This is a genomic window from Geobacillus sp. G4, from assembly GCF_040327975.1.
Lineage (GTDB): Bacteria > Bacillota > Bacilli > Bacillales > Anoxybacillaceae > Geobacillus > Geobacillus thermoleovorans.
Genome location: NZ_JBEPJY010000005.1, coordinates 1 through 54263 on the forward strand (window position 1 = coordinate 1; position 54263 = coordinate 54263).

General features: G+C 53.9%; 66 protein-coding genes, 1 tRNA gene, 1 rRNA gene and 2 pseudogenes (1 of these 70 running past the window's edge). 23 read left to right on the forward strand and 47 right to left on the reverse strand.

Features of this window, described 5'->3' with window-relative positions; all coding sequences use genetic code 11:
- Positions 1-151 (reverse strand): 16S ribosomal RNA (locus tag ABS784_RS07440); the annotation flags it as partial.
- A 408-nt stretch (positions 152-559) separates the two neighbouring features.
- Complete coding sequence (locus ABS784_RS07445; RefSeq protein ID WP_223810850.1) at positions 560-727, reverse strand: hypothetical protein; 168 nt, start codon at positions 725-727, stop codon at positions 560-562.
- An 89-nt stretch (positions 728-816) separates the two neighbouring features.
- On the opposite strand from ABS784_RS07445, the gene ABS784_RS07450 reads away from it, so the two are divergent.
- Positions 817-1635: a protein-glutamine gamma-glutamyltransferase gene (locus tag ABS784_RS07450; RefSeq protein ID WP_011232385.1), complete on the forward strand. Its 819-nt coding sequence runs from the start codon at positions 817-819 to the stop codon at positions 1633-1635.
- Here ABS784_RS07450 and ABS784_RS07455 read toward each other — a convergent pair.
- The gene (locus ABS784_RS07455) at positions 1606-2514 is read right to left on the reverse strand and encodes a DMT family transporter (protein ID WP_021321918.1); all 909 of its coding nucleotides are present in this window, start codon (positions 2512-2514) and stop codon (positions 1606-1608) included. The two genes, ABS784_RS07450 and ABS784_RS07455, sit on opposite strands and share 30 nt — an antisense overlap.
- 126 nt (positions 2515-2640) lie before the next feature.
- On the opposite strand from ABS784_RS07455, the gene ABS784_RS07460 reads away from it, so the two are divergent.
- Positions 2641-3318 (forward strand): MgtC/SapB family protein, encoded by a 678-nt coding sequence (locus ABS784_RS07460; protein WP_011232387.1) that lies wholly within the window; start codon positions 2641-2643, stop codon positions 3316-3318.
- 72 nt (positions 3319-3390) lie between these two features.
- Positions 3391-3463: transfer RNA gene (locus ABS784_RS07465), tRNA-Ala, on the forward strand.
- 231 nt (positions 3464-3694) lie between these two features.
- Here the strand turns inward: ABS784_RS07465 and ABS784_RS07470 are convergent.
- A complete protein-coding gene (locus ABS784_RS07470; RefSeq protein ID WP_014196631.1) occupies positions 3695-4996 on the reverse strand; it encodes a DnaD domain protein in 1302 nt (433 codons plus the stop codon).
- A gap of 237 nt (positions 4997-5233) precedes the next feature.
- Here ABS784_RS07470 and ABS784_RS07475 point away from each other — a divergent pair, with 237 nt between their 5' ends.
- The gene (locus ABS784_RS07475; protein ID WP_013524499.1) at positions 5234-6115 is read left to right on the forward strand and encodes a thermonuclease family protein; all 882 of its coding nucleotides are present in this window, start codon (positions 5234-5236) and stop codon (positions 6113-6115) included.
- Between the two features lie 212 nt (positions 6116-6327).
- On the opposite strand, the gene ABS784_RS07480 is transcribed toward ABS784_RS07475, so the two are convergent.
- Both ABS784_RS07480 and ABS784_RS07485 read right to left on the reverse strand, forming a co-directional pair.
- Positions 6328-6579: a hypothetical protein gene (locus tag ABS784_RS07480; RefSeq protein WP_013144370.1), complete on the reverse strand. Its 252-nt coding sequence runs from the start codon at positions 6577-6579 to the stop codon at positions 6328-6330.
- Positions 6580-6636: 57 nt separating this feature from the next.
- A complete protein-coding gene (locus ABS784_RS07485; protein WP_015375705.1) occupies positions 6637-7137 on the reverse strand; it encodes a GNAT family N-acetyltransferase in 501 nt (166 codons plus the stop codon).
- A gap of 99 nt (positions 7138-7236) precedes the next feature.
- On the opposite strand from ABS784_RS07485, the pseudogene ABS784_RS07490 reads away from it, so the two are divergent.
- Positions 7237-7407 (forward strand): annotated as a pseudogene (locus ABS784_RS07490) (MFS transporter); the annotation flags it as partial.
- Between the two features lie 49 nt (positions 7408-7456).
- Positions 7457-7810 carry an MFS transporter gene (locus ABS784_RS07495; protein ID WP_011232392.1) on the forward strand — a complete coding sequence of 118 codons (354 nt, stop codon included), beginning with the start codon at positions 7457-7459 and terminating at the stop codon, positions 7808-7810.
- A gap of 262 nt (positions 7811-8072) precedes the next feature.
- On the opposite strand, the gene ABS784_RS07500 is transcribed toward ABS784_RS07495, so the two are convergent.
- Entirely contained in the window at positions 8073-8261 is a 189-nt protein-coding gene (locus tag ABS784_RS07500; RefSeq protein ID WP_042381610.1) for an H-type small acid-soluble spore protein, read from the reverse strand.
- 111 nt (positions 8262-8372) lie between these two features.
- Here ABS784_RS07500 and ABS784_RS07505 point away from each other — a divergent pair, with 111 nt between their 5' ends.
- Positions 8373-9368 (forward strand): potassium channel family protein, encoded by a 996-nt coding sequence (locus ABS784_RS07505; RefSeq protein ID WP_025039315.1) that lies wholly within the window; start codon positions 8373-8375, stop codon positions 9366-9368.
- Here the strand turns inward: ABS784_RS07505 and ABS784_RS07510 are convergent.
- From ABS784_RS07510 to ABS784_RS07520, 3 genes are all read right to left on the reverse strand, one after another.
- Positions 9365-9769 carry a YugN-like family protein gene (locus ABS784_RS07510; protein WP_013144366.1) on the reverse strand — a complete coding sequence of 135 codons (405 nt, stop codon included), beginning with the start codon at positions 9767-9769 and terminating at the stop codon, positions 9365-9367. The genes ABS784_RS07505 and ABS784_RS07510 overlap by 4 nt on opposite strands.
- 277 nt (positions 9770-10046) lie before the next feature.
- A complete protein-coding gene (locus ABS784_RS07515) occupies positions 10047-11396 on the reverse strand; it encodes a glucose-6-phosphate isomerase (RefSeq protein WP_011232395.1) in 1350 nt (449 codons plus the stop codon).
- Between the two features lie 529 nt (positions 11397-11925).
- Positions 11926-13089, reverse strand: coding sequence for an iron-containing alcohol dehydrogenase (locus tag ABS784_RS07520; RefSeq protein WP_352511977.1), 1164 nt, complete (start codon positions 13087-13089; stop codon positions 11926-11928).
- 148 nt (positions 13090-13237) lie between these two features.
- On the opposite strand from ABS784_RS07520, the gene ABS784_RS07525 reads away from it, so the two are divergent.
- Complete coding sequence (locus ABS784_RS07525; RefSeq protein ID WP_011232397.1) at positions 13238-13471, forward strand: DUF378 domain-containing protein; 234 nt, start codon at positions 13238-13240, stop codon at positions 13469-13471.
- A 103-nt stretch (positions 13472-13574) separates the two neighbouring features.
- On the opposite strand, the gene yugI is transcribed toward ABS784_RS07525, so the two are convergent.
- The 4 genes from yugI to ABS784_RS07545 all read right to left on the reverse strand — a co-directional run bounded on the left by yugI (position 13575) and on the right by ABS784_RS07545 (position 16033).
- Complete coding sequence (gene yugI / locus ABS784_RS07530) at positions 13575-13940, reverse strand: S1 domain-containing post-transcriptional regulator GSP13 (RefSeq protein ID WP_352511979.1); 366 nt, start codon at positions 13938-13940, stop codon at positions 13575-13577.
- Between the two features lie 105 nt (positions 13941-14045).
- Positions 14046-15218 (reverse strand): aminotransferase, encoded by a 1173-nt coding sequence (locus ABS784_RS07535; RefSeq protein WP_352511981.1) that lies wholly within the window; start codon positions 15216-15218, stop codon positions 14046-14048.
- A complete protein-coding gene (locus ABS784_RS07540) occupies positions 15215-15715 on the reverse strand; it encodes an Lrp/AsnC family transcriptional regulator (protein ID WP_015375711.1) in 501 nt (166 codons plus the stop codon). The genes ABS784_RS07535 and ABS784_RS07540 overlap by 4 nt, the downstream gene beginning before the upstream one ends.
- Positions 15716-15769: 54 nt before the next feature.
- Positions 15770-16033: a DUF1871 family protein gene (locus ABS784_RS07545; RefSeq protein WP_011232401.1), complete on the reverse strand. Its 264-nt coding sequence runs from the start codon at positions 16031-16033 to the stop codon at positions 15770-15772.
- A gap of 151 nt (positions 16034-16184) precedes the next feature.
- Between ABS784_RS07545 and ABS784_RS07550 the strand changes: the two genes are divergently transcribed.
- The gene (locus tag ABS784_RS07550) at positions 16185-17360 is read left to right on the forward strand and encodes a MalY/PatB family protein (RefSeq protein WP_352512164.1); all 1176 of its coding nucleotides are present in this window, start codon (positions 16185-16187) and stop codon (positions 17358-17360) included.
- A gap of 407 nt (positions 17361-17767) precedes the next feature.
- Here the strand turns inward: ABS784_RS07550 and ABS784_RS07555 are convergent, their stop codons facing one another.
- The 3 genes from ABS784_RS07555 to kapD all read right to left on the reverse strand — a co-directional run bounded on the left by ABS784_RS07555 (position 17768) and on the right by kapD (position 19260).
- Positions 17768-18289 carry a superoxide dismutase family protein gene (locus ABS784_RS07555; RefSeq protein WP_352511984.1) on the reverse strand — a complete coding sequence of 174 codons (522 nt, stop codon included), beginning with the start codon at positions 18287-18289 and terminating at the stop codon, positions 17768-17770.
- Positions 18290-18347: 58 nt separating this feature from the next.
- Entirely contained in the window at positions 18348-18563 is a 216-nt protein-coding gene (locus tag ABS784_RS07560; RefSeq protein WP_011232404.1) for a hypothetical protein, read from the reverse strand.
- Positions 18564-18639: 76 nt separating this feature from the next.
- Complete coding sequence (gene kapD / locus ABS784_RS07565; RefSeq protein ID WP_011232405.1) at positions 18640-19260, reverse strand: 3'-5' exonuclease KapD; 621 nt, start codon at positions 19258-19260, stop codon at positions 18640-18642.
- Between the two features lie 371 nt (positions 19261-19631).
- Between kapD and ABS784_RS07570 the strand changes: the two genes are divergently transcribed.
- The 3 genes from ABS784_RS07570 to ABS784_RS07580 all read left to right on the forward strand — a co-directional run bounded on the left by ABS784_RS07570 (position 19632) and on the right by ABS784_RS07580 (position 21883).
- The gene (locus tag ABS784_RS07570) at positions 19632-20069 is read left to right on the forward strand and encodes a hypothetical protein (RefSeq protein WP_011232406.1); all 438 of its coding nucleotides are present in this window, start codon (positions 19632-19634) and stop codon (positions 20067-20069) included.
- A gap of 20 nt (positions 20070-20089) precedes the next feature.
- Positions 20090-21412, forward strand: coding sequence for an ArsB/NhaD family transporter (locus ABS784_RS07575; protein WP_352511986.1), 1323 nt, complete (start codon positions 20090-20092; stop codon positions 21410-21412).
- A 120-nt stretch (positions 21413-21532) separates the two neighbouring features.
- A complete protein-coding gene (locus ABS784_RS07580; RefSeq protein ID WP_352511988.1) occupies positions 21533-21883 on the forward strand; it encodes a YuzC family spore coat inner layer protein in 351 nt (116 codons plus the stop codon).
- Positions 21884-22248: 365 nt separating this feature from the next.
- Here ABS784_RS07580 and ABS784_RS07585 read toward each other — a convergent pair whose 3' ends face one another.
- A complete protein-coding gene (locus ABS784_RS07585) occupies positions 22249-22425 on the reverse strand; it encodes a hypothetical protein (protein WP_157068345.1) in 177 nt (58 codons plus the stop codon).
- A gap of 307 nt (positions 22426-22732) precedes the next feature.
- Here ABS784_RS07585 and ABS784_RS07590 point away from each other — a divergent pair.
- Positions 22733-22882: pseudogene (locus ABS784_RS07590) on the forward strand (PLP-dependent transferase); the annotation flags it as partial.
- A 39-nt stretch (positions 22883-22921) separates the two neighbouring features.
- Here the strand turns inward: ABS784_RS07590 and ABS784_RS07595 are convergent.
- Together ABS784_RS07595 and ABS784_RS07600 are read right to left on the reverse strand one after the other, a co-directional pair.
- A complete protein-coding gene (locus ABS784_RS07595; protein ID WP_352511990.1) occupies positions 22922-23326 on the reverse strand; it encodes a LuxR C-terminal-related transcriptional regulator in 405 nt (134 codons plus the stop codon).
- Between the two features lie 1712 nt (positions 23327-25038).
- The gene (locus ABS784_RS07600) at positions 25039-25197 is read right to left on the reverse strand and encodes a hypothetical protein (protein WP_167346076.1); all 159 of its coding nucleotides are present in this window, start codon (positions 25195-25197) and stop codon (positions 25039-25041) included.
- 158 nt (positions 25198-25355) lie between these two features.
- Here ABS784_RS07600 and ABS784_RS07605 point away from each other — a divergent pair, with 158 nt between their 5' ends.
- Positions 25356-25964: a biotin transporter BioY gene (locus ABS784_RS07605; RefSeq protein WP_352511992.1), complete on the forward strand. Its 609-nt coding sequence runs from the start codon at positions 25356-25358 to the stop codon at positions 25962-25964.
- A gap of 45 nt (positions 25965-26009) precedes the next feature.
- Here the strand turns inward: ABS784_RS07605 and ABS784_RS07610 are convergent, their stop codons facing one another.
- From ABS784_RS07610 to ABS784_RS07620, 3 genes are all read right to left on the reverse strand, one after another.
- Positions 26010-27008, reverse strand: coding sequence for an inorganic phosphate transporter (locus ABS784_RS07610; RefSeq protein WP_352511994.1), 999 nt, complete (start codon positions 27006-27008; stop codon positions 26010-26012).
- Positions 27009-27025: 17 nt separating this feature from the next.
- Entirely contained in the window at positions 27026-27646 is a 621-nt protein-coding gene (locus tag ABS784_RS07615; protein ID WP_352511996.1) for a DUF47 domain-containing protein, read from the reverse strand.
- 232 nt (positions 27647-27878) lie between these two features.
- Positions 27879-29381, reverse strand: a complete 1503-nt coding sequence (locus tag ABS784_RS07620) for a leucyl aminopeptidase (RefSeq protein WP_352512166.1) — start codon at positions 29379-29381, stop codon at positions 27879-27881.
- A 184-nt stretch (positions 29382-29565) separates the two neighbouring features.
- Between ABS784_RS07620 and ABS784_RS07625 the strand changes: the two genes are divergently transcribed.
- The gene (locus ABS784_RS07625; RefSeq protein ID WP_352511998.1) at positions 29566-30375 is read left to right on the forward strand and encodes a cobalamin-binding protein; all 810 of its coding nucleotides are present in this window, start codon (positions 29566-29568) and stop codon (positions 30373-30375) included.
- A 15-nt stretch (positions 30376-30390) separates the two neighbouring features.
- On the opposite strand, the gene ABS784_RS07630 is transcribed toward ABS784_RS07625, so the two are convergent.
- The 5 genes from ABS784_RS07630 to ABS784_RS07650 form a co-directional block, all read right to left on the reverse strand.
- Positions 30391-31029 carry a 3D domain-containing protein gene (locus ABS784_RS07630; RefSeq protein ID WP_352512000.1) on the reverse strand — a complete coding sequence of 213 codons (639 nt, stop codon included), beginning with the start codon at positions 31027-31029 and terminating at the stop codon, positions 30391-30393.
- Positions 31030-31322: 293 nt separating this feature from the next.
- The gene (locus ABS784_RS07635; RefSeq protein ID WP_044733302.1) at positions 31323-31646 is read right to left on the reverse strand and encodes a YuiB family protein; all 324 of its coding nucleotides are present in this window, start codon (positions 31644-31646) and stop codon (positions 31323-31325) included.
- 56 nt (positions 31647-31702) lie between these two features.
- Positions 31703-31840 (reverse strand): YuiA family protein, encoded by a 138-nt coding sequence (locus ABS784_RS07640; RefSeq protein WP_197071988.1) that lies wholly within the window; start codon positions 31838-31840, stop codon positions 31703-31705.
- A gap of 123 nt (positions 31841-31963) precedes the next feature.
- On the reverse strand, positions 31964-32467 hold the full coding sequence (locus ABS784_RS07645; RefSeq protein ID WP_352512002.1) for an NUDIX domain-containing protein: 504 nt from the start codon (positions 32465-32467) through the stop codon (positions 31964-31966).
- 120 nt (positions 32468-32587) lie between these two features.
- Positions 32588-33811, reverse strand: coding sequence for an NAD(P)/FAD-dependent oxidoreductase (locus tag ABS784_RS07650; RefSeq protein ID WP_352512168.1), 1224 nt, complete (start codon positions 33809-33811; stop codon positions 32588-32590).
- Positions 33812-34087: 276 nt separating this feature from the next.
- Between ABS784_RS07650 and ABS784_RS07655 the strand changes: the two genes are divergently transcribed.
- Positions 34088-35086, forward strand: a complete 999-nt coding sequence (locus ABS784_RS07655; protein WP_011232424.1) for an NAD(P)/FAD-dependent oxidoreductase — start codon at positions 34088-34090, stop codon at positions 35084-35086.
- A 161-nt stretch (positions 35087-35247) separates the two neighbouring features.
- On the opposite strand, the gene ABS784_RS07660 is transcribed toward ABS784_RS07655, so the two are convergent.
- The 4 genes from ABS784_RS07660 to ABS784_RS07675 all read right to left on the reverse strand — a co-directional run bounded on the left by ABS784_RS07660 (position 35248) and on the right by ABS784_RS07675 (position 37533).
- Entirely contained in the window at positions 35248-35550 is a 303-nt protein-coding gene (locus tag ABS784_RS07660; protein ID WP_011232425.1) for a LapA family protein, read from the reverse strand.
- A gap of 220 nt (positions 35551-35770) precedes the next feature.
- Positions 35771-36136, reverse strand: a complete 366-nt coding sequence (locus ABS784_RS07665; RefSeq protein WP_011232426.1) for a HesB/IscA family protein — start codon at positions 36134-36136, stop codon at positions 35771-35773.
- Positions 36137-36287: 151 nt separating this feature from the next.
- A complete protein-coding gene (gene dapF / locus ABS784_RS07670; protein ID WP_011232427.1) occupies positions 36288-37160 on the reverse strand; it encodes a diaminopimelate epimerase in 873 nt (290 codons plus the stop codon).
- Positions 37161-37293: 133 nt separating this feature from the next.
- A complete protein-coding gene (locus tag ABS784_RS07675; protein ID WP_011232428.1) occupies positions 37294-37533 on the reverse strand; it encodes a YuzB family protein in 240 nt (79 codons plus the stop codon).
- A 171-nt stretch (positions 37534-37704) separates the two neighbouring features.
- On the opposite strand from ABS784_RS07675, the gene ABS784_RS07680 reads away from it, so the two are divergent.
- Positions 37705-38775 (forward strand): NAD(P)/FAD-dependent oxidoreductase, encoded by a 1071-nt coding sequence (locus ABS784_RS07680; RefSeq protein WP_011232429.1) that lies wholly within the window; start codon positions 37705-37707, stop codon positions 38773-38775.
- Between the two features lie 38 nt (positions 38776-38813).
- Here the strand turns inward: ABS784_RS07680 and ABS784_RS07685 are convergent, their stop codons facing one another.
- Positions 38814-39167, reverse strand: coding sequence for a YuzD family protein (locus ABS784_RS07685; protein ID WP_352512006.1), 354 nt, complete (start codon positions 39165-39167; stop codon positions 38814-38816).
- Positions 39168-39251: 84 nt separating this feature from the next.
- Here ABS784_RS07685 and ABS784_RS07690 point away from each other — a divergent pair, with 84 nt between their 5' ends.
- The gene (locus ABS784_RS07690) at positions 39252-39494 is read left to right on the forward strand and encodes a NifU family protein (RefSeq protein ID WP_011232431.1); all 243 of its coding nucleotides are present in this window, start codon (positions 39252-39254) and stop codon (positions 39492-39494) included.
- 236 nt (positions 39495-39730) lie between these two features.
- Here the strand turns inward: ABS784_RS07690 and thrB are convergent, their stop codons facing one another.
- The 5 genes from thrB to yutH all read right to left on the reverse strand — a co-directional run bounded on the left by thrB (position 39731) and on the right by yutH (position 45216).
- Positions 39731-40645 (reverse strand): homoserine kinase, encoded by a 915-nt coding sequence (gene thrB / locus ABS784_RS07695; protein ID WP_014196662.1) that lies wholly within the window; start codon positions 40643-40645, stop codon positions 39731-39733.
- On the reverse strand, positions 40642-41703 hold the full coding sequence (gene thrC, locus ABS784_RS07700; RefSeq protein ID WP_011232433.1) for a threonine synthase: 1062 nt from the start codon (positions 41701-41703) through the stop codon (positions 40642-40644). The genes thrB and thrC overlap by 4 nt, the downstream gene beginning before the upstream one ends.
- Positions 41703-43001 carry a homoserine dehydrogenase gene (locus ABS784_RS07705; RefSeq protein WP_352512009.1) on the reverse strand — a complete coding sequence of 433 codons (1299 nt, stop codon included), beginning with the start codon at positions 42999-43001 and terminating at the stop codon, positions 41703-41705. Before ABS784_RS07705 ends, thrC begins: the two co-directional genes overlap by 1 nt.
- Before the next feature lie 92 nt (positions 43002-43093).
- On the reverse strand, positions 43094-44068 hold the full coding sequence (locus ABS784_RS07710; protein WP_352512011.1) for a 2-hydroxyacid dehydrogenase: 975 nt from the start codon (positions 44066-44068) through the stop codon (positions 43094-43096).
- 146 nt (positions 44069-44214) lie between these two features.
- Entirely contained in the window at positions 44215-45216 is a 1002-nt protein-coding gene (yutH, locus tag ABS784_RS07715; RefSeq protein WP_352512013.1) for a spore coat putative kinase YutH, read from the reverse strand.
- Positions 45217-45511: 295 nt separating this feature from the next.
- Between yutH and ABS784_RS07720 the strand changes: the two genes are divergently transcribed.
- A complete protein-coding gene (locus tag ABS784_RS07720; protein WP_011232437.1) occupies positions 45512-46009 on the forward strand; it encodes a phosphatidylglycerophosphatase A family protein in 498 nt (165 codons plus the stop codon).
- Positions 46010-46092: 83 nt separating this feature from the next.
- On the opposite strand, the gene ABS784_RS07725 is transcribed toward ABS784_RS07720, so the two are convergent.
- Both ABS784_RS07725 and hepT read right to left on the reverse strand, forming a co-directional pair.
- Positions 46093-46863, reverse strand: coding sequence for a TIGR01457 family HAD-type hydrolase (locus tag ABS784_RS07725; protein WP_352512015.1), 771 nt, complete (start codon positions 46861-46863; stop codon positions 46093-46095).
- A 24-nt stretch (positions 46864-46887) separates the two neighbouring features.
- A complete protein-coding gene (gene hepT, locus ABS784_RS07730; RefSeq protein ID WP_011232439.1) occupies positions 46888-47325 on the reverse strand; it encodes a type VII toxin-antitoxin system HepT family RNase toxin in 438 nt (145 codons plus the stop codon).
- Between the two features lie 98 nt (positions 47326-47423).
- Between hepT and ABS784_RS07735 the strand changes: the two genes are divergently transcribed.
- Entirely contained in the window at positions 47424-47696 is a 273-nt protein-coding gene (locus ABS784_RS07735; protein WP_352512017.1) for a DUF3055 domain-containing protein, read from the forward strand.
- A gap of 57 nt (positions 47697-47753) precedes the next feature.
- Positions 47754-48047: a hypothetical protein gene (locus tag ABS784_RS07740; protein WP_011232441.1), complete on the forward strand. Its 294-nt coding sequence runs from the start codon at positions 47754-47756 to the stop codon at positions 48045-48047.
- Between the two features lie 204 nt (positions 48048-48251).
- Here ABS784_RS07740 and ABS784_RS07745 read toward each other — a convergent pair whose 3' ends face one another.
- Positions 48252-48527: a YutD family protein gene (locus ABS784_RS07745; RefSeq protein WP_013144326.1), complete on the reverse strand. Its 276-nt coding sequence runs from the start codon at positions 48525-48527 to the stop codon at positions 48252-48254.
- 112 nt (positions 48528-48639) lie between these two features.
- On the opposite strand from ABS784_RS07745, the gene ABS784_RS07750 reads away from it, so the two are divergent.
- Positions 48640-49326 carry a YhcN/YlaJ family sporulation lipoprotein gene (locus ABS784_RS07750; RefSeq protein ID WP_011232443.1) on the forward strand — a complete coding sequence of 229 codons (687 nt, stop codon included), beginning with the start codon at positions 48640-48642 and terminating at the stop codon, positions 49324-49326.
- A 122-nt stretch (positions 49327-49448) separates the two neighbouring features.
- On the opposite strand, the gene lipA is transcribed toward ABS784_RS07750, so the two are convergent.
- Entirely contained in the window at positions 49449-50345 is an 897-nt protein-coding gene (lipA, locus tag ABS784_RS07755) for a lipoyl synthase (protein WP_013144325.1), read from the reverse strand.
- 166 nt (positions 50346-50511) lie between these two features.
- On the opposite strand from lipA, the gene ABS784_RS07760 reads away from it, so the two are divergent.
- Positions 50512-51501 carry a M23 family metallopeptidase gene (locus tag ABS784_RS07760; protein WP_352512021.1) on the forward strand — a complete coding sequence of 330 codons (990 nt, stop codon included), beginning with the start codon at positions 50512-50514 and terminating at the stop codon, positions 51499-51501.
- On the opposite strand, the gene ABS784_RS07765 is transcribed toward ABS784_RS07760, so the two are convergent.
- From ABS784_RS07765 to ABS784_RS07785, 5 genes are all read right to left on the reverse strand, one after another.
- Positions 51498-51671, reverse strand: a complete 174-nt coding sequence (locus ABS784_RS07765; protein WP_227456685.1) for a hypothetical protein — start codon at positions 51669-51671, stop codon at positions 51498-51500. The genes ABS784_RS07760 and ABS784_RS07765 overlap by 4 nt on opposite strands.
- A gap of 78 nt (positions 51672-51749) precedes the next feature.
- Positions 51750-52457 (reverse strand): ABC transporter ATP-binding protein, encoded by a 708-nt coding sequence (locus ABS784_RS07770; protein WP_011232446.1) that lies wholly within the window; start codon positions 52455-52457, stop codon positions 51750-51752.
- Positions 52458-52459: 2 nt separating this feature from the next.
- The gene (locus tag ABS784_RS07775; RefSeq protein ID WP_011232447.1) at positions 52460-53239 is read right to left on the reverse strand and encodes an ABC transporter ATP-binding protein; all 780 of its coding nucleotides are present in this window, start codon (positions 53237-53239) and stop codon (positions 52460-52462) included.
- A complete protein-coding gene (locus tag ABS784_RS07780; RefSeq protein WP_011232448.1) occupies positions 53214-54188 on the reverse strand; it encodes a branched-chain amino acid ABC transporter permease in 975 nt (324 codons plus the stop codon). Before ABS784_RS07780 ends, ABS784_RS07775 begins: the two co-directional genes overlap by 26 nt.
- A gap of 16 nt (positions 54189-54204) precedes the next feature.
- Positions 54205-54263 carry the 3' portion of a branched-chain amino acid ABC transporter permease gene (locus ABS784_RS07785; RefSeq protein WP_011232449.1) on the reverse strand. 820 nt of this gene lie beyond the right edge of the window, so only the last 59 of its 879 coding nucleotides appear in the window; its start codon lies beyond the right edge, outside the window; the stop codon is at positions 54205-54207.

The following is a 54263-nucleotide window of genomic DNA, read 5'->3' on the forward strand; positions in this document are numbered from 1 at the left end:
TTATCCCGGTCTTGCGGGCAGGTTGCCCACGTGTTACTCACCCGTCCGCCGCTGACCAAATCAGAGCAAGCTCCGATTTGGTCCGCTCGACTTGCATGTATTAGGCACGCCGCCAGCGTTCGTCCTGAGCCAGGATCAAACTCTCCAAAGAAAGTTGATTGGCTTTTTGCTTCAACCGCAGCACCAAAGGCGCTAAACGGCCTCAGCTTTTCTTTCGCGCTTCGTTTCGTTCAGTTTTCAAGGAACAAGCTTTCGACTGTTTTGTCTCTCTCAAACAGCTCTTTTATGTTAGCATAACATCTTTTTGGATGTCAACTGCTTTTTTGCTTCGCATCGCTGTCAAACAACCTCTTTGATCAGCGACGTTTTCTAATATACCACCTTAACTCGAAAAAAGCAATACCTTTTTTAAAAAAATTTTAGGACGCGCTGATCCATCCCCGTTCCCTCTTCTCCATCCCACAGGAAAGCGTTCTTTTCCTAAAAAAGGGGAATGAACACCGGCGCGAGTGCATACATTTCTTCTATGGCATCGCTATATAGATGCGATTGGACGCCTTCACATCGACGGCTTTTGCAGAGCGACTGGATGGACTGTCAGGCGACCGAACAACGCCGCTTCCAGCCCCACGCCTGGGTCTGTGAAGCAGGTAGTCGTTCCGTCTTCCGCCACGCCAAGGTGCGGCGAAGAAGACGGCTGTTTGCCTCGGGCGGTCGAAATAGGCAAGCGACTTTTTTCGTCAAGGACGTGGAGAACTTTTCCGTTTTGCATCTATATCGTTGTTGCGATCCTTTCATCAAGGAGGCTTCTTCACTTTGATTCGCGTGTTATCACCAATCAACTTTGACGTTTCTAGTTCGTTTTCGCTTCCGGCCAGCGAACAACGAATCTTAGATGCCCTTGTTTCCTCGCCTAAGTTGTATACGTATGCAAATAAACACCAGCTTCGATTTGAAATCGCCTTGCGCGACCGCATTGTTCGGGCGGCGGGCGAGTTGGCGAAAAGCCGGGCGCGGTTTGCCATTTTCCGTTTTTCGCGCTGCAACAGCGATTTTTGGACGCGGGACGAGCGCGGCGGCTTCCGTCTTCGCCCAGATGTCACGGCTTCCGAAGCGATTCAGGACATTTTTGTCCATAGCGAGCGATACGCGTTTGAATGCGCGACCGCGATCGTCATCGTGTTTTACAAGGCCGTGCTTGACGTAATCGATCCAGCGGCATTCAACCGGCTGTTTGCGGATTTGCTGCTGTATGACTGGCATACCGACCGGGATCTTGGCATTCAAACAAAAAAAGATGAACACTTTCTCCCCGGAGATTGCCTCTATTTTAAAAACCCGGAATTCGATCCGTTGACGCCGCAATGGCAAGGGGAAAATGCCATTTACTTAGGCGACGGCTTCTTTTACGGGCATGGCATCGGCATTCAAACAAAGGAGGGCATCATCGCCGCGCTCAATCGAAAACGAAAGCGGGGAGCCACGAAATCCGCTTACCTGCTTCCCGATATCACGCAAGTCGATTTCGCTTATTTGTCCCAATTCGCCCGCGGCTTCGATGAATTCCGCCTGCCGATCCGCCGCTCTTCCTTTATCTTTGGAACGCTAGGGTCCGCTGCGTTCTTGCACCGTTAGCGGACCTTTTTCGTTTTTCTCCCACAAATACAGGGCGATTCCTGTTAAAATAAAAATACCGCCGATCCATTGAAACGGACGGATCGGTTCGCCAAACAGCCAGTAGGCCAAGGCGGAAGCGCCGATCGGTTCAAATAAAATCGCCATCGACACCGTCGAGGCGCTGACCCATTTGACCGCCCAGTTCATCACCGAATGGCCGAGCAGCGTTGGAATGACGGCGAGGGCGAGAAAACAAAGCCAATCCGTCAGCTGATACGCCGTCAGCGAAAGGCGAAACAGCATCGCGTACAGCCACAACACCGCCGCGCTGATGCTATAGACGATATAGGTATACGTCATCAATGACAACCGTTGTCGCACCTCTTGGCCGAACAGCCAATACGCCGTTACAAACGCGCACGCAAGCAGCGCCAATCCATCGCCGTACAGCGCTTCCCCGCTGACGCGGAAGTCTCCCCAGCTGATGAGGATGCTGCCGATAATGGCCAACACCGCGCTCCCGACCGCGCCGACGGTCAACCGTTCGCGGAAAAACAACGCGCCGCCTGCGAAGGCAAACAGCGGCTGCAGCGTCACAAGCACGACCGAACTGGCGACGGATGTATAGTCGAGCGATTCAAACCAAAGGATAAAATGAAAGGCAAGCAAAACCCCAGAACAAAGCGAAAACAGCCAATCGCGCCGGGAGACGCCTCGGAGTTCGCTTCGATGCCGGAGGAACAACGGCGTCATGATGGCGACGGCCAAAAAGAGCCGATAAAAGGCGATCACCGCGGACGGCGCCTGCGACCATTTGACGAAAATGGCCGATGTTGACACGGCAAGCGCGCCGATGAATAGAGCGGCATAAGCCTTTGCTGTGCTTGGCGGCTTCATGTTTCTGCCAACTCACTTTCTACGAAAAGGAGTGTGCGCCCTGATCTACCACTTTCATGCGGAAGGGCGGACAAAAATGGTTCACGAACGTTTTCTTACATTATACCATGAACGAGGTGAGAAACGATGATGTTTGATCCGTTCCTCAAACTAGGGATTTCCGCCATTCTCGGGCTGATCATTGGGCTGGAACGGGAATTGAAGCGAAAACCGGTCGGTTTGAAAACGTGTCTTGTGATTTCCATTTCCAGCTGCTTGCTTACAATCGTTTCGATCGAATCGGCGTACGTCTTTCCGCTCAAAGACCATATTACGATGGACCCGCTTCGACTGGCGGCGCAAATTGTGTCCGGGGTCGGTTTTTTAGGAGCAGGCGTCATTTTGCGCCGCGGCAACGACAGCATCACCGGGCTGACGACCGCCGCGATCATTTGGGGGGCGGCAGGGATTGGAGTAGCGGTCGGCGCAGGCTTCTATTGGGAATCGGCGTTCGGCGTCGCGCTTCTCATTGTCAGTGTGGAACTCATTCCGTTTTTGATCAATTTTTTTGGACCAAAGCAGCTGCGCGAAAAAGAGGTGCTGTTGCAAATCACCGTGGCGGACGCCAAAAACATTACAAAGGTCATCGACCATTTAAAACAACAGGACATCAACATTAAAACGATGCGCATTAAAGACGTTGAAGAGAATGAACATTTGCTGAAACTAAGAGCCGTCATTGACCAAAAGCGCTCGACCGCCGAACTTTACTACGTCATCCGCTCCATTGACGATGTCGTGCACGTTGATATTGAAAGCGGGTGATCAAAAAAGGATTGCAATTGTCCGCATCCATATATATAATGGGACATGGACAGATCATCCATATCCTTTTTTGGGGCATTAGCTCAGTTGGGAGAGCGTCGTGCTGGCAGCGCGAAGGTCACCGGTTCGAGCCCGGTATGCTCCATTTGCCCAACCCTTGCCGTGCAAGGGTTTTTTATTTTCGTTTCGGGAGATGGCGATGAGCCATCCCCCTGTGAACAAATTCCCAAAAGAAGCCTCCCACCATCTAAACGTGAAGGGGCGCCAGCACCAGTGAACGACCTGACTGAACCTCAAATCGTGGGGCACACAAGAAATCGCTCGGTTCACGTCCCGTCATGAGATGAGACTCCTCGGACTCTTACGCCCTTCGGCTTCATCCGTCCGGGTTGGTTTTGTATTTTTTCAGACGTTCCTCCAACTCACGGCGCGCCTGCTCGATGTCAAAGTCGTCGTCTTCCGGCTGGCTGTAATCCATCTTCAGCCAATCCGGCACGATCTCGGTGCGGATCGGTTTCCGCATCGTTCTGCCGCCATCGGATGAAGGCGGGGCGGATCGTTGCTTCATCCGCTCTTTTCGAAACGCCAACCGCGCGGCGCGCACTTCGTCCACGGTGCGATACCCTTTTTCCGTCCAGTCGCGCAAAATCGTTTCCACGTACACCCACCGTTTGGCGCCGTTTTCCACCGCGATTTTCAATGCTTCCAACACCAATTCCTCGGACGCATCGTCCACCCATGCATTGATCTTTTCCCGCAAATAATCGCCGATCACGCCAAACCCGTTTTCCTCACAGAAGCGAACGATCTCCTTGTATGTGCGCACGCGCGCGTCTTCTTCGTCTTCTCTTTTGATCTCTGATGTCATCTCTGTTGTCGTCTCTGGTATTGGTCTTGTCAAATTGAGCACCTCGACCGCCCAGTTTGACCAGCTGGATGGTTCATTTTGTGCAAATGGACGGACTGTTTCGCCCATCGTCTGCTCATTTTGGCCGATCGAAACGCCATCGTAAACGGCCGAAATCTGATCTTGTTGAATCGTCGAAACGCTGCTTTGCCTCATCGACCCCCCATCTTCAGTGGGCAAAACCCTATTTTGAACCGTCAAAATGCCATCTTGAGCCGTCAACATCCCCCCTTGAACCACAGAAGCGCCGCCTTGAACGGCCGAGATGCCATCTTGCACAATCGAATCCCCATCGTGCGTCGTCAAACCCTCATCGTGAACGAACGAAACCCCGTTTTGAGTGAACGAAACCGCACCTTGAACGATCGAAACACCATTGTGCGCGGTCATCACGCCATCATCTGCCGCCTGCCCATGTTGTCCGTCCGACATTTCTGATATTTCTTTCGTTATTTCGGCCAGTTTGTCATAGTCGATCCGATACCATTTCGTTTTATCGATCTTGGAGCGGTTGAAATTCGCCGCGACGATGATCCCCATTTTTTCCAGTTTAAGAATGATCCGGCGAATCGTGCTTTCCGACCAGAACGGGAATTGTCGCTGCCAGTCTGCATACGTGTTGTACACCCACTTATAGCCGTCATGGACGTTTTCGCTTTTCTTGAGCCAATAATGCAGCTGCTGAACAACGATGCTTTCGTTCAACCCGATCGCCAAAGCGAGTTGCGGCAAAATGACCAACGGTTGATCATCGAAAAGCAAGTTGGACATGTCATCCTCTCCCCCTCAGACGAGATGTTTCCTCATCGTTCCACTTTTTTGATAAACTTTATCGTGAACGAACGCAAACCGCCTAACAGCGCGATAACGGCCATATTGGCTTGATTTTTCGCTGAAAAACGGAAAAAACCGGCATAACATGTGCGATCGTGTGCTGAAACCCATCCATTGCGGACATCCGGTTTTTGTTCAAGAGGAAGAAATGTTTTTCGAGTGGAGGGATCGTTTTTGAAACGAATGGTCATATTCTTGTTTTGTTTCCTGTTGATGTTCCCGATTTCCGCTTTTGCCCACCCTGGCGAGCTTGATGAGTTGGGCGGGCACTTCCGCGGCAGCGACTGCGTGTATTTGCTCCATGAGCCGACTGCGCTGGCGAAGCAGGCGAAAACGAAACAAGAGCTTGTCCAGCTTATTCAAACATACAACGGCAATGAACGATGCAAGCGGCATCTCACCCCAGAGCGAATCGACCTGGACGGCCATACACTGGGGAAGAAAGAAGATCGTTCTACGTTGCGCCTTGGCCGCACCTACCCGGCTGAATTGGTCGAGTGCATCGACGGCGATACGGCGAAATTCCGCGTCAACGGCCATGTATACACGACGAGGTTTTTGTTCATTGATACGCCGGAGAGCACGATCCAAGTCGAACCGTATGGGAAAGAAGCAAGCCGATTTACATGTTCCCGCTTGCATCAAGGGAACATTTTGCTTGAGACCGACGGAGACGCGCTGTTTGACAAATACCAGCGGCTGCTCGCCTGGGTGTGGGTCGGCAAGCGCCTGCTGCAAGAAGACCTCGCCAAAGCCGGACTTGTCGAAGACTTTTATGACTATGGCGATTACAAATACGAAGCGCGCGTCCGCAAGGCGTACGAGGAGGCGAAACGAACCGGAGCGGGCATGTACGGCAAGCACGCCGCTGGAGAGAGGGAGGGGGCAGGGACGGAAACGCGGCCGCAGACCGGGGAAAAGACGGCCAAGACCGTTCACCCGCCGGCTTTGGAGAACAAAACGCCGCTCGAACGATCCGGCCGTCCGGTTCTTTATACGCTGCTTGGCCTAGCGGCGGCCGCCGCGCTCTATTGGCTCATCCGCCGGTTGACATGATCAACGGCCGGTGATGGAACGAATATCAGGCTTTGCAACAATGTTTTTCAAATTGAAAAAACCTTGCAGCGCCGCAGTTTCATCCCTTGAGCTTTCTCACGAACGGATCGAGCGAATCCGTTGGGTTTCGCCGGCCTTCTGGGGAAAAGAAAAAGCCTGTCCCCAGCGGGCAGGCCTTTTCTTCAACGTTTTCACCTCGTTTTCTTTCTCCCTCATTGCCTCGGCAGCAGCTCTTCAATGCCGTCCGGGCCGCTTTCCATCCGCGCCGGCGACTCGCCGAGCCGCCGAAATCCGTATTTCTCAAGGCGCATGATTTGTTCGTCGGTCAAATCGGTGTACGCGATGACAGACGGCGTGCCGGACGATTTGTAAATCAAATTGCCGGTCACCGGGCATTGAAACGCGTCAGCGACAAATCCTTCCCCATCTTGGATCGTAAACAGCCGAATCGGCATGACGTTCATATCCTTCCCTCTTTCCGTTCATCCTCATTACTTATGACTTCCCCGCCTCCCCCCATTCTATACAAGCCGTTTGCCGACAATAACCAAATCGCGTTCCACGCCGTCCAATTCCGCCACGCGCGGAAAATATCCCCATCGTTCAAATCCGAAGCGGGAGAAAAGCCGCAAACTTGGTTCATTATGCGCAAAAATAAAGCCGAGCAGCGTCTTGATCCCAAGTTCGGGCGCCCGTTCGACCGCCCGCTCGAGCAGCTTCGTCCCAAGCCCCCGGCCGCGGTGCGTTTCGGCGATATAAATGCTTACCTCCGCCGTATGGCGGTACGCCGGGCGGCCGTAAAACGACTGAAAGCTGAGCCAGGCGCAAACCGCGCCGTCGTCCTCGACGACCCAAAGCGGACGATTGTGCGGGTCATGGGCCTCAAACCACGCCCGCCGGCTTTCGACCGACACCGGCTCCAAGTCCGCGGTCACCATCCGACTTGGGATCGTTTCATTATAAATGCGGACGATGTGCGGCAAATCCGCCGCGGCCGCATCGCGGATCAAACATGATTCCATCTTTCCATCTCCCCTTTTGCAAACAGTCATTTTATTTCCATCAGTGAAAAAAGCGAGAGTATAATGATACATATGTACAAACAAAGAAAGGGGAAAGAGATGAAACGCCAGCTTGTCGTCTATCTTGTGTCGCTCGCCGCGTTTCTCGGCCCGTTTACGCAAACGATTTACACTCCTATTTTACCAGAAGTGCGGGAGGCGTTTGCGACTTCTTCGTTTTTGATCAACTTGACGATTTCCATTTTCACTTTCTTCCTGGCGATGATGCAAATCGTCTATGGCCCGCTCACCGACCGGAAAGGACGGAGGACGGTGCTGCTTGGCGGCATCGTACTTGACCGTGCTGTCCATTTTCTTTTTCTTGATCGCGGCCCAACGATCGCTTTCGCTGCTTGTTTTGGCCATCGCCTTGTTCGGCTTGTTTTTAGGCCTTTCGCTCCCAGTGCAGACGACCGTACTGACGAACGTTTTTCAAGCGAACCGCTCGACAGCGATCGGCGTGTACAACTTTTTCCGCTATATGGGCATGGCGTTCGGACCAATGATCGGCAGCGCGCTGTTTGCCGCTGGAGGGTATCATCTCGTCTACGGAATCGATGATATTCTCTTTTTCGCCTGCGCCTTGCTGTTGACGGTGCGCGTTGCCCGGACGCGCCGCCAATCCGCTGTCTGACAAAACGAAGCCGCTTGCCCGACATGTCGTTCGGCAAGCGGCGGATTTCCCCGTCTTTCGCTCCATCAACGTTTCATCCGATGTCTACGTCCTTGCACCGACTCCCTCTGATTGTCGTCTGAAAAGCCGTCTTGTTCACGAAACAGACGGCGAACAACAACCGTTTTCTTGCGGGCCGCCCGGACGCTTCATGCCGGAAAACGCCTTTACTCGAACCAAGCAACGCAAGAAGGCTCCCGCACTGTCAGCCAGCCTCCCCTTTTCACTCCCGCTCTTCCGTCAATTCCGAAACCGGCACATCCCGGTGCTCATGAAGCCGGCCATCGCGCAAATGGACGGTCGCCGTCTGTTTTTCTTCATCATACCCGTCAATCCATACCGACACGCCGTTGTAATATACCGGGATATCGGCAGGGGAAGAAACGATTTGTTTGACACGGTTCATATCCATGACCACTGTCCCCTTTCTGTGATGTTCCGTTTCCTAGTATGGGAAAAAACAGGAATGTTTATGCAAAAACGGCTCACACTAAAAAAGACAAAAGCAAAAGAGGGGTGGACGATGAGAACAAGGAACGTGCTGTTATCGTATTGGCGCTGGCCGCCCGTGCTTCGTCTGTTTGTCTCGGCAAGCGCGTTGATCGTGCTGTTTGGCGCGCTGATGCGCTTCATTGAACCAGAGACGTTCCGCACGGTGTTCGACGGCGTGTGGTGGGCGATCGTGACGTCCGCGACAATCGGCTACGGCGACATCGTCCCGAAAACGGCCGCCGGAAAACTCGCGGCCATTGGGCTTATCATCCTTGGCACCGGCATCCTCACCGCTTATTTCGCTTCCGTCTCCGCCGCGGCCGCCGCCCGGGAAACCGCCTTTACAAGCGGACAGCTCCGGTATACAGAGCGCGGCCATGCGGTGATCGTCGGCTGGAACGAGCGGGCGCGCGAGGTGCTGCTCCGCCTCGCGCGGCACGACGCCTCCATGCGCTTCGTTCTCATCGACGCCACTGTTCCGTCCCACCCGCTTCTGAACGCGCCGGTTCATTTCATTAAAGGAACGGCAAGCGACGATGCGGTGCTGGAGAAGGCCAATATTCAAGAAGCGCGTTTTTTGCTCATCACCGCCGATCCGCATAAAGCGGAAGCGGAAGCCGATAAAGATACGATTGTCACGCTGCTTGCCGCCAAAAGCCTCAACCCGTCGGTGTACGCCATCGTGGAAATCCTAACGGGCCGAAACGTCCAGAACGCCTTCCGCGCCGGGGCGGATGAGGTGATTCAGACAAACTTGCTGGCGAGTTTCGCCATGGCCGCCAGCCTTCGCTCGCCGGGCGCCGCCAGCGTGTGGGAGACGGCGCTTTACCGCCTGGACGGACAGACGCTCTGCCTTCTCGAGCCAGACGAACAGCAAATCGGCCAGCCATTCGCCGCCGTTCAACAGCAGCTGCTCAAGCAAAACGTGACGCTGCTTGGCGTCATCCATGGAGATCACGGAGCGATTTCCGTTGCACCGGACCGCCCGATTCAACAAAGCGACCGCCTGTTCGCGCTTGCCCCTTAATCGAGCAGGCGGCGCTCCAGTTCTTGGACAAGCGCCTTTCCGACGGAAATGTATCGCTCGGGTACGGTCGCATCCGGGTCTTGCGGCTCGGCAAACTGATTGAATGAGGCGCTGATGTTGCCGACATCGGCGAAATCATCGATGCCCCGTTGGTATTTATGCGCAAGCAAAAACGGCCGCCCAAGCTCCACCGTCGTTCCGTGCGAATCAAGCTGCCCGTCGACCGCCCGAAACGGCACGCGCAAAAACTGATAGCCCGCGTCATCGGCGATTTTGTAGTCGAAATAGCCGTGATCGTAGTCCCACCCGCCGCCGATTGTATATCCCATTGGTTTTAATTGCTCTTCCAAATGGTACAGTTGAAATTGTTTTCCTTCCAAACGCGATGGCATTTCAATCATGCACAATCCCTCCTTTCTTTTATCGTTTCCCGTTCGGCGGGGATTATTTGTCCGCGGCAGCTTCAGACGCTTGGCGAAAAACGGCAGGGAGCAATAAACCCTCGCCCGGGCGTTGTGCGGCCGAACGACCCGGTTCATGTATAACAAAACACCTCTTCCCCCGCAAAAGGGAAGAGGCGCTTTTTCCGTCGTTCCGTCCGCCATTTTGGGCGCGACTCGGGTCGAGCCGCGAGTCATCTCCCCCGAGAAAACAGCGGCTTGGCGATGGAACACGTTGTTATTTCAACCGTTTCTCCAGTTCTTCCTTCAACTGCTCATAGCCTGGTTTGCCGAGGAGGGCGAACATATTCTTTTTGTATGCTTCCACTCCCGGTTGGTCAAATGGATTCACCCCGAGCAAGTAGCCGCTCATGGCGCATGCTTTTTCAAAGAAGTAGACAAGGTAGCCGAACGTATATTCATCGAGCTTCGGCAACGTGATGACCAAGTTCGGCACGCCGCCGTCCGTATGGGCGAGCAGCGTCCCTTCGAACGCTTTTGTGTTGACGAAATCAACCGTTTTTCCCGCCAAATAGTTCAGCCCGTCGAGGTCGTTTTCTTCGGCTTCAATGATCAGCTCATGACGCGGTTCTTCCAGCTTCAACACTGTTTCAAACAAATCGCGGCGCCCTTCTTGAATGTATTGGCCGAGCGAATGCAAATCGGTCGAGAAATCAGCGGAAGCCGGGTAAATGCCTTTTTGATCCTTCCCTTCGCTTTCGCCGAACAGCTGCTTCCACCATTCGGCGAAATAGTGCAGCGCTGGTTCGTAGTTGACGAGCAGCTCGATCGTTTTCCCTTTGTTGTACAAAATGTTGCGGATGGCGGCGTATTGGTAAGCGGCGTTTTCCTCAAGCTCCGAGGAGCTGAAATCGTCACGCGCTTTGGCCGCTCCTTCCATCATGGCGTTAATGTCCGCGCCGCTTGCGGCAATCGGCAGCAACCCGACCGCCGTCAGCACCGAGTAGCGGCCGCCGATGTCATCCGGAATGACAAACGTCTCGTACCCTTCCTCATTGGCGAGCGTCCGAAGCGCGCCGCGCTTGCTGTCCGTCGTCGCGTAAATGCGGCGGCGCGCTTCCTCTTTGCCGTATTTCTCCTCAAGCAGCTTGCGGAAAATGCGGAAGGCGATCGCCGGCTCGGTCGTCGTCCCCGATTTGGAAATGACGTTGATCGAGAAGTCTTTCCCTTCCAAGAAATCGATGACGTCTTTCATATACGTCGAGCTGATGTTGTTGCCGACAAAAATGATTTGCGGCGTTTTCCGCTTTTCTTTTGGCAAGGCGTTGTAAAACGAATGGTGCAGCATCTCGATCGCCGCCCGCGCGCCAAGGTACGAGCCGCCGATGCCGATGACGACAAGAACATCAGAGTCCGATTGGATTTTTTTCGCCGCCTCCTTGATGCGTGCGAATTCTTCTTTGTCATAGTCGACCGGCCAGTCAAGCCAGCCTAAAAAGTCGCTTCCAACACCGGTTTTTTCATGAAGCGAATGGTGCGCGACTTTCACCGCATCGCGCAAGTATGTAAGTTCATGTTCGCCAAAAAAGGCGAGCGCTTTGGAATAGTCAAAACGAATGTGGGTCATCGATGTCCGCCTCCCCTTCAAGAATCATTGCCTTCTTTCACTTTAGCGGAATAAACAAGGGAAATCAAGCAACCCACTTTTTTGGAAACGGATTCATTTTTCGCCATGTTCGCCGCGCCAATTTCCTTCAGCGGCGCCCAGCGGGATGGTGATGCAGTGAAAAAGACAGCTTATCCCAACCGTTTTTCAAGTAGAGAAACCTTGCCAAATCGTCCCTCTTTTCTGATGAGACCCCCCGCCGATTTGCGCACAAAACTCGTTTTTCACCGGCCCTTTAGGGGGCTCGTGATGGAATCAAAAGGCTGCTCGCCTCAAGAAACGTGATCAACGTTGTGCTTTTTCCTCATTCGAGAACCATGGGTTCGGGAGGGACGGCTGTTTTTCGCGCCCTCCTCACTTTCCGCCATCCTGTGGGATCAGAAGCGCCCCAAGCAAACCAAGAAAATAGGAAAAGCGCCGGCTCAAGCAGATTCAGCCGCCAAGCCGGCGCCATCATCAATTCATCAGTGGAACCACCGCATCTCCCCCGTTAAAGGGAAGCGCGCAAAATGGCGAGCACATCATCGCGGTTCAATGTTTTGAAACGGCCGAACTCGCCAAACGCCATCGCTTTATCGGCCATCAGCTCCAAGTTTTCCTCGCCGATGCCATAGTCCGCAAGCCGCGACGGCGCCCCGAGGCTCGACCAGAACTCGCGCAGCCGCTCGATGCCTTCAAGCGCCACATCGCGCTCCGACTTGCCCGCCGGATCGACATCGAACACGCGCACCGCCAATTGTGCGAAACGGCTGACATTTTCATCGAGCACATGCTTCATCCAGTTTGGGAACAAAATCGCCAAGCCGCCCGCATGCGGAATATCGTACACAGCTGAAACGGCGTGCTCAATATTGTGCGTCGCCCAATCGCCGCGGACGCCCATTTGCAAAAAGCCGTTTAAGGCGATCGTGCCTGAGTACATGATCGTCTCGCGCAGCTCGTAGTTTTCTAAATCGTTGATCAGTTTGGGCGCCGTTTCGATCACGGTTTTCAACACCGCTTCACACATCCGGTCTTGCAATGGCGTGTTCGGCGTATGGTGGAAATATTGCTCAAACACATGCGACATCATATCGACAATGCCGTAAACCGTATGGTCTTTCGGAACGGTCATCGTATACGTCGGATCCAAAATCGAAAATTGCGGGAACGTAAACGGGCTGCCCCAGCCGTATTTTTCTTTCGTCTCCCAGTTTGTGATCACCGAACCAGAATTCATCTCCGACCCGGTCGCCGCCAGCGTCAAGACGACGCCAAACGGCAGGGCGCCGGTGACGGGCGCTTTTTTCGTGATAAACTCCCACGGATCGCCATCGAATTTCGCCCCGGCGGCGATCGCTTTCGTGCAGTCGATGACGCTGCCGCCGCCAACCGCCAGCAAAAATTCGACGCCTTCCCGCTTGCAAATGTCCACCCCTTTTCTTACGGTCGAGACGCGCGGGTTCGGTTCGACGCCTGGCAGTTCGATGACCTCGGCGCCAATATTCCCCAATATCTTCATGACTTCCTCATACAATCCGTTTCGTTTGATGCTGCCGCCGCCATACACGAGCAGCACTTTCTTGCCGCAGCGCGGCACTTCTTCTTTGAGCCGTTCGAGCTGCCCTTTTCCGAAAATCAGTTTCGTCGGGTTGCGGAAAATAAACTCTTGCATATGGATGCCCTCCTTTTCCTGAATCTATTATGGCAGCGCCTGCCACCGGTTGTAAAGCCAACTGCTTTGGCGGCAAACGATGCATATTTTTCACGACTGCGATTCATCCTATAAGTTGAAAAGAAATTTTCCAAAGGAGGCAAACAAGATGGGAGCATTGCAGCGCATTGCGCTATTGTTGACCATTATCGGCGCCATTAACTGGGGACTGATCGGCTTTTTCCAATTTGACTTAGTCGCCGCCATTTTCGGCGGCCAAGACTCCGTTTGGTCGCGCATCATCTACAGCTTGGTCGGCATCGCCGGCTTGATCAACTTGGCGCTTTTATTTAAACCGGCCGAAGAACTTGGGCGCACCGAGCCAAAGACATCGCGCACATAATGAAACACAAAGGGACACGCACCGCTTGGCGGTGGGTGTCTTCTTTTTGCGCCTCTCCCGGCCCAAAAGCGTCATGGACTCTCGCCGCTTGGCGGCAGGGTTCTTATGGTTTCGGTCCATCTTCTTTCTTGGACTGCTCAATCCATTCGCGCAGTTTTTCCTTCAACGGGCGAAACCCCGACTTGAGCGGCATTTTCATGCGCATATGGCGTTTTTCCTTTTCCTCGGCGGGTTCAAGCGCCTTTAGGGACAGGCTCGCCCTCCTCGCCTTTCGATCGACGTCCAACACCTTGACCGTCACTTCATCCCCGACATGGACGTAATCGCGCACATCTTTCACAAATTGATGGGAAATTTCAGAAATATGGATCAGCCCTTGCATGCCGTCGTCAAGCTGGACGAACGCGCCATACGGCTGAATGCCCGTCACCTTCCCTTTCACGATCGCTCCTCGTTTGATCGTTGACAAGCGAAACACTCCTATTGATGAATTTCGTCTATGTTTCTGTATTATAACATAGACCGACAGCAAACCCCAAAAAAAGATGTCCCGCCGACGGCGGAACATCCCCAGTTACAGGCGCGCCAAAAACCGTTTCATTCGCTTAATGGCTTCTTGCAGCTGTTCGAGCGATGAAGCGTATGAACAGCGGATATAGCCTTCCCCGCTTTGGCCGAAGACGTTGCCGGGGACGACCGCTACTTTTTCTTCGATGAGCAGCCGCTCAGCAAACTGCTCCGACGTCAAACCGGTCGGCTTGATGGACGGGAAGGCGTAAAACGCGCCGCCCGGCAAATGGCACGGCAGCCCGATTTCATTGAGCGAGGCGACGAAATAGTTGCGCCGCCGCCGGTAGCTGTTGCGCATCTCGGCGACATCGCGCTCTCCGCTGCGAAGCGCCTCAAGCGCCCCATATTGCGCCATCGTCGGCGCGCACATCATGGCATACTGATGGATTTTCAACATCGCCTGCAAAATCTCGTCAGGCGCTACCGCAAACCCGAGCCGCCAACCGGTCATCGCAAACCCTTTGGAAAAACCGGAAATCAAAATCGTCCGCTCGCGCATGCCGCTAACAGCGGCCATGCTCGTGTACTCTCCTTCATACGTCAGCTCGGCGTAAATTTCATCGGCAATGACGAGCAAGTCATGCGCCTCAGCCAGACGGGCGATCGCTTCAAGCTCCGTGCGGCTCTGCACCGTTCCGGTCGGGTTGTTCGGCGAGCAGATGATGACCGCCTTCGTCCGCTCGGTGATCGCCCGTTCAAGGTGAACCGGATTGAGCTGAAACTTGTCTTCGCCAGACGTGTGAACGGCCACCGGTTTCCCGCCCGCGAGCACGACAAGCGGCTCGTAGGCGACAAAACTCGGTTCGACGATGATCACTTCATCGCCCGGGTTGATGATCGCCCTAAGCGCCAAGTCGATGGCCTGGCTCGCCCCGACCGTCACTAAAATTTCTGTCTCCGGACAGTAGTCGACATGAAACTTGCGGCGCAAATAAGCGGCGATTTCTTGGCGGAGCTCCAAGAGCCCGGCGTTGGCCGTATACGACGTATAGCCTTGCTCGAGCGACAAAATGCTCGCTTCGCGAATGCTCCAGGACGTGACAAAATCCGGCTCGCCGACGCCGAGCGAAATGACGCCGTCCATGCTGGAAGCAAGGTCGAAAAAGCGGCGGATGCCGGATGGCTTCAAGCCCGCAACCGTCTTGGACACGTACGTTTTTCTCGTTTGCGGCTTCATGGCGACACCACGATGCGGCGATCTTGATCTCCTTGGTCAAAGACGATGCCATCGTGTTTGTATTTTTTCAAAATGAAATGGGTCGTCGTTGAAATGACAGAATCGAGCGTCGACAGCTTCTCGGAAACAAATTGGGCGATTTCCGCCATCGAACGCCCTTCGATCACGACCGATAAGTCGTAGGCGCCGGACATTAAGTACACCGATTTCACTTCCGGGAATCGGTAAATGCGCTCCGCCACTTCGTCAAAGCCGACGCCGCGCTTCGGGGTCACCTTGACGTCGATCATCGCCGTCACCCCTTCGCGTCCGTCCGCCTTCCGCCAGTCAATGAGCGCCGTATATTGCACGATCACTTTCGCCTCTTCCAGCTTTCGAACCAATGCTTCCGTTTCCTCGACCGGCAAATCGATCATCTTCGCCAGCACATCGATCGGCGTTCGCGCGTCTTTTTCCAATATTTCGATAATTTCCAGCTCTTTTTCGCTCAATTTCACGCAGCATCCCTCCATTTCATCAGTCGGTTTCGCCAAGCCGGCTCCCTGTCGTCATCACGGGAGCGGACAGGACGCCGCTTGCTTTAATTCAAGCAGCCGGCGGGCGAGTTTTAGGCAGTCGGGAAAAGGAATCGGCTCGTCAAAGGCGAATTCATATATGGACTGAATGCGGGCGGCCAACGTGCGGGCGTCTTCCGTCTCATACACCGCCTGGAGCACGCTGGCCGCCTCGACGTCGTAGGCGTCTTTTCCAAGGCCAAACGGGTCCCAGGCGCCGATCCATTCAAGAAGAAGCCGATTCAACTGTCGTCCGTCCATGCCGCCGCCATCCACCTTTCTTGATGCTATGATATAACCCATTATAAGCCATCGATTCGAAAAAAAGAAGGGAGAAGATGCAACAATGTTTCCATTCGATGAAGGGAAAGGACCGCATCGTTCGCGTGCTGAGAAAGGAGAAGGCGCGATCATGTTTCCGTTCGACCGCGTCATCGACCGCCGGGGCACGCTGTCGGTGAAATGGGATGACGTTCATCGCGTGTTCGGCCGCGAAGACGTATGGCCGATGTGGGTCGCCGACATGGATTTTCCCGCACCGAAAGAAGTGCAAGAAGCGCTGCGGCAACGGGTGGAGCACGGCGTGTTCGGCTACACTGTCATTCCCGATTCACTCAAAGAAGCGGTGTGCCAATGGCTTGAACGCCGTCATGACTGGACGATCGATCCGTCTTGGCTCGTGTTTGCCCACGGCGTCGTGCCGGCGGTCGCCGCCGCCATCGAAGCGTTTTCCGAACCAGGGGATCGCATCATCGTTTTTTCCCCGGTCTACCGGCCGCTGTTTGATCTCGTCCGCCGCCATGACCGCACGCTTCTGTTCAGTCCGCTGCGCCTTGAGGAAGACAACTATGCGATCGACTGGGACGACTTGGAGCGAAAGCTGCCCGATGCCAAACTTCTCATCCTTTGCCATCCGCACAACCCGGGAGGCAAATCATGGACAAAAGAAGAACTCGAACGGCTGGGAGAACTTTGCCTCAAGCACGGCGTCTTCGTCCTTTCCGACGAAATCCACGCCGATTTGACGCTCCCTCCAGCCAAACACACGCCGTTTGCCTCCCTCCACCCAGATCTGGCCGCGCAAAGCGCCACGTTCCGCGCGCCGACGAAAACGTTCAACCTCGCCGGCTTGCAGGCAGCCGAAGCAGTCATTCCCGACGATTCGCGGCGCCGGGCGTTCCGCCGCGTCCAGCAGCGGCACAGCTTTTTTACGCTGAATGCGTTCGCCATCGTCGGAGCGGAAGCGGCCTACCGCCATGGCGGACCGTGGCTTGACGCCTTGCTTGATTACTTGCGGCAAAACATCGACATGACGGTTGCCTATTTAGCGGAACACTTGCCGCCGCTTCGCCCCGTCCGGCCGCAGGCGACGTATCTTGTCTGGATCGACTGCCGCGGCCTTGGCCTTTCCGAGGCGGAGCTGAAGCGTCGGCTCCTTGAAACAGGAAAACTCGCCGTCGAGTTCGGCAGCAAATTCGGCCAGGAAGGCGTCGGCTTCATCCGTTTGAATATCGCCTGCCCGCGCCCGACGCTGGAGGAAGGGCTGCGGCGGCTGGCGACGGCGCTGCGCTATATAGATGCAATTTAAAGCTTTAACATTTTTCGTTTTTACCGGTCATTTCATCCAACTGTCGAGTGACCGAACAACACCGCTTAAAGACCCATGAATGGGTCTTTAAGCGAGTCGTTGTTCGGTCTTCCGTCACGCCTTAGCGTGACGGAGGCAAGCCTACGGCTTGCCTTCGACAGTCAAAAATGGATGAGCCACTTTTCCGTCAAGGATATGTTAAACGATTTCGTTGCATCCTATATAGCTTTGCACCAAAGAAGAGCGGCCAAGCGGATGGCGAAAGGGAAAAGAAGCAGCGCCGGACCCGTTGCTCCGTTCCGCCATCCATGTGCAGCAGAAGCTGTGCAACCGTCACTTTCTCGCATTTGCCATGCGAAGCATTGCCCCGGCAACGTGAAACAGGGGCCCGCGCGCGAGCCCCTGTTTCACGATGACTTGATTTCCCCGCAGGCGATCCGCCCGCCCGCATCCCCCGCCGGTTGGGTCATGCCGTCGTCTTTCTTGGCGTGAATGACGATCGACGTTCCGTCTTTTGTGAGCAGCGAACCTTTTTCTCCTTCTTTCAGCGTCACGTTGGGAGCAGTGAGCTCGACATTGACCGTGCCGTCATCGTTCACAATAATATTTGGCAAATCACCGGCATGCGCCCCTTCCGGATGGAGAAGACCATGCTTTTTCCCGTCCGGATTGTAATGACCGCCGGCCGACTGGAAATCAGGCGGTTTGCAGCTTCCCTTTTCATGGATGTGAATGGCGTGCTCCCCCGGCGGGAGGCCTTCCAAGTCAAGCTTCAGCCGCACCCCTTCCGCCTGTTCAGTCAACTCGATCGTACCGATCGAATCGCCATCCGCATTGATCATCTCCACCGTCCGGCTCGTTCCATTCTCTTGGCCGCAGCCGGACAACACGAGCGCTGCCGCCAGCACCACACCGTACGTTTTTCGCAAGACGAACCACCCTCCAGCATCACTTGTTATCCGCCAGTATTGCCGGAGGGGGGCTCGTTTATACTCCGGGCGGCTCCTTCCGTTCCTCTCGTTTTCCAAGCAGCTGTTCTTCGAGCCGCTTCGCTTCCTTCTCCTGCCGCCGGGAGATGATGATGATGAGCCGCATCGTGAACACCGCCATCAAGAAGAAGACAGCAAACGAAATGGCTGCGGGAATGTATTCACGTTTGTCTTCTGGAAAGTACAAAAATAAATTCAGCACCGATGGCCACATAAGGAAACAACCTTTCTGCCTAAAAAATCGTCCACTTTCTATTATAACATAAAAAAGCCGCCGCCAACGCAGCCGGCTATAAAGCGAATTTTTTTCGCAGCTGGGTCAAATCAATCCGTTCTCCAATCGTCGGCGGCTTTGTCTTCGCCAAATATTTTTTGTCGTTTTCCACCAGCCGGAAAATCGTATACGCGGTGAACGCATCATCGAGCGCGCAATGGGCTTTTCCAACTGCCTCATTGCCGTACTCTTGCACCGCCTTGCGCAGCGCGGTTTGGTTTTTGTTGCCGAAAAACCGCTTATACTCCATGGCTAAATCACGATGCTCGCCCGTGAATGGGAATTCCACTTGCGCCGATTGGCAGTTTTCCCGGAGCACTTTCATATCCATGCTCCCCCACGTCATCACTGTCGTCGGGCGTTCGCGGTCATATTGCCGAAGCAAGGAAACCAGCTCATAAAAACTCATTCCGCGGTCGATTTGTTCTTGGGTGATGTTGAGAAACGACTTGCACCGTTCCGTGAGCTGCGGAAAGCGGAGCGGCTTCACATAGGAAGAAAATTGGCCGATGATCTGATCGTCAACAACCGCGACAAGGCCGACTTCAATAATTTCCGGGCAAAACCCGTTCGGGTTTGTTTTCGTCTCCGGCATCGTAAATTCAAAATCGAGAAACAAATATTGCGGGCTGTCCATCGTCGCTTCCCCCCTTTCCGGCACGCTGTTGCCGTCCGTCTTACTATTATTATATCACGCAGAAGCGATTGTTTATTTCTTTTTTCAGAAAATGGCGAAAAAGAGGCGGATGCCGTAGGAATCAACGAAAGCCTTGGCGAAAAAGAAGAAGGGCGGATGGACGCTTCCCATTCAAGCCAATCGTTTTTTCTCCCCCACCCTTTATAAGATCCGCGAAAAACAACCATTTCCCCTAAACCGATGGTTCTTGAGTGAAGAGAAGAGCAGCATTTATAAGGTTGATGCATTGAAGAAATGCTATGGTTGAGCCGCATTTCCTGTTAAATCACCAGCCTTCTATGATATGATCAAGAAAAAGGAGGGTGGATGGGATGAAAAATGTCGTGATTCATCAGATTGTTACATGGATTTTCACCGAAGACCAACTGCGGGCGTATTGGAAAAAACAGAAGAAGAACCTTCCGTTCAGCGGGCTGACGGACCGCCAGTACATGAAACTGGCTGAAGAAATGCTTGAACATTCCTCGCACAGCCAACTTGAGCAGCATGTGCTCGGCGGCCGCTGGCGCACAAAAGATGAAGCGGAAGGAAACGTGATCGCGGAAGACGAATCGCGCGACGACATCCATGTCGAGATCATTGACACCAATGCTCCAGCCGAACCGAGGCGGCGGATGTTGATGGATCGGGTGCGCGAAATCCCTTGTCCGCATTGTTCATTTACGTTTTATGTTCGTGAAGCCGCCAGCGAGCGCAGTGATTGGACATGCCCGGCGTGCGGGAGCGGTTTTCACAACATGACGACATAACTGGAAAGGGAGGAGTACGAATGGATCATTCTGCCGCACACGTGTCAAATCTTCAATATTATTTTGCCATTGCCGTTTTCTTGGTTGTATACGCGATCATCATTTCTGAAAAAATCCACCGCGCGGTCATCGCCTTGCTCGGGGCGGCGCTCATGGTCATCTTCGGCATCGTCGACATCGAAAAAGCGTTCACCCGCCATATTGAGTGGGGAACGATTACGCTGCTGATCGGAATGATGATCTTGGTCGGCATTACGAGCAAGTCCGGCTTTTTTCAATACATGGCCATTAAAGCGGCCAAGCTTGCGAAAGGCAGCCCGGTCCGCATTTTGGTGATGCTTTCACTGTTGACCGGGCTGTTGTCGGCGTTTTTGGACAACGTGACCACCGTCCTGCTCATTGTGCCGGTGACATTTTCCATTACGCGCCTGCTCCAAGTCAACCCGGTGCCGTATTTGATTTCGGAAGTGCTCTTGTCGAACATCGGCGGCACGGCGACATTGATCGGCGACCCGCCGAACATCATGATCGGTTCGGCGAACAAGCATCTCGATTTCAACGCCTTCTTGTTCAACCTGACACCGATCGTCATCGTGACCGCCATCATCACGGTCGCCCTGCTGGCGTTTGTTTACCGCAAGCAGCTGCAAACCGATCCAAAGTTGATTCAAAAGCTGATGGAGCTTCGCGACGCCGATTATATTCAAGACGCGAGGCTGATGCGCAAATCGGTCGCCGTGCTCGGGCTGACGATCGTCGGCTTTATTCTTCATTCCGTCATTCATGTCGATGCGGCTGTCATCGCCATGACCGGAGCGGTCGCGCTCATGCTCATCGCCGTGCCGGAGCACGAAATTGAGGATGTCTTTCATTCGATCGAATGGGGCACGATTTTCTTTTTCGCTGGACTGTTCGTCTTGGTCGGCGGGCTCGTTGACATCGGCCTGATCAAATCATTGGCCGAAAAAACGCTCGAGGTCACCGGCGGCGATATTTCCACGGCCGCCTATTTCATCCTTTGGCTGTCCGGCATCGCTTCGGCGACGATCGACAACATCCCGTTCGTCGCCACGATGATCCCGCTCATTCAAGATATGGCCGTCGGCATGGGCTTATCCCCGGACGCCCCGCAAATCGACGTCCTTTGGTGGGCCTTGTCTCTTGGCGCCTGCCTCGGCGGGAATGGGACGCTCATCGGCGCCTCGGCAAACGTCATCGTTGCCGGCATGGCGTCACGCGAAGGGCACGGCTTTACATACGTTGATTTTTTGAAAATCGGCGCGCCGCTGACGCTCATCGCCTTGCTTTTGTCGCACGCCTATTTATGGCTGCGCTATTTGTAGCGCCACGCCTGCGCGGACGCAGAAAAAAGGAGCGAAACCGAATGAAGGTTTCGCTCCTTTTTTGATATTCGCACATATCGTATTATCGATTCCATTTTTATAAAGGAGGCTCAAGCGGCCATGTTCGTTCATTTCCCGCGGATGCCGGCCAGCCCGTATCCCCCGATCGACCCGGCGCTCTTTTCCCAGTCCGCCGCCACGGCGCAGGCGCTGATGAACGATGCCGCCGCCGTTTTGAAAAAACTCGCCGAATCGCGTTCGTTCGCGGCCTCGGTCATGTCGGCCGCCCAAGAAGGAAAAACGGAGGAAGTGAAACGCCTGATCCGCTCGCTCGGCATCCGCTCCAAAACGGACGTGTATTTCAATCCCGACGGCATCCGTCTGACGCTGTCGCCGCCGCCAGGCACGTTTCCGTGCTGCCAGCTCGTTGTCGGCTTGCGCTGGAACGTGTTTCCGCCTTTTGGCGGATAGCCTTCGCCATCACGGCGGCGGGCGAAATGGGAGAAAACGGTTCGCAGGAAGCCTGCGCTTTTCGCATTCGCCGCTTTGGCAGCGGCTTGGCGATTGGCGGAAATCCGTTCAAGACGGTCGCGCCCGACGCGGCAACGCCGCTTCCAGACCATGCACGGCGCTGGAGGCGGCGTTGTTTGCGACTTGCCGCCCCAGGCAAAGCAGGCAGACAACCCTTTTCACACACAAACGGTTCTTGATCCAGCCGCCGACCTTAGTAACCAAAAAAGGCGGCGATCGTCTCATCACCGTCCAGCGCCAACGCCCCAACGATCTTGCCGGGCATCGTCGCCCGACAGCCCCTTCCGTTTCCTTTATGCATCCGATTACGTGCGTCGATAGATGACATCACCGACAATAATCGTGATCAAAGAAATCAACATCGTCAATTTGACCACCTTGTAGTCTAAAAAGCGCAGCACTTGTTCTTCAAACATGTAGACGAAAAAGAAAATGATCATCAGCACGGCAACAAACAAGACAAACTTTTTTTTTCGATTCATGGACACCGATTCTCCTTCATCAGAATGTATCCAATACATTGCTCGTCGTTTTGATCATATCGTCGGAAATATATACTTTTTTCAGATTGGTGCGCTTGCTGTCACTGTAGACAAAGTGATAAGCGTCATATATAATTAATCATAATAATCACTGTAATACCGTATGATTTTTACTGTCGTCCAGTACGGTTTTATATAAGTTGCAATTTTGTTTTACATGGCATTGTTCGCTCTTCTTGCCACCGTGCCAGCTTGTCAGGTGATAAAGACGGGACATGGAGATCGGAAATTCTTTATTGCAACTTATATAAGTGCAGAAGACTTAAAAGCATCCGGCGTGACAGAAGATATGATTCGGTTATCGGTCGGAATCGAAAACGTGGGCGATTTAATCGAAGACTTAGAACAAGCGATCGAAGTAGCGACAGGTGTGCGGTCGATATGTTCGCAAGTGTAGGTATGAAAGATGCTAGTTAGAGTTTTCGACTAGCACCTTTCATTTTATGAGTTGTAACCGCAGCGCTTCGGCAACCGCTCCTGTTCGTGACAACACCCCTAATTTCCCGAAAATAGAAGAAAGATGACGTTCCACTGTTCGTTTGCTTATATTTAGCTTTTCGCTGATTTGCGCACTTGTTTGATCATCTGCCAGTATTTGTAATATATCTATATAGATGCAACGAAAGCATTTAACATATCCTTGACGGAAAAGCGGATTGCCCATTTTTGACTGTCGAAGGCAAGCCAAAGGCTTGCCTCCGTCACGCCAAGGCGTGACGGAAGACCGAACAACGCCCCGCTTCAGGGGCTGACCCAAAAGCGTCATTCCTCTCAAACGAAATACAACATATTGCGCATGATTCATTGTTTCGTGGCGATATATGGTGATGAGCAAGGACATAAATTTACAATAAAACAAAAAAGAGATATGAGCCCAATTCCTTGGTTAGAATAGATGTGCTACCAAACCATTCATAAGGAGGGTTCATGTCTCTTGAAAAGAGGCTGATTTATGTTATCTTTGTTTTTTAACTTTCTATTTTTTTTCCTCATTCTAGTCCTTATTTTTGTAATAGTTTTTAATGATTTTATCTCTAAAAAATTACTCAGATATCTCTTTCCGTGTTTGATTATTTTAATTTTTCTAATTCCATTAATAGGTCATTCAAATCTATTGCTAAATTATCAGTTACGAACTCAATTAGACAAATTATCAGTTGATAAAGTGAATTTCCTCTCAGATAAGAAGGCGGTAGAAGAGATCAATTCGTTAGATCATCCGCTTCGATTTAAAATTCTATCAAAGACAAAAAAAAGAAATAATATGTTTGATTTCGTTATCAAAACGGAAGATAATAAACATAAATATTTGATTCGAATGGTAAATTATACTGAACCATTTAAATGGGTTCCATTTAACGACTTTCAAATAAATCAAGTGAATAAAATTGAATAATACCCGTGGTGCTATATAGATGCAACGAAAAAGTTTAACATACCCGTGATGCTAGTTGAGCGCTAGCGCTCAACTAGCACCACGGGTTTTATATTTTCCTTATAGAACGGAACAAGCAGACGAATAGCGGAATCACATGAACAAGCAGCGAAAGGCCGATAAACGTTGTGGGAATCCCGAGGTTGTAAAGATATCGAATGCTTTCATTCTTCTCAATCAGCCAATATCCAAGCCCAACAGAAACGGTAGACATGCAAAGAAAACTAAAGAGGATTTGTCGAATCGATCGGCAGGTGACCGTCAGGCAAACAATGACCAACAAATAGAGAATCCAAAAGACATGATCCGGATATTCGCCCCTTTTCATGTTTATGCTTTGATAATAGTTAATCAGGAATAATGACGGAGAAAAGAACAAGGTAAACAGTATAAACTTTATTCTCTTGGTCATAAAGATTCTCCTTGGTGCTCCGTCATTTGAATCCGCCACATCCATTTTATTCGCCTTCGGTTAGGCAGGATGACTTGAACCTTTTGCATAATCGCTACTTTTTCGTTTGAATATGATTTTTAATCTCATTTAGCAATTTCATGATTTCCTCATTTTGTTGTGTCACTCTTTTTAAATCTTTGGTTGCAAAAAGAACATAGTAAACCACGAAAACGAACAAACCGATCAAAAACAATACAATCAAAACGATCTCTAACAAATTGAGTTCACCCTTTATTTATTTATTTATTCTGAAAAGAGTAAATCCTCCAGGTAATTATTATATTTTATGGTCTGTTTGGGTTTTTCATAGAACTTTTGACGCTACCTCACTCCCTTACCAAGTACACGTTATGGTAAACCAACTATATATTTACAATTAGAATTTTACTGTAAATTAAAAAAAAGGAACTTTATCACTATATCAAAAATAGGTGTTTATTCATAAAAATCAATCAATTCGTTTCCTTCTATTCCTTTCATGCCGAAAAACCCACTGAAAAACGAGTGCAACATTCGAGCCGGCAGCATTTTATCAGAACGACAAGACCACTCTAAGGGAACTCGATGGGGAGGCGGCCATCTTTTTTCGCTCGATCCTCCGGCTTTTTCGAGGCGCGAATCGGTCCAAGACGTTTTTCTTTCCTGTCGATCCGCACCCCTTCTTTTACGCATTGCCGTTTTCATCCATCGGCTGCCGCTTCCCGATTTCCGCCGGGGTGCGCAAATCGCAGCCGTCGTCGTTTTTGCTTGTGTGGATGATGTCTTCGTTCGCCCCCATTTTGCTCGCCCATCTCAGCTCCTCGTCCGGGAGGAACCGCTCCATCGCCATCCTCCTTCCTTTGCGCAGCCGCCCTGGCTGCCCCGTTTTTGTTTAGCATTCCCGAAGGCATATGGCATCATCCATTGAGAGAAAAAGGAATTGACATGATGCCGATTGTTCTATATGATTTTGTTAACGATAAAAAGCAAGGGGGTTTACATATGAGCGAACAACGCGCTTCGCTTCGACCGATTGACATGACGCTCGCCGCCATGTTCGTCGCCTTGATGGCGATCGGGGCGAACATTACGTCATGGGCGCCGTTTCTTGTCGTCGGCGGTGTGCCGATTACGCTGCAGACGTTTTTCTTCGTCCTGGCCGGCGCGGTGTTAGGGCGGCGGCTCGGTGCGGTGGCGATGATCGTCTATATGCTCGTCGGCCTCACGGGTGTTCCGGTGTTTGCCAAATTCAAAGGCGGGCTGTCGATGATTTTCGAACCGACGTTTGGCTTCATCCTTTCGTTTATCGTTGCCGCTTATGCGACCGGCTGGATCATCAACCGCGGCTCACAGCCGGCGGCAAAAGCTCGTTTCGTCACCGCCGCGCTCGTTGGCATGGTCCTCAACTATGTCATCGGAACGAATTGGATGTATATGGCTTACAAATTATGGGCGGAAGCGCCGGCGGGACTTTCGTACCGAATGGTGTGGAGCTGGATGCTCGCGCCATTGCCAAAAGACATTCTCCTGTCGATCGTCGCCGGCTTGATCGCCCCAAGGCTTTGCCGGGCGATCGGACGCTCTTCCGCCGCCGGCCGCTCGGCCGCCTAAACGCAAAAAAAGCGCGCCTGTTTTGGACAACAGGTGCGCTTTTTGTCAGAAAAACAAGCGAAGAACTTGGTACACAAATCCGGCAATCAATGCCGAGACCGGCAATGTAATAATCCAGGTGAGCACAATGCGGCGAGCGACACCCCATTTGACTCCTTTGACCCGTTGGGCGGCGCCAACCCCCATGATGGACGACGAAATGACGTGGGTAGTGCTGACCGGCAAGTGGAACATCGTCGCTGAAAGAATGACGAGTGCGGACGACAAATCAGCCGCCACTCCATTGATCGGGCGGATTTTCATAATTTTTCCACCCACCGTTTTAATGATCTTCCACCCGCCGACGGCCGTTCCCAATCCCATGGACAAGGCGGCAGAAATGCGCACCCATTCAGGAATGTCGGTCGTCGCGTGGTATCCGCCGGCGATTAATGCCATCGTAATGATCCCCATCGCTTTTTGAGCATCGTTTGTTCCGTGCGTATACGCCTGAAACGCCGCGGTCACAATTTGAAACATCCGAAAGCCCCTCGTCGTGCTGTATAAGTTGGCGTTTTTAAAGATAAAGCGAAAAATGCTCATTATGATAAAGCCGACCCCTAACGCCAAAAACGGGGAAAGAATGAGCGATTGTAAAATTTTCAAAAATCCGCCATAATTCAAAATCCCAACCCCAGCCGCGGAAATCGCCGCCCCGGCGACTGAACCGATGATCGCGTGCGAAGAGCTGCTCGGAATGCCGTAATACCACGTGATCAAGTTCCAGGCAATGGCTGATATCAACGTTGCTAAAATAATGAGCGGCCCATTTTCCAGCGCAAATGGGTCGACAATGTCTTTCGTAATCGTTTTCGCGACGCCGGTAAAGGTGAGCGCGCCGATAAAGTTCATCGTCGCAGCCAAAATAATGGCTTGACGCGGCGTGAGCGCCCTTGTCGACACCGATGTCGCGATGGCGTTGGCCGTATCGTGGAAGCCGTTGATAAAGTCAAATGCCAAAGCGAAAATGACGATGAGAATGGTTAAAATCAGGATCGCATCCATAAAACCAACGTCCCCTTTTATGCGTTGCGCATGATAATCGTCTCTAACGTATTGGCGACATCTTCACAGCTGTCGGCAATCTCTTCGAGCATTTCGTAAAGCTCTTTGTATTGAATGATTTTAATCGGGTCTTTTTGCGTCACAAACAAGTTTTTGATCGACGCGCGCAAAATTTCGTCGCACTTCGTTTCATAATCCTTAATTTTAATGGCGTGCTGGCGCATATCGAGCAATTTTTTATTCGCAAGCAGCTCGAGGGCATGGACGATTTCAATCGTGCTTTGGTAAATATAATCAAAAAACTTCACCATATGTTCATCGATGCCCGTAAATGAAAACATTTCAAACCGCGCCGAACATTGCTCAAATCCATCAAGCACATCGTCCATTTTCATCGCCAGCTGGTGGATGTCTTCCCGCTCGATCGGCGTAATGAACGTTTTGTTCAATTGGACGACCAGTTCATGAATGAATGAATCGCCCTTTCGTTCATACTCTTTCATGACGCGGGCAAATTCTTTCAAATCGCTTACGTTGCGAATTTTATACTCAACAAAATATTGGGCCGCTTCCTTCACATTTTCCGAAATCGTAAACAACATATCAAAAAACACGTCTTTTTTCGGTGAAAAAATCATATCCGACACCCTCCATTTACGAAATCAAAATCACCGCTACTTATTCTAACAATTTAAAATCCATTTACAATACAAAAAGAGAAAATTTACAATAGATTTACACTAACTTTACATTTTGTTCGCTTTTCGTGCTATGTACTATAGTGCCAAACAAAAGCCGAAGCTATGCACGTCCGCTTCGGCTCGTTTGCGTCCACCGCCTAACGTCCAAGCGGCGAACTGCACGATTCTTTTAGTCGTCTTGGCCAAACCGTTCGACAAACGCGGTGAGCGTGCGCACCATGACGCCCGTCGCTCCAGCCGGGCCGAGGTCGCCGTCTTTCTTTGCGGCGGCCGTTCCGGCGATATCCAAATGCACCCACGGAGTGTCTTCCGCAAATTCGCCGATGAACGCCCCGCCCATAATGGCGTGCCCTTCGCGCCCCGGCGAGTTGTTCAAGTCGGCGATTTTGCTGCTGCGCACCCGCTCGCGGTCGTGTTCTGTAATCGGCAGCCGCCAAATGAATTCCCCGGTTTCCATCGACGCTTCCAGCACCTGCTCAAACAGCTCCTCATTGTTCGTCATCGCCCCCGTTTTGTCCGCGCCCAAGGCGACGATCACGCCGCCTGTCAACGTAGCGACATCGATGATGTAATTCGCGCCGCATTGTTTCGCATACGTCACCGCATCAGCCAAAATGAGCCGTCCTTCCGCATCAGTGTTTTTTACTTCAATCGTTTTTCCAGACAAGGACGTAATGACATCGTCCGGCTTGAACGCCTCGCCGCTGATCATATTGTCGGTCGCTGGAATGACAGCGAGCACGTTTTGTTCCGGCCGCAGTTCGCCGATCGCTTCCATCGCCCCGAGCACCGCCGCGGCGCCGGCCATATCGGTTTTCATGTCAACCATGCTGTCGCGCGGCTTCAAGCAATAGCCTCCCGTATCAAACGTCACCCCTTTGCCGACAAGGGCGATCACGTTTTCCCACCCGTCTTTTCCTTGGTATTTTAAGACGATCAGTTTGGGCGGCTGTTTTGACCCTTGGTTGACAGCCAAAAGCGCCCCCATGCCGAGCCGCTCCATGTCTTCCTTCTCCAAAATTTCATAATCAAAGTCATACCGGTTCGCGAGCTTTACGGCATAGTCGGCCAAATCCGACGCCGTCAGCAAATTCCCCGGCGTATTGACGAGCGTGCGCGCCGAATTCGTCGCCTTCCCGTACACCGAGCCGACAAACAAGCTCGCCTCAATTTCTGCCGCTTCGGCCGCCGTGTAGACGATGAGCGATTCGAGCTGGTAGTCCGGTTCTGACTTTTTCTGCTTATACCCAGGAAATTCATACGTCGCCAAATGATACGCTTCCGCCAAGGCGTGCGCCGCTTCGTTTCCATCGACAGACTCGGTCGTAAACGTGTCCAACGCGACTGCCGCTTTCGTCCGCTTTTCCTGCTTCAACGTGCGAAACAGCTTGCCGAACGTCTCGCGCAGCCGCTCAAACGTCAGCTCTTCTTTTTTGCCAAGGCCGACGAAATACAACCGTTTCGCCCCCGTCAGCAAAAATGGATGAACGCTGGCGATGCGCCCCCGCTTCGCGGAAATATCGCCTTCTTTCCGCAGCTCGGACAGCTGCCCGCCAAGACGGGCGTCGTACTCGCCGGCAAGGCCGCTCCATGAATTCGCCCCTTCAAACAAGCCGATGACAAGCGCCTCATCCCGTTCCTCAACCGACGGCAATGGTTTTACCGTAAACATCGTCTCATCCCTTTCCATGTTGATTCACTCCCACCTTCATTATAGCGAGGCAAAGCGGTTGTTTCGACTATCTAATTTTCTCTCCCTGCGTTCACTCAAAAAAAATCAGCCGCAGCGAGCAGGAAATTGCGTTCGCCAAGGCGAATCCGTCATCATCACGATGATTGAGAAAGGACCGACGCTGATGAGAATCGTTTCCCTTTGTCCAAGCAACACCGAACTGCTCGCCTATCTCGGCCGCCTTGACGATGTCGCCGCCGTCGATGATTCATCCGACTGGCCGCCGGAAGTGAAGCGGCTGCCGAAAGTCGGGCCGGATTTGCGCATTGACATGGATCAAGTCGAAGCGCTCAAGCCTGATCTTGTTGTCGCCTCCTTAAGCGTGCCCGGCATGGAGCGCAACGTCGAGGAGCTCAAACGGCGCGGGCTCCCGCATCTCGTGCTGGCGCCGAATTCGCTCGATGACATTGCCAACGACCTTCTTCGGCTTGGCGAAGCGCTTGGCGAAACGAAAAAAGCGGCTGAACTTGTCCGCCGCTATTATGACGTGCTTGATTGGCACCGCGAGCGGGCCGCATCGGCCGAACCGGCCCGCCTCTATTGGGAATGGTGGCCTCGTCCGCTCTTCACCCCGGGCGGCGCCAACTGGCTGAGCGAATTGAGCGAACTCGCCGGCGGGCGCAACATTTTCGCCGACTTTCCTCAAGCGAGCGTCCAACCGGAATGGGACGACGTTCTCGCCCGCAATCCGTCGCACATCTTGCTCGTTTGGGTCGGCGTGCAGACAAAAAAAATGAGCGCAAAAGCCGTCACGGCGCGCCCGAATGCCCAACAGGCCGAGGCGGTCCGCACCGGGAACATCCACATTTTAGAAGAATCGCTCTATTGCCGTCCGTCTCCGCGCCTCTTGGTCGGATTAAAAAAATTGGCGCCGCTTTTGCATCCGGCGCTGTTTCCTCCCGCTGACGGCCGCGATCCGCTCCTTTGCGGCTGACGGGCGGGAGCCCTCTCAACTTTTTGATTCCAAATACTGCTGGCGAAACACTTGCATCGTTTCATCTTCGTTCAACCGCTTCAACTCCTCTTCCGACAGCGTGCCATCGCCTTTTTGCACGATATAGACGTTGACTTTTCGTTTTCCCCAATATTTATATACATCTTCGACGGTTTCATAGTATAAGTCAATGCGATGGCCTTTGATCGCCCCGCCTTTGTCGGCGACGACGCCGAACCCGTATCCGGGGATGAACAAAATCGTGCCGATTGGAAACACGGTTAAATCCGCCGCAATCGTCGAATAAAGATCGCGTTTGACGCGGACGCCGGAGTACGTGATGCCATACTCAGGGTGATCGGGCGTTTTCCCGGTCGATTCAATGCCGGCTGTATAGCCGGTGGCGACCACTTCAACGGATGGATATTTTGACCAGTCAAAATGATCCTCAAGCCGCGGAACAGAGCGGCTCTCGTTCTTCGCAAGCCCTTTCATTCCCCAAATGGGCTGATGATCCATCGATAAAGCGCTCGGAAAGGGATGGAGAACCGTCTTCGCGTCAACCCCGGAAACGGACTCGAATGTCGCAAAGAGCGCCGCCAAAAACAGCAGCGTCATCGCGGTTCGGCGCACGAACTGCCTGAACCCATTCAATGCTCTCAACTCCTCTCACATCTCTATTTATCTCCATTTCAAATCGAAATATTCATTGCGAATGAGACAAAAGAAACGAAAAAACCGTCCATGAACAGCCTCATTGTGAAATCCGAACGCAAAGCTTGGGCGTTTGGCCAAAAACATACCCGAACCGACGTTGTGATCCGCTCGCACGCTCATCAGCGCTGTTCACAAAAAAACGCCTCTGCCCAAGGCAGAGACGCTTGAAAACATTCAACAATCCTTTCGCGCTTTTTCCATTAGAATGCGTTTTGCATTTCGAACATGCTTTAAAACATTTGATACCCTTTCGCCCTCAACGTGCGGATCGCCCATCCGGCGCAAAGAGCGCCGGCAAAGCCGCTTGACAAAATCAACAAATCCGCCGCCGCCAGCGAAGCGATTTTCCGGCCGAGCGCCGCGAACGCATCGGACGGCGCGGTGAAATAGCGCATCAACGGCACATCGTCGATAATGAAAACCGCAATCAACGGAAAGCAGACCGCCAAAATCCACGTCATGCGCAAAATCATGTTCAGCAAAAATCCAATGCCAAAAAACAAGACGAAAAACAACACCATCGAAATCAACACGACCGGCAAACTCATTTGCATCCGCCCTTCACCTCCCGTACACCCGTTTTCAGTGTACTGGATCGGGCGGATGACCGTCAATGTTCGTTCTCCTCTTCGTGATCGCTTCCCGTTCCTTGGCAGCTGTAGCACGTTTCCGATCCGCCCAAAAGCAGCTGAACGTATCCATGCCCCTCGCAGTACGGGCAGTCGTTCATTGTCAATGTTTTTGGCATCGATGTTCCCCTCCGTTTCTTTTTTGTTAATATATCAAAATTTTCTGCAAAATAAAACGGCGATTCCCCCTCATTTCCGCCTGTGTAAGCGGATACATCTTTCGATCGCTTTTATTTTCTTGACTATTCTTTCAATTTCGATGATTCGAAGTAAAGGCGGTATTTCGTGTAGCCGAACGGATCGCCGGGATTGAGTCCGTCATGCAGCGAAAGGGAATCAAGCGGCTCGAGCGCCAACAAATAGCGAAGCAAGCCTGATGTGTTCGGATCATTCTCGAGCGCCGTTTTGCTCAAAAACGCGGCGGCATACAGCTCATCCGTCTGCACGACGATGTCGCGCGAGAGCGGGCGCAACAGAAAAATCGCCATATTGTCGCTGATCTCCCCAGCGATGACGCCGGTGCGCAAGCCTAGAAGCGCGACCGGCTCGGCGTCGATCCCCGTTTCTTCCTTCACTTCCCGAACCGCCGCCTCATCGAGCATTTCCCCCGGCTGGACGAACCCGGCCGGCAGCGACCATTTGCCTTTTAGCCCGCTGTATTTTTTCTTGACAACGAGCCATTCCCCATTCTCGTTGATAACCAGTCCGGCCGCCGCAATCCAAACGTTTCCTCGTTTGTTGTCCATCGTCCTCATCCTTTTCTCCCTATCGTTATGCACCCGTTTGTATTTCGACAATCGAGCGGCGGATCCCTGTTTCGCTGCCATGCAAAAAGCTCCCGCCATCACGGGAGCTTTTTGGATTGATTAGAAAAATTTAAATTTGCCTTTTTTCATCACAAGCGACGAACCGCCGATCAAATACAGGGCGCGGTTGTCAATCACTTTTTTCATGAAGCTCGCTTTCGTGCCCCACAGCTTTTTGCCGAACACGACCCCGATGGCATCGTCATGGCCGAGCGAGCAAACCGTCCCTTTAATATCCGGCTTGAACGGCTCCAGCTCCCCTTGTCCACGGATGAGCACCGCCAAGTTTTTCGCGCACAGCTGGCCTTCTTGCATGGCGATTTGCGCCGTCGGCGGATACGGGCGGTTCGTTTCTTCATCAATCACGAGCGAACAGTCGCCGACGACGAAAATGTCTTCATGCCCCGGGACGCGCAAGTACGGATCCACTTTAATGCGCGCCCGCGCCGCTTCAAATCCAGATTCCTCGATGACGCGGCTGCCGCGCACGCCGGCCGCCCAAATGACGGTGCCGGCTTTAATTTCTTCCACATCATCGCCTTTGGCGACAATGATGCCATCCGGCGTGCATTCCTTAATCGCCGTGCCGATTCGAAACTCGACTCCTTTGCGCTCAAGCTGGCTGACCGCGTACTCGACGAGCTCCGGATCGAAGCCCGGCAGCGCCGTGGGCGCCGCCTCCACGCAAATGATGCGCACTTTGTGCGGATCGATGTCATACTCGCGGCACAGCTCCGGCATCCGGTTGGCGAGCTCGCCTAAAAATTCAATGCCGGTAAACCCCGCTCCGCCGACGACGATCGTCAATCGCTCCTCTTTCTTTTCCTCTTCCGCGTTGTACGTCGCAAACTGGTACTCGATATGTTCGCGGATTTGCCGCGCGGCGTCGACATTGGCGATCGAAAATGCGTATTCCTTCAACCCTTTGATGCCGAACGTTTCTGATTCAAACCCAAGGGCAATGACGAGATAATCGTACGTCAGCTCGCCGTTTTCAAGCAGCACTTTCTTTTCGTTTGGAATGATTTTCGTCACCGTATCTTGGATGAATTTCACTTTGTTCCGGTCGATGACATCGCTGATCGGATAGCGAACGCGGTCATGATGCAGCGTCCCAGCCGATGCCTCATGAAGCCATGTCGTCTCATAATGGTAATCGTGCTTGTTTACGAGCGTAATGTTCGCTTCGTTCACGCCGATGAGCTTTTGCAGGCGAACGGTCGTCATCAACCCGCCATAGCCAGCGCCTAAAATGACAACGTTTGGTTTTCTCACCTGGATCACTTCCACCCTTTTTCATTTTTTCTCATTCATTTGTTATAGCTTTTGCGGCCGCCCCCGTTTTTATTGAGCGAAGTTTGTGAAATAATTCACGTTAACCGCCAAAAAAATGTCGAGGGACTGTCACAAAAAATTAACAATCTCTCCACAAAACATATTAGTCCTTTTTCTTTCCCTTTTCAAGTTTTTTTTTCTGTTCGTCCAACAAAAAGGATCGTTATAACCACGCCCATTTATGGTAAGATAAACTTGTAATGCCATGACTTCGCGCAGGGAGGGATGTCGGTGAAAGAAGATCGCAACGTCTACGATGTCACCATTATCGGCGGCGGGCCGACCGGGATGTTTGCCGCGTTTTACGGCGGCTTGCGGCAAATGAAAGTCAAAATTATCGAAAGCCTTCCGCAGCTTGGAGGGCAGCTGGCCGCGTTATATCCGGAAAAATACATATATGATGTCGCCGGATTTCCGAAAGTGCGCGCCCAAGAGCTTGTCAACCAGCTGAAAGAGCAGATGGACCTATTTTCGCCGACCGTCTGCCTGAACGAGTCGGTCGACACGCTCGAAAAGCAGGAGGACGGAACGTTTAAACTCGTCACCAATCAACAAATCCATTATTCGAAAACGGTCATCATCACCGCCGGAAACGGCGCCTTTCAGCCGCGTCGGCTCGAAATCGAAAGCGCTTCCCGCTATGAAGGAAAAAACTTACATTACTTCATCAACGACTTGGGGCAGTTTTCCGGAAAGCGCGTGCTCGTCTGCGGCGGCGGCGACTCGGCTGTTGACTGGTCGCTCATGCTCGAACCGATCGCCCAAAGCGTCACGATTGTGCATCGCCGCGACAAATTCCGCGCCCATGAACATAGCGTCGAGCAGCTCAAGAAGTCCAGCGTGCAAGTGAAAACGCCGTTTGTGCCCGTTGAACTCGTCGGCGATGAACACGCCATCCGCCAAGTCATCCTCGAGCATGTGAAAGAAGGAACGAAAGAAACGATCGATGTCGACGCCGTCATTGTCAACTACGGCTTTATTTCTTCGCTTGGCCCCATCAAAAACTGGGGGCTTGACATCGAAAAAAATGCGATCAAAGTCAACTCGCGGATGGAAACGAACATCCCCGGCGTGTATGCGGCGGGCGACATTTGCACGTACGACGGGAAAATCAAGCTGATCGCCTGCGGCTTTGGCGAAGCGCCGATCGCCATCAGCAGCGCCAAAACGTACATCGACCCGACGGCGCGGATGCAGCCGGCGCACTCGACATCGCTGTTTTAATGGCGCTCCGTCGGGAAAACAAGCGGAAGCGAAGGGGCGCTCGGCATTTCGCCTTAACGCCGCATCCCGACTGATTGGAGCCATTCATATAGCCCGCCCCGTCCACACCCGTTTTTCAAGCAAAAGGCGCCCCTCTTTGTTGGGGGCGCCATACTCATGCCTCATCCCTCTCGCTCCAGCGAAACCGACTCGCCATCAGTATTCCCAGCCTTGTTTTTCGTCCATTCCTCCCGCTCTCTCTCGAGCAGCTTCACCTGCCGGCGCAGGCTGAACAAACGCACCCATCCGAGCATGCCGACGACAAGGCCGCCAAGGACGGCCGAACCTAAAATGACGATAATGAGCGGCAAGCGGGTTTCGCCGACTAAATAATGGATCGTCACCTGCTCGACATTCGCCACCGCCAGCAGCGCCACAATGAGCGCCAAGACAAGCGCCAAGATGACATTGATTTGTCCTTTCATCGTTTCTCCTCCTTTGGCGCTCCCGAAAAGGCCGATGTTGGAGCGCGGCCGTTTTCCCCAATTTCGTGAGGGAAAGACCACCCTTCCAACATTTCGCCAGTCGGTGCACGCCCGCGTTTTCAACCGGCCGTGCGGCGAAAACCGGCCTTCTCAAGAGCCCGACGTCACGGCAAGGCAGGCCGTTTTCCTCTGCCAGGCAGATGGACGTCATCCCGCCTGCTTAGCATTGCTCCGGCGTGCCGGCATTGGTCGCTGTGCGGAACGAGGAGCCGCAGCCGCACGTCGCAATGGCGTTCGGATTGTTGATCGTAAACCCGCCGCCAAGCAGCGACTGTTTATAGTCGATGACCGTTCCGCGCAAAATCGGCGCGCTGTCGCGGTCCACCAAAATTTTGATGCCGTGCTGCTCAAATTCGATGTCATCCTCACGCCGCTCATGGTCAAAGCCCATGCCGTACGACAACCCGCTGCAGCCGCCGCCATGGACGCCGACGCGCAAGTACGCGCCCTCTTCTTCCTGCTCTTTCATCATATCTTTGATTTGAAACGCTGCCGCTTCTGTCAGCGTAATAACTGCCTCTGCCATCCATGATCCCTCCTTTAACGGTTGACACTGGCCAAACAGCTTGGCCGTTTTTCGACAGGTTCGCCCGCTTTCACCCGACGGCTCAGATGGGGCGAATCCCTTGAATGATTCCGATCTTACTTCATAGTATACCGTCTTTGCCTTTCGATGCTCAACCGTTCCGCCCGCCTCGGTAGTAATAAACGCCGGTGCACACGGTCTCCGCCGGACCGGTCATGCGCACGCGCCCGTCGTGCCCCCATACGATCGTTAAATCGCCGCCGGCCAAATGGACGACCGTTTCCTCCCCGCGCGCCGTTTTGCCGTTTAACACGGAAGCGACGACCGCCGCGCACGCTCCGGTCCCGCACGCCTGCGTCACGCCGGAGCCGCGCTCCCAGACGCGGAAATGAAGCTCGCGCTCGTTCACCACTTCGACAAACTCGACGTTCACCCCTTCCGGAAAGCGCGGGTCCTTTTCCACGAGCGGGCCAAGCGTCGTCACCGGCGCTTTTTGGATGTCATCAACGTAAAAGATCACATGCGGGTTGCCCATGGACACCGCCGTAATTTCATATTCGCCCCCAGCGATGGCAAACGGCTCGGCGACGACCCGCTCCGCTTCCGGACCAAGCATCGGAATGGCGCTCCGCTCAAGGCGCGGCTCGCCCATATCGACCGTCACGCTTGTCACTTCGCCATCTGCTACTGCAACACGGGCTTCGACAAGCCCGGAGAGCGTTTCAATCAAAAAGGTGCGGTCGCTGACGATGCCGTGCTCGTACGCGTATTTCGCCACGCAGCGCAAGCCGTTGCCGCAGTTTTTCCCTTCCGAGCCATCGCTGTTAAAAATGCGCATTTTGACTGGCGCTTTCTCCGATGGACAAATGAGAATCAAGCCATCGGAGCCGATGCCTGTGTGGACATCGGCGACGCTGCGGGCGATCGCCGGCAGCTCCTCCTCGGGCAATGTTTCCCGGAACAGATCAACGTATATGTAGCTATTACCCAATCCATGCATTTTCGTAAACGAAAAAGAACGCACATGACTCCCTCCTGAACATTTTTTGCGCTTCGCATGTATAATGGCGGCATCTCCTGGGCACAATGGGAATATCCCCCGTTTTTTCATTATACATTGAAGAGGATGCCGCATCGCGGACATCCTCCTTTTTTCGTTAAAACATTGGGTTTTCCTCGAGATGCCGATAAATATTTTCCACGAGCTGCTCAGGCGTTTCGCCGCTGACAAACTCGCCGTTGACGAGCGCAAACAGCGTTTCCGCGCAGCGTGTGCAATAGCTTAAGCAACTGTATTCAATGATGTCCAAGTTCGGATCCTTTTCCAACATTTCCATTGCTTTGTACGACCCGCTGGCTAAGTTGCTGATGCAAAATTCGATGATTGGCAACATCATGCGCATGTTCACCTTCCTGCTTCCCATCGTAGCGGTTTTCCGGCGCGGCGTCAATGAACATGCTCGTTCGATCGAGGAAGCGGAAAAATGATTGTTCTTTTGTCACAATTTCGTTATACTTTTCTATGGCATTGTCGGCTTTAGAAACTCGACAAAAGGGGATTTTTCACGATGAGACAACTTGTATTGCTTGGCGGAGGATACGGCAATATGCGCATTTTGCAGCGCCTCCTCCCGGACGAATTGCCAAACGACATTCATATTATCCTCATCGACCGCGTTCCGTACCATTGTTTAAAAACGGAATATTACGCCTTGGCCGCGGGAACGGTCAGCGACCATCACATCCGCGTCCCGTTTCCGGAACATCCGCAGCTTGTGTACCAATTCGGCGAAGTCGTCTCGATTGATCTCGACCAGCAGCTCGTCCATTTAAAGGATGGGAGCAGCGTCCGCTACGATGATGTCGTGATCGGATTGGGCTGCGAAGACAAATACCACGGGGTGCCGGGCGCCGAGGCGCATACGTACAGCATCCAGTCGATCGATAAGGCGCGCGCCGCCTATGAAGCGCTGAACAATTTGCCGCCGAAAGCGACGGTCGGCATCGTCGGCGCGGGATTGAGCGGCGTCGAGCTGGCCAGCGAACTGGCGGAGAGCCGTCCGGACTTGCACATCAAGCTGTTTGACCGCGGTGAGCGCATTTTGCCGATGTTTCCGAAACGGTTGAGCGATTATGTGGAAGGATGGTTCGTTGAACACAAGGTGGAAATCGTCCGCAACTCCAACGTCACGAAAGTCGAACCTGGCGTCTTGTACAACCACGACGAGCCGGTCAAGTGCGACGTCATCGTCTGGACGGCCGGCATTCAGCCCAACCGCGTCGTCCGCGAACTGAATGTCGAAAAGGACAAGCAAGGCCGCGTGGTGCTGACGAAGCGCCATCACATCCCCGGCTATGAAAACGCCTACGTCGTCGGCGACTGTGCGAGCCTGCCGCATTCCCCGAGCGCCCAGCTCGCTGAAGCGCAAGCCGAGCAAATCGTCCAAGTGCTGCAAAAGCGGTGGAACGGCGAAGAACCACCGAGCGAATTCCCGCCGATCAAATTAAAAGGCATTCTCGGCTCGCTCGGCAAAAAGCACGGCTTCGGCTTGCTCGCCGACCGCCCGCTCACCGGCCGGGTGCCGCGTTTGTTGAAATCAGGCATTTTGTGGATGTACAAGCATCACCATGGGTACTGACAGCACAACTGGCCCTTATTCGGCGAAAAAGGCGGAGTTCATTCCGCCTTTTTCCCTTCCGGCGTCGACGGTTGATACCCGAATTTTTCCATTTCTGCACAAATCGCTTTGAGCCGCAGGTTGCCTTCGGCGACGACGTTTCCTTCGATCACCACGACCGGATACACCCAATCTTCTTCGACGATCGTCTGCGCGAGCTCCCGCTTCTCCTCGTCATCGGCCGGCGGCGCAAAAATGTCGACGTACGTCATCACAAACGGCTGATCCGGATACTTGCGGCGCAGCGCGGCCTCGAGCCACTCGTACGTTTCTTTCGACGACGGCAGCTGCACGCATGCCGGGCAAATGACGTCGGCCCCGTACACACAAATTTCAACCGGCTTGAATGTCATCGTTGTCACCCTTTGCAAAAGCAAAATTTATCATTAGATTTTTTTTGTCACTATGATTATAATAAAAACTAAGGAAAGGAGTCGATGGAAATGACGGATCAAGAAATCAAAGAACAAGTGCAAGAAGTTTTAGATAAACTGCGTCCGTTCCTGCTTCGCGACGGCGGCGACTGCGAACTCGTCGATGTCGAAGACGGCGTCGTGAAACTTCGCCTCCTCGGCGCGTGCGGCAGCTGCCCGAGCTCGACGATTACGCTCAAAGCCGGAATTGAGCGCGCCTTGTTTGAAGAAGTGCCGGGCGTCGTCGAAGTGGAACAAGTGTTTTAATATGAAAAATCCGAACAGCGGCCGCTGTTCGGATTTTTTTATCGCCAGCGGGGCGGCGAGCCGACGGGAAGGCTGGTGATGGGCAGCCACCACCCGCCTGATCGGGCGCTTCTCCGTTTTCGTTTCCTTCCAATTGTGCAAGGAAAACCGTCATATCTTTCGCCCGCTCCCAAGCGCGGCGGCGAAACGGCCAGGCCGCTGAACGGACTTCTGTTCGCGCCGGCGCCCAAGAAGGTTCAAGCTTCAAGCGCCAGCTTGTAGACGCGGCTGCCGCGCGGCTCGACGGAAAGACGCGCGATTTCGCACGTCGGAAAATGCGGGCGCAGCCGGCGCGCGAGCCGCTCTCCTTGGCCCGGTTCGGCAAAGACGAGCACCGTCGGCCCCGCTCCGCTCAGCGCCGCACCGATCGCTCCGTATTCAAGAGCGAGCGCCTCCGCCCGCTCGAGTTCCGGAACGAGCTGTCTCCGATACGGCTGATGGAACAGATCGGCGGCCATCATCCGGCCGGCAAGCTCCCAGTTTTTCGTGAGCAACGCGGCGACGAGAACGTTGCTGACGGCGCTCGCCTCGACCGCCCGCTCTCTCGGCCATTGTTCCGGCAGCTGCCCGCGCGCTTTTTTCGTTTCTAGTTCATACTCCGGAATAATAGCGACAAGCTCCACATCCAATTGTGGAATATGGACGACATCCACGCCCGCCTCGCGGCAGCAGCCGATGACAAGCCCCCCGTACAACGAGGCGCCGACATTGTCCGGATGTCCTTCGTATCGGGTCGCCAATTCCATCTTTTGCTCGCGCGGCAACTGAAGCCCAAGCAGCGCGTCGGCGAGCTCAATGCCGGCGACGACCGCCGCCGCGCTGCTCCCGAGCCCGCGCGTAAACGGAATGTCGCTGTACACATCGACTGCACAGCTCGGCAGCCGGCGGCCGTAAACGTCCGCCGTCTCCGCCGCCACTTGATACACCAAATTGTCCGTCCCGCGCGGAATGCCGCTCACTTCCGCCGTTTTCGGCGCAAACGACCACGCATCCGCCAAGCGGACGTCAAGCGTCAAATAGCGATTGACCGCTAGCCCGATCGAGTCAAACCCGGGCCCTAGGTTCGCCGTGCTTCCCGGCACGACGATCTTCAACATCTCGTCTTCTTTCATGCCCGGACAACCCCTTGCAAATGCTCCAAGACAACTTGTTCATCGTTCGGCAGCACGATCGGTTCGATCGCCGCGGTCTCCAAGGCGATGGCCGGGTCTTTCAATCCGTTGCCAGTGAGAACCGCGACGACGAGGCTGCCGCGTTCGATTTCGTTCCGTTCGCGCTGCTTGATCACCCCGGCGATCGCCGCGCATGACGCCGGTTCGGCAAAAATGCCTTCCGTCCGGGCGAGCCGCTTGTAGGCGGCCAAAATTTCTGCGTCGCTCACCTCATCAATTTTCCCGCGCGACTCGCTCGCCGCCTCGACCGCTTTGTCCCAGCTCGCCGGATTGCCGATGCGGATCGCGGTCGCCACCGTCTCCGGCTGTTCAATCACCCGGTTGCGGACGATCGCCGCCGCTCCTTCCGCTTCAAAGCCGCGCATTTGCGGCAAGCCCGTTCCTTTCGCTTCATGGTACTCCTTAAACCCTTTCCAATAGGCGGTGATGTTGCCGGCGTTGCCGACTGGAATGGCGAGCACGTCCGGGGCGCGCCCAAGCTGGTCGCACACTTCAAACGCCGCCGTTTTTTGCCCTTCGATCCGGTACGGATTGACCGAGTTGACGAGCGTAATCGGCGCCGTTTCGCTCAACCGGCGCACCATCTTCAGCGCCTCGTCAAAGTTGCCGTCAATCGCAAAAATTTCCGCGCCGTACATGGCGGCTTGCGCCAACTTGCCGAGGGCGATCTTGCCGTTCGGAACGACGACGAGGCAGCGCATGCCGGCGCGCGCCGCGTAGGCGGCCGCTGAAGCCGATGTATTGCCGGTTGAGGCGCAGATGATCGTATGGCTTCCTTCCTCTTTCGCCTTGGCCACCGCCATCACCATGCCGCGGTCTTTAAACGAACCGGTCGGGTTCGCCCCTTCGACCTTGACATAGAGCGCAATGCCGAGCTCCTCCGACAAGCGCGGCAGCGGGATGAGCGGCGTATTCCCTTCGCAAAGCGACAGCCTCGGCGTCGCCGCAGAGAGCGGCAAAAAATCGCCGTAGGCGTCAAGCAGCCCTTTCCATGCCATTACCGTTTCTCTCCTTCCACTCGATACGAGCTTTGCACCCGTTCGACGATTTCCAAATCGCCGAGCTGCTGCAAAATGTCTTCGTAGTCTTGCTGTGAGGCGTCATGCGTAACGATGACGATTTCCGCTAGGCCATCCTCTTTCAGCGGCAATTGCAAAATTTTCTCAAAGCTCACCCCGCGCTCGGAAAACAGCGTCGTAATTTTGGCAAACGCGCCGACCTGGTCTTTGACATGAATGCGCAAAAAGTATTTCGAGAAAATTTCCGCCGGCGTCTTCAACTGCTTTTCATATTGCGGCGCGACGGCATAGCGGCCGTTGACGCCAAGGCGCATATTTTTCATCACTGCGACCAAGTCGGAGACAACCGCCGTCGCCGTCGGCAAGCTGCCCGCCCCCGGTCCGTAAAACATCGTCTCTCCGACCGCTTCGCCGTATACGTACACCGCATTGTATTCGTTGTGCACGGACGCCAGCGGATGCGAATCCGGCAAAAACGTCGGCTGGACGCTCACCTCGACCTTCTGCCCGTCGCGCTGGGCGATGCCGATCAATTTCATCGTGTAGCCGAGCCGCTTCCCGTAGTTCAAGTCTTCCTCCGTCACTTGAGTGATGCCTTTCACTTGCACATCGTCCAAATCGATGTCCATCGAAAAGCCAAGGCGGGCCAAAATGGCCATTTTTCGCGCCGCATCGAGCCCTTCGACGTCCGATGTCGGATCGGCTTCCGCGAACCCGAGCGCCTGCGCTTCGGCAAGTACAGCCTCGTATGAAGCGCCGTTTTGCGACATTTTCGTCAAAATGTAGTTCGTCGTTCCGTTCACAATGCCCATGAGCTTCGTAATTCGGTCGGACGCCAGCCCGTCGACTAAGCTGCGCAAAATCGGAATGCCGCCGGCGACGCTCGCTTCATAAAACAAATCGCAGCGGTATTCCGCCGCCACCCGAAGCAGCTCCGACCCGTAGACGGCCATTAAGTCTTTATTGGCGGTCACGACATGCTTTCGTTGCCGCAGCGCCCGCAATAGCAGCTCTTTTGTCTCCTCAATGCCGCCCATCACTTCGATAATGACATCAATGTCTGGATCATCAATCACCTCAGCCGCACTCGTCGTAAGGAGCGACGGGTCAACGGCGACATCGCGCGGTTTCTGTACATCCCGGACAAGGATTTTTTTCACCTTCACCGGGCAGCCGACTTGATGCATCAACTTTTCCTGATGGTTTTCAATAATTTTGACCACGCCGCTCCCGACCGTTCCTAATCCTAACAATCCGACCAAAATTGGTTTTTCCATGATTCCCGCCCCTTCTGTTTACGTACAGTAGACATTTGTATTTTTATAGTAGACATTATAAAAGACGATCGGCCATTTGGCAATGAAAATTTTTACGAGATCCGGTTCACAGGCGTCAGCGGCGGCCGGCCTTCGAGTACGGCGATGATGTTGTCGCGCGCCAATGTCATCATAGCGCGCCGCGTTTCGTACGTGGCGCTGCCGATATGCGGCAAGGCGACGACGTTCGGAAGCGAAACGAGCGGATGATCGGCCGCGACCGGCTCGTGTTCAAATACATCCAATCCCGCCGCGGCGATCTCCCCGCCGACCAGCGCCTCATACAACGCCTGTTCATCGACGACCGCTCCGCGCGCCGCGTTAATGAAAATCGCGGACTTCTTCATTTGCCGGAACGCCTCGCGGTTGAACAAATGGCGCGTCTCGGAGGTGAGCGGCGTCAAGCAGACGACAAAATCGCTCTCTGAAAGCAAGTCGGCGAACGGACGATAGACGGCGCCAAGCTTCTCTTCCGCCTCCGGACGGCGGGAGCGGTTGTAATACAGAATGTTCATGTCAAACCCCTTCGCCCGTTTCGCCACTGCCTGGCCGATGTTCCCCATGCCGACGATGCCGATCGTTTTATGATGGACATCGGCGCCCGCAAGCAAAAACGGACTCCAGCTTTTCCATTTCCCTTCTTTCAAAAACATAGCCGCTTCGACAAGGCGGCGGGCGGTGGCCAATAAAAGCGCAAACGTCAAATCGGCCGTCGTATCGGTCAATACATCGGGTGTATTGCAAACGAGAATGCCGCGATGGGTCGCCGCCGCTACATCAATGTTATCGTAGCCGACGCCCATATTGGCGACCACTTTCAGCGCCGAACCGGCAGACAGCACAGTTTCATCGATCGGATCAGACACCATCGGCAAGATGGCCGTCGCTCTTTTCGCCTTTTCCACGAGCACATCGTGCGGCACGGCCATATCTTCATGGGGCCACATTTCTACTTCAGCGATGGTCAAAAGCGGCGCGACCACGTCCTCGGGCAATTTTCGCGCAATGAATACATACGGCTTCGTCATGGTGCAGCCTCCCGCATCGTTTTTTTCTAAATCTTATCACAACTTTGGCCGAAAAAAAACGGGAAGTTGCCCCTAAGGTTTAACGGCAGGGAAGCGGTCGTTTTTTCGTTTGGGCCAAAAAAAGCGGGAAAGCTGTCTTCCCTGCGTTACGCCGGCGGCAGCCACTCGACCGCCGGCAGACGGATGCGGTTTGAGATGCCGGCGATCTTGGCAAACGAAGCCAAAAACCGTTCATATTCATGCGATCGCTCCAGCAAGCGCCGCAACTCCCCCTCCCGCCTTGTCTGTTCACTCTCATCCACTGCGATATAATATGCCTCGACACATTCAAAATAGGAAAGCGGAAACAACAGCCTGGCGTAAACGAGTCTCCAAGCAAACGGCGACAGCGGCGACGCATGTTCATACTCTTGAAAAAACTGCCGCACCGCCCGCTGACAGCCAAGTCCGCTCTTTTCGTACAAATGGCGCACCCATTCCGCCAAATCGCGGGCGCAATGGTCATACACCCAGTCGGTCGGCAGCTTCGCTTCGATCCCCCCAGCCCACTTCGCCTCGGGGAGACGCTCATGGCAAAATGCCGCGTAATCGATGCGCCCTGGTTCTTCGTCAATCTCGGTATCCGCCACATACTGCACCGCGTTTTCCGCCAAGCCTAAATAATACGGGAACGATTCGATAAACAGCCGATCAAACGGCGACGACGGTCCAGCAGCGAGCTTGCTCGACCAAAACGCCTCCATTTGATCGATCCGCTTCGCCCACAATTCGCGCCATTGGCCGATGCGCCGGCATGCGACGATCGGCCATGGACATGTTCTTCCGCATTCATGCATCACCGCCAATTCCCTTCCGAGCGAACGAAAGCGAGCCGCCGGAAGCGGAGCGCGAACGAGCGCCAACGGCTGTCCATTATAGGAGGCGATATACGTTCCGGACGTCGTTTTGACCAGTTCTCCGACGCCGTCCACTCCTTTTGCCCGCAAATAGCGGCTCATTTGCTGGCGCTCTTCCATTTCCGCTTCGCTTTGCCCATCAGCGGGAACGAGCAAAAAACGCTCCTGCCGATACCAAAAGGCCGCATGCCGTCCGCTTCGCTCCAACCTCTCGACGCGCATGCCATACTGTTCACGCACCCAAGCTTCCATCGCCGCTCCTCCTTTTTCCTTTTTGCCGAAACCAGTCATTCCGCTCGTTCCGCCCCTTCATCTCATCGCCGCCCCATCGATGAGCCGATTCCGCCTCCGCTCCAGCATGAAACGGCCCCATTCACGCGCCTATGCTGATCAGCCAGCGCATGGCCGCGGAAAAAGAGGGCTACTTTTTATATATGACAGCGGGCGCCAAAAAAGCCGATGAGCATTTTTCTTTATATGACGGACTGATTTATGACATGATACATATATATAGAAAACGACTTTCTAAAAGAAACAGGTGAAGTTCATGAGCGAATTCATTATGAACAATCTGGAACAAACAGCTCGGCGCTGGCTTGAGGAACGGGGGGTGACCGTGGAAAAAATTGCAGAGCTCGTGTATTACTTGCAATCAAAATATCATCCCGATTTAACGATGGAGGAGTGCATCGAAAACGTCAACCGCGTCATTTCGAAACGCGAAGTGCAAAATGCGATTCTAACCGGCATCCAATTGGATAAACTCGCCGAAGACGGCCGGCTCGATGAACCGCTGCAGTCGATCATCCGCCGCGATGAAGGGCTGTATGGCGTCGACGAAATTTTGGCGCTGTCAATCGTCAATGTGTACGGATCGATCGGGTTTACGAACTACGGATATATCGATAAGCAAAAACCGGGCATTTTGCAATATTTAAATGATAAATCGACCGGCAAATGCAACACGTTTTTGGACGACATTGTCGGCGCCATCGCCGCAGCGGCGTCAAGCCGCCTGGCGCATCGGGCCGCCAATGCGGAGTAACGCCGGCTCCGCCCATGCGCGCCCTCCATCCGCGCCGAGCAACATGAAACGCCGCCTTGCCTTTTTTGGCAAAGCGGCGTTGTTTACAAGCGGTCAAGCCATTCCAAAAGTGAATCAGCCGTATACGTCGGCTGCCGTTCATAGCGGGCGAGCATTTCTTTTGTCGTAACGCCCGTATGGACTAAAAGCGTATCAATGCCAGCGTTCATGCCGGCTAAAATGTCGGTTTCATAATAGTCGCCGATCATCAGCACGTCCTCCTTCGGGACGCCAAGCACTTTGAGCGCCTGCTCCATAATGATTTTTTCCGGCTTGCCGATAAATGTCGGCTTCACCTGCGTCGATACAGCGACGACCGACGTCAGAGCCCCATTGCCCGGCAAAAGCCCCCGCTCCGTCGGCAAGGCGATGTCGCCGTTGGTTGAGATGAACATCGCTCCATTTCGGACAGCGAGACAAGCGACAGCGAACTTTTCGTATGTAATTTGCCGGTCAATCCCAATGACGACGACATCCGCATCTTCGCCGGCCAAACGGAATCCTTTGTCCGCCAAGGCGGTTTGGAGCCCTTCTTCACCGATCACATACACGGAAGCATCCGGTTTTTTTTCAAAAATGTAATTCGCCGTCGCCTGGCTTGTCGTAAACACATGCTTCTCCTCGGCCGGCACGCCGAACGAACGCAATTTTTCCGCCACTTGCGCCGGTGTGCGCGACGAATTGTTCGTGACAAACAAATACGGAATGCCACGGCGGTGCAGCTCGTTGACAAACGTACGCGCCTCAGCGATGCATTCGGTGCCGCGGTACATCGTCCCGTCCAAATCGATGAGGTAGCCGTTGTATCGTTTCAATGCATTTGCTCTCCTTTCCCGCCATCAATTGCGAAACGCCGACACCGGGCCGAGCTCGTTTTCAAGGTAAGCGCGCACCGCCTTCGGATACGCCTCCAGCGCCGGCAAATGTTCGTTCAGATCGGCGAGCAATTTCGCGTGATCGACGCGCGCATATTCGTGCACAAGCATTTTCCGATGGGCAATGAACGCTTTCAATCGGTCAGCATCCGCCGGCGAGATCACCTGTTCGTCAGCCAAAATATCGATGATGTCGTTATAGCTGCCCGGGTCGCGCATAATAAACCCGTCGATCATGGCGTTGCCGACGTCCAACACCGCCTCGATGACGATATGAGCGATCCGTTCGAGCGCCAATTGCCGAAGCGGCTCGTCCCATCGCTCCTCGGCCTTGTAACGGTCCAGCATTTGTTCCATGTAGCTGAGCGTTTCTTCCAGTTTTTTGCGATCGACAAAATACATCCGTCATCCCTCCTCGTTCCTTTGTGCGATTTGCTGTCTCCCGTTTTCGCCGCCTGTCTGCTATGATGGACATAGACGAAAAAACAGGAGGGGCTCAAATGATGGGTGAACGGTTTTATTTATACGACGACACCGTTGAAACGGCCGTCCGCTTTGTCAGCTTTGTCGGCGAGCGGCAGCGGTTTGATTTGGCGCTCATCGAAACGGATCGTTTTTACGGGAAGTGGCTCGTGCTTGATTTGCAAAGCAACCGCTTTGCCATTCTCGGGCGCGACGATTTGGAGGAGCCGGGCTATATCGAGCACGCTTACCAGCTTCATGAACAAGATGCCAATGATTTGCGCGCCTTTTTGGAGGAGCATCTCTCATAACCTTCCTCGGTTTCGGGCATCTTATGAAACACCCAAGCAGCAAGGAAGGTGAGACGAATGGCGGAACGGGAAACATACGCCGATTTTTCCGTCGTCGAGAAACAGCGCAATTTCTTGACCGCTGAAGAGTTCCCAGAAGGGCCGTACGGCTCGCCGCGCCGCGACGACGCGCCGGTCGAAAACAAAAGCACGCCTTGGAAGGAAGGCCAGCGGCATTACAGCGCCTTCAACTACGAGTTTAAATCGTTCCACCAAAACATTCCAAGGCGCGACCCAGCCGCCCACCCGCCGCACGACGATCCGCATCAGAGCGAACAGTTTCCGTACAATGAAACGGAAGAGCAGCCTTGACATTCAGCAGGACAGCGAAAGAAACGGAGCAGCCGCCCAGCCTATGGCGGCTGCCGCGTTTGCCGTCTCGCCATGCGGCAGCGATGAGGAATGTCGCGCCGTCTTTTGTCTGTCCGCGAGTCGTCTTCCCGCCTTGCGAGCCCTTCGCCGCACAGCGGTTTCTTGCTCCCGCCTCTTCTCCCGCGCCGCGGTCCACTGGCGCGGTTATCGTTTCACCTTGCGCAGCACAAAATACGCGCAGCCGAAGTTGCAATATTCATACAAATATTCGGACAACGTGCTGATTTTCGTATCGTACGTCGCTTTTTGGTTATGGTCGTCAAAAAACCCGCGCAACCGGAGCTGGTTGTACCCCCAGTCCCCGACAATGTAGTCGTACTTCGCCAAAATGTCCGCATATCGGGCGCGAAAGGCTTCTTCATTAAAGGCGTTTTTCACATTTTCCACCAGTTCGTAACAATGATTGTTAATGCAAATCACTGTTCTCACCTCGCCTTTCCACTTCCATCATAAACGATGCATCGCCCCCAATCAATTACTGTCATCAAACCATCATCCGTGTGCCACCCTAAAAGCGAAGGGGGTGCTGACGATGAGACGACCATGGTTGGCCGTTGCGTTCGGAGCGGCCGTCGCCCTAGCCGGCTGCGCGCAGACGGCTCAGGACGAAAACACCGATATTTACAAGCGGAGCGGCAACACGATCAATGTCACCGACCGCAACGAGCTGTACAATGAAAACGGGGTGCCCAACGGCGATGACACGCCGATGAACAACTTCGGCTACGTCCGCCATCAAAAAAGCCCGATCCTCGGCGATGCAAACGGCTATAACGACATGCCGTCCTTCAACCGCGAGAAAGCGGCTGATTTAATCAGCAAATTGTGCACCCAGCTGCCGGGCGTCAAAGACGTCGCCACGCTCGTCACGGATGAGGAAGTGCTCGTCGTGTATGACGCGGACACGAACAACCGGCAGCAAACGGCCGATCAAGTGAAAAAAACAGCGCTTTCCGTCGTTCCCCGCTACTACCATGTGTATGTCGCCGACAATCCGCAGCTGATGAAGGACATTGAGCGCTTCGGGCGCCTTGATTCGAACACGCGCAACATCGACCAAATTCTCGATGCGACGATTCAGCGGATGTTGAAATATCCGCAAGGGAAAAAACTGAGCGACGGGGAAAATGAAAACGGCGAAATGATCAACGAAACAAACGATGAATTAGACCGCGATTTCCGCGACGGCACGCCGCGGGCGACGAAAGCGGGGCGCTAGGGAAAAGAAACGGTCTGCCTTCTTTATGAAAGGCATGACCGTTTCTTCGCGTTCATCCGGCCGGGATGATGCTTTCAGCCGCTGAAACAACGCTTGCTTGCTTTCGTGCCGTTCGTTGGATGTTACGCTTTCAACTGCCGCGCTTTCGCCGCCTCGCTCACCTGCTCATCGGCATGGTACGACGAGCGGACGAGCGGCCCCGCTTCACAATGGCTGAACCCTTTGCTCAACGCGATTTCTTTCAGCTCTTGAAACTCGTCCGGATGGTAATATTTCACGACCTTCAAATGCTTTTTCGTCGGTTGCAAATACTGGCCGATCGTCAAAATGTCGACATGGTTGGCGCGCAAGTCATCCATCGCTTCAATGATTTCCTCTTTCGTTTCCCCAAGGCCGACCATGATGCTCGATTTCGTCGGAATGTCCGGCTGCAATTCTTTCGCGCGCCGCAAAAACTCAAGCGAACGTTCGTACGTCGCGCGGGCGCGCACCCTTGGAGTCAAGCGGCGCACCGTTTCGATGTTATGGTTTAAAATGTCAGGGCGGGCATCCATCAAAATTTTCAAGTTTTCATACACCCCGCCCATATCCGACGGCAGCACCTCGATCGTCGTAAACGGGTTTTTCCGGCGGATGGCGCGCACCGTTTCGGCGAATACCGCCGCCCCGCCGTCTTTTAGGTCATCGCGGGCGACGGCGGTGACGACGACGTGTTTCAAGTTCATGATGCGCACCGATTCCGCGACGCGTTCCGGCTCCTGCCAATCGAGCTCGGTCGGCAGCCCGGTTTTGACGGCGCAGAAGCGGCAGGCGCGCGTGCAGACGCTGCCTAAAATCATAAACGTCGCCGTCCGCCGTACGGCCCAGCATTCGTGAATGTTTGGGCACTTCGCTTCCTCGCAAACGGTATGTAAACGGTTTTCCCGCATCAGCTTCTTTAAACCGATATAATTCTCGTTCGTGTTCAACTTGATTTTCAACCAGTCCGGCTTGCGGACGTGTTCTTCTTTCGTCGCCATCGTTCTCACTCCACTTGTCGATGATTGTTCATTTCTCATTATAATGAAAAGCTCAGGAAAACACAAAAAAATCGTCCATCAGACGATTTTCCTCCTTTTAACATTTATGAAATTCCCGTTTCTCCCCAAACTAAACATATGAAACGGGCGGAAAGGGGGAATACGCGTGCATCGATGGCTTGCCGCCATATCGGCGGCAGCGATGCTGTGGATCGCCGCCGGCGCGGCTTCGGCGGCGGAACAGGAAGAAGCGATGTATGAAAAGCGAATGGAGCTGTACAAAAAGGCCGAAGCCGTTTCCTTGATCCCGTGGCATTACTTTGCGGCCATTGACCAGTATGAGCGAAACGTCCGGCAAGTGCGCCGCGACCTGCCCAAGCCAGCCGGCGTTCTCGGCATTTATATGAAGCCGGAAATATGGGCCGGGCCGCTGAACAAAAACCCGCATGATACAGACCCGTTCACCATCTCCCAGTTTGGCGGCCTTGGCGTGGACGGAGACGGCGACGGCTATGCGCGGGCGGATGACGATGACGATGTGATCATGGCCATGGCCCGCTATTTGCAGACGTACGGCATCGATCACCGCCATATCAAAATCGCGCTTTGGAACTATTACCAACGCGCCAAAACCGTCGACTTGATTTTAGGAAAGGCGAGAATTTATAAAAAGTATCAGACGTTGAAATTGGACAACCACGTGTTTCCGCTTCCGCTAGGAGCCAATTACAGCTACCGCGATACATGGGGGGATGCGCGCGGCTGGGGCGGGCGGCGCATTCATGAAGGAACCGACATTTTCGCCGGCTACGGCGTTCCGGTGCGCTCGACGTGCTATGGCATCGTCGAGCTGAAAGGGTGGAACAAATACGGCGGCTGGCGCATCGGCATCCGCGACATCAACAACACGTACCATTACTTTGCCCATTTGAACGGCTTCGCCGCCGATCTTCGCGAGGGGCAAATCGTCGAGCCGGGGACGATCATCGGTTCGGTCGGCAGCTCTGGCTACGGTCCGCCCGGCACGGCGGGGAAATTTCCGCCCCATCTTCACTACGGCATGTACAAAGACAACGGCTATACCGAATGGGCGTTTGACCCGTACCCGCACTTAAAAGCATGGGAGCGGGCCGAGCGGCAACAACGGCGCCGCTAGCCGCGCGGGGGCTGGCGCGACGGGGTTCTCTCCGCCAACGCCAGCCGCCCAAATAAGCGGCATGTTTTTTCAAGAGCAGAGACGTCCCGGACGCCGATGTTTCCCGTCCGTCCATCCCAGCCGGCGTTCGCCGGCCGAAACGGCAATGACGGAAAAAGGCTGATCTCCAAGTTGGAATCAGCCTTTTTTCCACGGCGGCACAACCGTCCGAAACGGCTTTCCGCTGACGTTCTTCCGCCTATCGCTTCTCAATGCCCACCCAAATACGCCTGCTTCACCTGCTCGCTCGCCTGCAGCTCGCTCGCCGTTCCCGACAAGACGACGCGCCCCGATTCAAGGACATAGGCGCGATGGGCGATGGAGAGCGCCATATGGGCGTTTTGTTCGACAAGCAAAATCGTCGTCCCCGACTCGTTGATTTCCTGAATGATGCGGAAAATCGTCTTGACCAAAAGCGGCGCGAGCCCCATTGACGGTTCGTCAAGCAAGAGCAGCTTCGGGCGCGCCATGAGCGCGCGGCCGATGGCGAGCATTTGCTGCTCGCCGCCCGAAAGCGTGCCGGCCAGCTGCTTGCGCCGCTCCTCAAGGCGCGGGAACAGCTGAAAGACTTTGGCAAAGTCTTGTTGAATGCCTTCTTTGTCTTTGCGCAAAAACGCGCCGAGCTCCAAGTTTTCCTCGACCGTCATATTGGCGAAAACGCGCCTCCCTTCCGGCACGTGGGAAATGCCTTGCTTGACGATCGTCTGCGCCGCCTTGCCGGCGATCGAGGCTCCCTCATACACGATGTCGCCGTTTTTCGGCCTAAGCAGCCCGGAAATGGTTTTCAGAAGCGTCGTTTTCCCCGCGCCGTTCGCCCCGATCAGCGTGACGATCTCGCCTTTGTTCACCTCAAGCGATACGCCTTTTAAGGCATGAATGTTGCCGTAAAACACATCGATTCCATCCACTTTCAACATGGTCACGACACCTCCTCGCCAAGGTAAGCCTCGATCACTTTCGGGTTGCTGCGCACTTGTTCCGGCGTGCCTTCGGCGATCAGCTGGCCGTGATCCAACACGTAAATGCGCTCGCATATGCCCATCACAAGCGACATGTCATGCTCAATCAACAAAATCGTCAACGCAAACCGTTCGCGAATGAACGCAATCAACTTCATCAATTCTTTCGTTTCTTGCGGGTTCATGCCGGCGGCCGGCTCGTCAAGCAAAAGCACCTTCGGCTGCGCCGCCAGCGCCCGAGCGATCTCAAGCCGGCGCTGCTGGCCGTACGGCAAGTTTTTCGCCTTCTCGTGCATGACGCCATCAAGCTGAAAAATGTTCAAAAACTCGATCGCCTTTTCTTCCATTTCCTTTTCACCGCGGAAATGGGACGGGAGGCGGAGAATGGAGCTCGCGATCGAATGGCGGGCGTGCGCATGGTAGGCGACTTTCACGTTGTCGAGCACCGACAGCTCGCCGAACAGGCGAATGTTTTGAAACGTCCGGCTGATCCCTTTGCGCGTAATTTTATACGGCGGCAGGCCGTTCAACGTCTCGCCGTCAAGCATAATCCGCCCGTCAGTCGGCACATACACGCCCGTCAATAAGTTAAACAGCGTCGTTTTCCCCGCGCCGTTCGGGCCGATGAGCCCGACAAGCTCCCCTTGATACAGCTCCATCGTCACACCGGAGAGCGCCTTCAGCCCGCCAAACTGGATGCCGACATTTTCTGCCTTAAGCAACGGTGTTTTTGCCGCCATGATTCATTCCTCCCTGCGCTGCCTTCCGCCATTTGAAGAGCGAAGATAGTTCTTTCGTCCCCATCAGCCCGGTTGGACGGTACAGCATCACCAAAATCAAGACGATGCTGTAAATGATCATCCGCGTTTCCGGATAGTTTTGCAAGAACGTCGAAACGATCGTCAGCAGCACCGCCGCCACCACCGCGCCGGATAGGCTGCCGAGCCCGCCGAGCACGACGAAAATCAAAATGTCAAACGATTTTAAAAAGCCGAAGTTCGACGGCTGAATGATGTAAAAGTGATGGGCGTACAGCGCCCCGGCGATGCCGGCGAAAAACGAACCGATCGCAAACGCCGCCACTTTGTAATACGTCGTATTGATCCCCATGGCATCAGCGGCGATTTCATCCTCGCGAATCGAAATGCACGCCCGTCCGTGCGTCGAGTTCGTGAAGTTGGCGATCACCAAAATCGTGACAAACAGGCAGGCGAACACCCACGGCCATGTCGTCATATGCGTCACCGTCATGCCGCTCGCCCCGCCGACGTAATCGATGTTCAAGAGCGCGATGCGGACAATTTCGCCAAACCCAAGCGTGGCGATCGCCAAGTAATCGCCTTTTAAACGCAGGCTCGGCACGCCGATGACGAGGCCGGCGAGCATCGCCGCGATCCCAGCGGTCAAGACGCCGACCGCAAACGGCAGCTGCAGCTTCATCGTCATGACGGCTGAAGCGTAAGCGCCGACGGCGAAAAAGCCGGCATGTCCAATCGAAAACTGTCCGGTGATGCCGATGATCAAGTGAAGGCTCGCCGCCAGCATGACGTTGATCGCCATGAAAAAGAGCGTGTTGACGTAAAACACATTGAGCGTCCCGCTTGCAATCAGCCACTCGACAACAGCGAAAAAGGCGAAGGCCAGTATGACGGAAACCCAAAATCCACGAGTCCGCTTCCAAGTTGCCATTGTCCCCTACCATCCTTTACACTTTTTCTCGTACGTTCTTGCCAAACAATCCGGCCGGCCGGAAAATGAGAATGA

What these genes read in the sequence shown, in the direction of transcription:
- ABS784_RS07520 (WP_352511977.1), bottom strand. Translation starts at nt 13,089, where the DNA reads ATGCAAGAGTTTATTTTCCGCAACCCGACGAAACTGATTTTCGGAAAA.
- ABS784_RS07550 (WP_352512164.1), top strand. Translation starts at nt 16,185, where the DNA reads ATGTTTCCGTTCGACCGCGTCATCGACCGCCGGGGCACGCTGTCGGTG.
- ABS784_RS07705 (WP_352512009.1), bottom strand. Translation starts at nt 43,001, where the DNA reads ATGGAAAAACCAATTTTGGTCGGATTGTTAGGATTAGGAACGGTCGGG.
- ABS784_RS07640 (WP_197071988.1), bottom strand. Translation starts at nt 31,840, where the DNA reads ATGCCAAAAACATTGACAATGAACGACTGCCCGTACTGCGAGGGGCAT.
- ABS784_RS07750 (WP_011232443.1), top strand. Translation starts at nt 48,640, where the DNA reads ATGAGACGACCATGGTTGGCCGTTGCGTTCGGAGCGGCCGTCGCCCTA.
- ABS784_RS07665 (WP_011232426.1), bottom strand. Translation starts at nt 36,136, where the DNA reads ATGGCAGAGGCAGTTATTACGCTGACAGAAGCGGCAGCGTTTCAAATC.
- ABS784_RS07770 (WP_011232446.1), bottom strand. Translation starts at nt 52,457, where the DNA reads ATGTTGAAAGTGGATGGAATCGATGTGTTTTACGGCAACATTCATGCC.
- ABS784_RS07660 (WP_011232425.1), bottom strand. Translation starts at nt 35,550, where the DNA reads ATGAAAGGACAAATCAATGTCATCTTGGCGCTTGTCTTGGCGCTCATT.
- ABS784_RS07735 (WP_352512017.1), top strand. Translation starts at nt 47,424, where the DNA reads ATGATGGGTGAACGGTTTTATTTATACGACGACACCGTTGAAACGGCC.
- ABS784_RS07455 (WP_021321918.1), bottom strand. Translation starts at nt 2,514, where the DNA reads ATGAAGCCGCCAAGCACAGCAAAGGCTTATGCCGCTCTATTCATCGGC.
- ABS784_RS07605 (WP_352511992.1), top strand. Translation starts at nt 25,356, where the DNA reads ATGAGCGAACAACGCGCTTCGCTTCGACCGATTGACATGACGCTCGCC.
- ABS784_RS07480 (WP_013144370.1), bottom strand. Translation starts at nt 6,579, where the DNA reads ATGAACGTCATGCCGATTCGGCTGTTTACGATCCAAGATGGGGAAGGA.
- ABS784_RS07690 (WP_011232431.1), top strand. Translation starts at nt 39,252, where the DNA reads ATGGAAATGACGGATCAAGAAATCAAAGAACAAGTGCAAGAAGTTTTA.
- ABS784_RS07655 (WP_011232424.1), top strand. Translation starts at nt 34,088, where the DNA reads ATGTCGGTGAAAGAAGATCGCAACGTCTACGATGTCACCATTATCGGC.
- ABS784_RS07610 (WP_352511994.1), bottom strand. Translation starts at nt 27,008, where the DNA reads ATGGATGCGATCCTGATTTTAACCATTCTCATCGTCATTTTCGCTTTG.
- ABS784_RS07535 (WP_352511981.1), bottom strand. Translation starts at nt 15,218, where the DNA reads ATGAAGCCGCAAACGAGAAAAACGTACGTGTCCAAGACGGTTGCGGGC.
- ABS784_RS07625 (WP_352511998.1), top strand. Translation starts at nt 29,566, where the DNA reads ATGAGAATCGTTTCCCTTTGTCCAAGCAACACCGAACTGCTCGCCTAT.
- ABS784_RS07470 (WP_014196631.1), bottom strand. Translation starts at nt 4,996, where the DNA reads ATGTCCAACTTGCTTTTCGATGATCAACCGTTGGTCATTTTGCCGCAA.
- ABS784_RS07460 (WP_011232387.1), top strand. Translation starts at nt 2,641, where the DNA reads ATGATGTTTGATCCGTTCCTCAAACTAGGGATTTCCGCCATTCTCGGG.
- ABS784_RS07620 (WP_352512166.1), bottom strand. Translation starts at nt 29,381, where the DNA reads ATGTTTACGGTAAAACCATTGCCGTCGGTTGAGGAACGGGATGAGGCG.
- ABS784_RS07685 (WP_352512006.1), bottom strand. Translation starts at nt 39,167, where the DNA reads ATGACATTCAAGCCGGTTGAAATTTGTGTGTACGGGGCCGACGTCATT.
- ABS784_RS07485 (WP_015375705.1), bottom strand. Translation starts at nt 7,137, where the DNA reads ATGGAATCATGTTTGATCCGCGATGCGGCCGCGGCGGATTTGCCGCAC.
- yutH (WP_352512013.1), bottom strand. Translation starts at nt 45,216, where the DNA reads ATGGAAGCTTGGGTGCGTGAACAGTATGGCATGCGCGTCGAGAGGTTG.
- ABS784_RS07575 (WP_352511986.1), top strand. Translation starts at nt 20,090, where the DNA reads ATGGATCATTCTGCCGCACACGTGTCAAATCTTCAATATTATTTTGCC.
- lipA (WP_013144325.1), bottom strand. Translation starts at nt 50,345, where the DNA reads ATGGCGACGAAAGAAGAACACGTCCGCAAGCCGGACTGGTTGAAAATC.
- ABS784_RS07615 (WP_352511996.1), bottom strand. Translation starts at nt 27,646, where the DNA reads ATGATTTTTTCACCGAAAAAAGACGTGTTTTTTGATATGTTGTTTACG.
- ABS784_RS07680 (WP_011232429.1), top strand. Translation starts at nt 37,705, where the DNA reads ATGAGACAACTTGTATTGCTTGGCGGAGGATACGGCAATATGCGCATT.
- ABS784_RS07585 (WP_157068345.1), bottom strand. Translation starts at nt 22,425, where the DNA reads ATGAATCGAAAAAAAAAGTTTGTCTTGTTTGTTGCCGTGCTGATGATC.
- thrB (WP_014196662.1), bottom strand. Translation starts at nt 40,645, where the DNA reads ATGAAAGAAGACGAGATGTTGAAGATCGTCGTGCCGGGAAGCACGGCG.
- ABS784_RS07560 (WP_011232404.1), bottom strand. Translation starts at nt 18,563, where the DNA reads ATGTGGCCATCGGTGCTGAATTTATTTTTGTACTTTCCAGAAGACAAA.
- hepT (WP_011232439.1), bottom strand. Translation starts at nt 47,325, where the DNA reads ATGTATTTTGTCGATCGCAAAAAACTGGAAGAAACGCTCAGCTACATG.
- ABS784_RS07500 (WP_042381610.1), bottom strand. Translation starts at nt 8,261, where the DNA reads ATGGATATGAACCGTGTCAAACAAATCGTTTCTTCCCCTGCCGATATC.
- ABS784_RS07645 (WP_352512002.1), bottom strand. Translation starts at nt 32,467, where the DNA reads ATGGACAACAAACGAGGAAACGTTTGGATTGCGGCGGCCGGACTGGTT.
- ABS784_RS07580 (WP_352511988.1), top strand. Translation starts at nt 21,533, where the DNA reads ATGTTCGTTCATTTCCCGCGGATGCCGGCCAGCCCGTATCCCCCGATC.
- ABS784_RS07740 (WP_011232441.1), top strand. Translation starts at nt 47,754, where the DNA reads ATGGCGGAACGGGAAACATACGCCGATTTTTCCGTCGTCGAGAAACAG.
- ABS784_RS07510 (WP_013144366.1), bottom strand. Translation starts at nt 9,769, where the DNA reads ATGATTGAAATGCCATCGCGTTTGGAAGGAAAACAATTTCAACTGTAC.
- ABS784_RS07675 (WP_011232428.1), bottom strand. Translation starts at nt 37,533, where the DNA reads ATGATGTTGCCAATCATCGAATTTTGCATCAGCAACTTAGCCAGCGGG.
- ABS784_RS07635 (WP_044733302.1), bottom strand. Translation starts at nt 31,646, where the DNA reads ATGCAAATGAGTTTGCCGGTCGTGTTGATTTCGATGGTGTTGTTTTTC.
- ABS784_RS07505 (WP_025039315.1), top strand. Translation starts at nt 8,373, where the DNA reads ATGAGAACAAGGAACGTGCTGTTATCGTATTGGCGCTGGCCGCCCGTG.
- ABS784_RS07600 (WP_167346076.1), bottom strand. Translation starts at nt 25,197, where the DNA reads ATGGAGCGGTTCCTCCCGGACGAGGAGCTGAGATGGGCGAGCAAAATG.
- ABS784_RS07595 (WP_352511990.1), bottom strand. Translation starts at nt 23,326, where the DNA reads ATGTCCTTGCTCATCACCATATATCGCCACGAAACAATGAATCATGCG.
- ABS784_RS07525 (WP_011232397.1), top strand. Translation starts at nt 13,238, where the DNA reads ATGGGAGCATTGCAGCGCATTGCGCTATTGTTGACCATTATCGGCGCC.
- ABS784_RS07710 (WP_352512011.1), bottom strand. Translation starts at nt 44,068, where the DNA reads ATGACGAAGCCGTATGTATTCATTGCGCGAAAATTGCCCGAGGACGTG.
- ABS784_RS07570 (WP_011232406.1), top strand. Translation starts at nt 19,632, where the DNA reads ATGAAAAATGTCGTGATTCATCAGATTGTTACATGGATTTTCACCGAA.
- ABS784_RS07720 (WP_011232437.1), top strand. Translation starts at nt 45,512, where the DNA reads ATGAGCGAATTCATTATGAACAATCTGGAACAAACAGCTCGGCGCTGG.
- ABS784_RS07780 (WP_011232448.1), bottom strand. Translation starts at nt 54,188, where the DNA reads ATGGCAACTTGGAAGCGGACTCGTGGATTTTGGGTTTCCGTCATACTG.
- thrC (WP_011232433.1), bottom strand. Translation starts at nt 41,703, where the DNA reads ATGGCATGGAAAGGGCTGCTTGACGCCTACGGCGATTTTTTGCCGCTC.
- kapD (WP_011232405.1), bottom strand. Translation starts at nt 19,260, where the DNA reads ATGGACAGCCCGCAATATTTGTTTCTCGATTTTGAATTTACGATGCCG.
- ABS784_RS07545 (WP_011232401.1), bottom strand. Translation starts at nt 16,033, where the DNA reads ATGGACGGACGACAGTTGAATCGGCTTCTTCTTGAATGGATCGGCGCC.
- ABS784_RS07775 (WP_011232447.1), bottom strand. Translation starts at nt 53,239, where the DNA reads ATGGCGGCAAAAACACCGTTGCTTAAGGCAGAAAATGTCGGCATCCAG.
- ABS784_RS07515 (WP_011232395.1), bottom strand. Translation starts at nt 11,396, where the DNA reads ATGACCCACATTCGTTTTGACTATTCCAAAGCGCTCGCCTTTTTTGGC.